Source organism: bacterium, from assembly GCA_018830565.1.
Taxonomy (GTDB): Bacteria; UBA9089; JAHJRX01; order JAHJRX01; family JAHJRX01; genus JAHJRX01.
In genome coordinates, this window is the sequence record JAHJRX010000020.1 from 1 (window position 1) to 57,102 (window position 57,102).

The following is a 57,102-nucleotide window of genomic DNA, read 5'->3' on the forward strand; positions in this document are numbered from 1 at the left end:
CACTCTTTTTTGCTCATTTCGAAAATGTCCTTTTCTTCCATTTCTCCCTCCTTTTTTGAGGGATATTTTACATCCTTAAACAGGACATTTTCATTTTGCCAGATTAGGACATTTTCATTTTGGTATTACAGATATTTTTCAGCAATTCTCATTATAAGATTTTACAAATTTGATTAACCTAATAACATAAACATAAGGCTAGATGAGGTCTTAGTTTTACAAAGTTGGGGAATTCGTAACAAAAGTAAATATATATTGACAAAAAATGCTTGTGTGTGGTAGCTTTACTCAAGTTAGCTATTCATAGACATCACCTGATTTTCTTGGTTTTAACTTCCTGCTTAACCTTTGGGCTGAACGTTTACCTTTAAGGGATATAAGCAATGATAAATTTAGGACTCTTAAAAGGAATAGTCTTTTTAATCATTTCTTTATTGAATTTTGGTCTGGCTATATTTATCTTAGCTAAAAATCCCAAGCATAAGATTAATATTTCTCTCTCTTTAGCTGCTTTATTTTCAGGAATTCATCCTCTGAGCTACTCACTGATATATCTTTTGTTTCCAAAATATAGCTTTTTTTTTCATAAAATGGCCTGGCTGGGCATCTTTATTGTCCCTTCTTTCTTAACCTTTGTTTTATTTTTTAGCCAGATAAATCCCAAGAAGACAATTCTTATTACTACTATTACTTATTCCATAGGCCTTATTCTTTTTATTCTTTCGCTTATTACTTCTTTACTGGTCAAAGAAGTACTTATCTTACCTTCTCAAATAGTAGCTAAGACAGGACCTTTAGATATAGTAATGAGAAGCTATATCCTTATCTTAATAGGCCTGACTTTTTACTATCTCTTCAAAGATTATCAAAAAAGTAACTTTAAAAGAAGAGAGTGCATTAAGTATCTCTTTACCGGTATCTTCATTTACGGCTTAGGAGGTTTAATTTTTAGTGTTTTCTTACCTTTAATCTTAAAACATACGGCCTTTTCATATCTAACTTTCTTTTTTTCATTAATCTGGCTTTCTCTAACTACCTATTCCATCTTGTATTATCACCTTTTAGATATTAAAGTAGCTTTTAAAAAGATCACCTTAATTACTTTAACGGGTATCGTTAGTTTAATCCTCATCTACTCTATCACCATTTTTACTAAAGAGACCTTTAGCGAAATATTAGGTTCGATGTGGTTCTTATTCCCTATCTTAATCTCTTTAATCATCGGATTCTTATTTAACCATCTTACTTCATTAATTATTAACTTAAAAGAAGAAGAATTTTCAAGAGAAAAGTATAGATATCGAGCTTATCTCTGGCAAGAAATAGAAAAGATAAGCCAAGCTAAGAACATGGGTGAACTTTTCTCAAGAATTACCCATAGTCTTAAGTATGCCCTTAACCCCTCTTTTATTAAGATCTTCTTAAACCATGAAGAATTAAACAAGTATTTACTCCAATATGGAGATTTTAATAATTTAAGAGAAAACCCAAACTTTCATCATTCTAAGATAGAATTTTCCCATAACCACTGCTTAATCCTTTACTTAAAAGAACAAAAAGAATTGATCGATCTAAATAAGATAAACTTTTTACTTAATCTTGGAAAAGAGTCTTTAGATCAAAGAAACTCTTTTCTTTCGATAAAAGATGAATTAACAAGAATAAAAGCCGAGCTCTGTTTACCTATCTTTAAAGAAGATAACCTTCTTGGTCTTATCTTGATGGGTAATAGACTTACCTTACCTTATCTTTACTCTTCTGAGGATCTACGTTTAATCTCCTTGATGACTAATTATCTAGGAGAAACACTCCACAAACTTACATTAGAAGATAAAAATCTACGGCTGATCTTAAGCTCTATCCAAACCATCGTTAACTCTGTAGAAGCAAAAGATTCGTACACCGGGGGCCACAGCCTTCGTGTCTTTAATATTTCACTTTCCTTAGGAAAAAGGCTATTAAGACACCTGCCCAGCACTTCAGATAATTTAATCGGCCTTAAGAGAGCCGCTATTTTACATGATGTAGGTAAACTCAGTATTCCAGAAGCCATCTTAACTAAGTATGAAAAGTTATCAAAAGAAGAATTTGAAGTCTTAGCTAAACATCCTGAAAAAGGTATCGAGCTTATTAAACCTTTAGAAGACTGGCTGAGTGAAGATACGAGGTTAGGCATCTTGCAACATCACGAAAATTTTGATGGGTCGGGTTATCCTAAAAGAATAAAGGAAAAAGATATCCATATTTATGCCCGCATCATCAGAGTAGCTGATGCTTTTGATGCTTTAACTACCGATCGGCCTTATTCTAAAGCCATGGAAAAGAAGGTAGCCATTGAAGAGTTAAAAAAATTAGCTCATCTTCACTTTGACTCTGAAGTGATTGATAAGTTAGTAGAGCTAAACGAAGAAGGGTTGATTTAAAAAGCTATGTTTTCTAAATTATATTCCTCTAAATTATATTCCAAGATTATCACTGCTTTAAAAAATGTAGGACTAAAGAAAAAGAAAGCTAATCTTAAGCTCAAAGAGATGCTAAAGATTGCTCATTCTCTAACAACCGTCGTCGAAACAAGGGATCCCTCTACCTTTGAACATGGAAAAAGGGTGCAAGAGTATTCTCTCTTAATTGCCCAAAAGTTAAATGTTCCTCAAGAAATGATCAAGGTAGCTTCAGTTCTTCACGATATAGGCAAGATAGGTATCCCAGAAAGTATTCTCTTGAAAAAAGATAGACTTACCCATGAAGAATGGGAGATCATCAAACAACATCCTGAGATTGGCCAAGAGTTGTTAAAAAAACAACTCCTTGATTTTCCAGAAGAAGTATTTGATGCCATAAAACATCATCATGAAACTTTAGATGGAGAAGGATATCCAGATTCTTTGGAGGCAGAAAAGTTACCCTTAGCTATTCGTATCCTTTCCGTAGCCGATGCTTTTGAAGCCATGACTTCAGAGCGAATATATAGGAAAATAATATCCCAAGAAGAAGCCTTAGCGGAATTAGAGAGATGCAAAGGAAAAAAATACGATCCTCTGGTGGTAGAAGCCTTAATCTCCATAATTAAAGAAAAAAATATCAATCCATGAAGAAGATAGAATTAGTCTCTCCTGCTTCTAATTGGCCTATGCTTATGGCTAGCGTAGAAAATGGGGCAGATGCTGTTTACCTTGGTTTAAAAGAGTTTAATCTTAGAATCTCAGCCGAAAATTTTCATTTAAGAGAATTAAGAAAGGTCGTTGACTACTGCCATAAAAACAACGTTAAGGTTTATCTGGCTTTAAATACCCTTATCTATGACCAAGAAGAAAAAAAGATTAAGAAGATCCTCTTCAAAGCTAAAGAATATCAAGTTGAGGCTATTATTTGTTGGGACTATTTAGTTATCTCTGAAGCTTTAGCTTTAAATTTAAATGTCCACCTTAGCACTCAAGCCAGTGTCTCTAACTCATCTACCGTTAATTTTTATCAAAATTTGGGCGTGAAGAGAATTGTCTTAGCCAGAGAATTAAGCCTTAAACAAATATCGGCCATCAAGAAGAAAAATAGTATTGAGCTTGAATGCTTTGTTCATGGGGCAATGTGTTTAGCTCTTTCCGGGAGGTGTCTTTTAAGCCAATATTTCTTTCAAAAGAGCGCTAATCGAGGAAACTGTTTACAACCTTGCAGAAGAAAGTATCAAAGTTTAGATGATCAATTAGAAATAGAAATAGGCCCTAATTACATTTTAAGTGCTAAGGATTTATGCACCATTGAGATAATTGATAAATTAATTAAGGCCGGGATAGATGTTTTTAAGATTGAAGGTCGGTCTAAATCGCCCGAATACGTCAAGGTAGTTACCCAGTGTTATCGAGAAGCTTTAGATGCTTATTACCAAAAAGCTTATCACCAGGAATTAACTGATAAATTACTAAAAAAACTACAAACTGTATATAATCGAGGCTTTTCTAAAGGCTTTTACTTGGGGTTGCCCAATGATCAAGACTTAACTAAGAGCGAAGGAAACATCGCTTCTAAGAAAAAAAAATATGTAGGAAGAGTCTTAAATTATTATAAAAAAGTTGGCGTGGCTGAAATCGTCATTGAAGATCATCCTCTCTCTAAAGGAAATGAAATCTTATTTGTGGGTTATAAAACTGGTCTTAAAAATATGACTATTAATTCCTTAGAGATAGACCACCAAGAAGTAGATAAAGCTAAAAAAGGTGAAAAAGTAGGCATATTTTCAACGGAAAGAGTAAGGAGTAATGATCAAGTATATCTCTTAAGTTAAGGCTCTTCTCTTGCTTCTAGTTTGAATACTTCATATTTTATAGCACTTATTAATGAAAATTTGACATAGTGCATTTTTAATCTTTAAATGATATTTTAATCTTTAAATAATTATAAAATTTTACTTGACAAATTTTTGATTATTCGTATAATTTCTCTCTAATGCTAAATTATTTTAGTAATGCTATTAATGCTAAATTATTTTAGTAGGATATTTTAATAAGAAAGGAGTAAGATATATGAAGAATTTATTAGTTTTGCTGGTAGCAGTCTGCTTTGCTTTTACTTTAGCTATGGGTATTAATTGTTGTGCTCCAAAAGCTACTGAAGATAAAGCTCCAGTTGCAGAAGATGAAGCTCCAGCTCCAGAAGCTCCAGCTCCAGAAGTTCCAGCTCCAGAAGTTCCAGCTCCAGCTCCAGCACATTAATATTTAGTTCTATAAAAATAGTTCTATAAAAAATAAAAAAGGGAAGAGGTAAAACTCTTCCCTTTTTTATTCTACTAAAAAGAGGACTTGGTTGGTAGCTACCGTTTGTCCATCTTTAAATAATATTTTTACAATCTTACCTTCAAATTCTGATTTTATTTCATTAAATAACTTCATCGCTTCTACCAAGGCAACGGTTTGTTCTTTTATAATAAAGTTTTCTTCTTCCACGAAAGGAAGAACTCCAGAAAAAGGAGCTCGGTATATAGTTCCAGCTAAAGGAGATCTTATCTCTTTATACTCCTTCTTTTTTTCATTCTTAGCTGCATCTTCAAAAGAAGTAGGATCTTTCTTCTCAGAAGAGATGCTCTTTATATTTTTTTTAGCTCTTATTCTTATCTTCTCTTCTTTGATATCTATTTCTTCTAAATGGTATTTACCTAAAAACTTGATTACTTCTTCTACTTTTTGAACATCAATATCTTTCTTCTTCATTTTAAATTACTCCAAATTTGTTAAATATCTTTAATCATCTTTTGGACATATTTAGCAATAGATAAGGAAGCAGTAAGACCAGGCGAATCAATGCCAATAAGATTAATAAATCCTGGATAACCTTTATCTTCTTCATGTCTTATCACAAAATCCCTAAAATCCTCATCTTGTCCTTGAAGTTTTGGTCTAATTCCTGCTAGATCAGGGCTTAAGTCATCCTCATTTATAAAAGGTAAAAATTGTTTTACAGAACGATAAAATAAAGTTCCTTTAGAAGGATCAACCTGATAATTTATTTCTTTATTAATATATTCAGCGTCAGGACCTAAACGTAGGCGACCTGTCTTGTCTAAAACCACATGAATACCTAAACTAACCTCAGTAGGGACAGGATAAATTAAATGTTTTATAGAATGTAATTTGTGCGCTTGAAAATAACTTCCTTTGCAATATTTTAGTAAATAGTCACAATTTAGGATATCTATGCCTGCCATTTGAGCTATGATATCACTATTAAGGCCGGCACAGTTAACTACCATTCTTGAGGTAAAAGTATATTCTTTTTTAGATTCTAAGATTACTACCTCATATCCCGAGGATATTTTTCTAATATTTATTACCGGGGTTTGATATAAAATTTCTACCTTTCTTGACATGGCTTTTTGTAAAAGATATTGCATTAATTGGTGAGTATCTACGATACCGGTAGAAGGAGAATATAAAGCAGTTTTAGCTTTAAGATCTGGCTCTAATTCTTTTACTTCTTTTTCAGATAGGATCCTTAAATCATCTACTCCATTTTCTCTTCCATTCTTTAGTAATTTTTCTAACTTTTCTTCCTCAGCTTGGCTTTGAGCGATAATTAATTTACCTATCTTCTTGAAAAAGATATTATTTTTTTCGCAGGTTTCATAAAGAAGATTTTTTCCTTCTACACAAGTCATAGCTTTTAAAGTATCTTTAGGATAATAAAGACCAGCATGGATAACTTCACTATTACGACTACTAGTTTCTTCTCCAAAACTTGAGTTTTTTTCTAAGATAAAGATATCTTGTCCCTGACTTTCAATTTCAGAAGCAATGGCTAATCCTACAACCCCTGCTCCAATGATGATTAGATCAACCTTTTCAGCCATAATTTTCTACCATATTTCTACCATAATTAAGAAACTAAAAGATACTTTGCAAAATCTCTAACTCTTTCTTCATCTTTGTCTCTTTTTCTCTTTCCACTAATAAGTCATTTCGATGAAAACGTTCTAAAGTGAAAGGAACTACTTTATTCTTTAGCCGAGGCACCCTTTCTTCTTCTTTTAGTAAAAACTTAAACTTTATTCCCCCTCCTCTTAAAAAAAGGTAAAGGGGAAGCAAAAAACTTGGTAAGGTAATTAATTTTTTTACCTTTACCTTTTCTAATAATGGTTCCCATTTAGTCAGCTTAAAATATTGGCTAAAATATCTTTGATAGTTAAAAAAACTATATCCATGGTGAGAAAGCCCACTCTTACGTATCTCTTCATCTTCTTTTTTCTCAAGTATACCTTTTACCGGTTCCCAAACAACACACTTTCCTTTTGGTTTTAAAATACGAGCTATTTCACTTACCACATTGGAGAGTGAAGGCAAATGGTGAAGTATTTCTTTGCAAAAGACCAGATCAAAAGAATGATCAGCAAAAGGGAGTATCTCTATATCTCCAACGAGACGTTCAAAGTAATGATCTTGGTCGATAAATGCTTGGCCACAACGGATAAATTCTGGCATCATATCCATCGCGATTACCCAAGCTCCATAATGAGTAAATAAGTAGCTTGTTTCGCAACACCCGGCACCTAAATCTAAGATTACTTTTTCTTTCTCAACAATATCTTTTATTCCTTTATTGATCAGAGGAAGATAATTCTTTAAGTAGGTTAAATGTTCTTCTTGGTCATGCATTTCATAAACCCATTGATACTCTCCCTCCATCTCTGATAATTTTTCCTTAAGGCTAAGATTGTCTTTTATTCCTAAGATAACTATGCCTTCTTTAATAAAAAAGGTATAGTTACAACTCGGACACTTTAAGGTACCTTCTACAATCTCTTCACCTTTAACGAGACTACTTTCTAATTGGAATCTAGAAAGACAGCCTGGACAGCAAAGAATATTTAAAAAAGAATGTTTTATAATAATCCCCCTTCTGAAAAGATTATAGCATTTGTTATAGTTATTTTCAAATAATTAAATGTTAAAAAGGCTGGGCTAGAATCAAATTAAGTTTCTTTTTAATTCAAGCTTTGGGAAAATTTATTAATGTTTCTATGAAAATCGTAGAAATTAGGTTAATCTGTCTTGTAAGTTTTCATAATTAGAATTGCTGGAAGAATTGCTGGAATATCTTGACAAAAAATAAAATAATAAAGTATAATACTTAATGTTCTAAGTTTGATTAATATGCTGGCGTAGCTCAATGGTAGAGCAGCGGTTTTGTAAACCGCAGGTTGCGGGTTCAATTCCCATCGCCAGCTCCAATATAAAAGGGGAGATACCCTAGTGGCCAAAGGGATCAGACTGTAAATCTGACGGTGTATACCTTCGGAGGTTCAAATCCTCCTCTCCCCACCATAATTTTACACAACGGAGGTCAATAATGACAGAAAACAAAAAAACAAAGGTCTTAGTAGTGGATGATGAAATTGATATCCTACGTATTTTGAAAAAGGTCTTAGAGTTAAAAAATTATGAAGTCATTACTGCTTCTACAGGAAAAGAAGCTTTAGAAAGGATTAATGAAACAATAGATATCGTCTTATTAGATATAATGCTCCCTGATCTCATGGGATATGACGTATGTGAAATAATAAAAGAAAATCCTGCCTTAAAAAAAATTCCGGTGATTATGCTCTCGGCTAAAACTCAAATGAGCGATATTAGAAAAGGTTTAGACATAGGGGTAGAAATGTATATTACTAAACCATTTGATCCTTTTAATATTCCAGAGCAATTAGAAGATATCTTACAAAGAAAAGGAGAAAAAAGATGAGTGTTGTCTACACTAAAAAAGGCAAGTGTAAGAAATGTTATAGTTGCATTCGAGGTTGTGTCGTTAAAGCTATTAAAGTCACGGAAGATCGGGCCTCTATTATAGCTAAACGTTGTATTTCTTGTGGAATTTGTTTTAATATGTGTAGTCAAGGGGTAATTCATTATAGAAATGACCATGAAAAAGTAAAAAGGATCTTAAACAGGTTAGGTAAAAAGATAGCCATTATTGACCCTACTTTTCCAGGAGCTTTTAATGAGGCAAATGGTCGTAAAATCATCACCGCGATCAAAGAATTAGGTTTTGATGAAGTCTGGGAAGCAGCTGCGGGAGGAGAGATTGTTAATGAAAAATATCAAGAAATTCTAAAAAATAGTCAAGCTGGAGATGCTTATATTACCACTCATTGCGCAGCCATTGTTAATCTTATAGAGATCCACTACCCCATATTATTACCTCAGTTAATTCCTGTTGTTTCTTCTATGTTTGCTACCGCTAAGATTATAAAAAAAGAAGATCCTTCGGCTATGATTGTTTATATTGGTCCTTGCTTGGCTAAAAAAGTAGAAGTAAAAGATAAAGACATCCGAAATGGCATAGAAGAAGTGATTACCTACCAAGAGTTAAAGGAACTACTGGAAGAAAAAAATATTAATTATCAAGAATTACCTCCTTCAGAAACAGATGGCTATAATGCTTCTTTTTCAAGACTTTATTTAGCTTGCGGAGGAATGGTTGCTGGCGCTTATAGCCACCCGAGTTCTTTAATCTCAAAGAATGATGTCCTTACTTTAGATGGCCCTAGAGGAATAGAAACTTTACAAGCTATGGCTGCTGGAAAAAAGGTTAAAGCTAAGATGATCGATATTTATTTTTGTCGAGGTTGCATTGATGGCCCGGCTATGGATATAGAGAAGAGTTATTTTGAAAAGAGAGAAGACGTGATGAATTACGTCCTCTCAAAAAGCCATCTTCCTGTTCCTGATTACCAGAAACTCTCAGCGGAGATTGAAATCAAAAGAAATTTCTCGAATTGGCAAACTCCTACTAAGGAAATACTTAAAAAAGAAATGGATGAAATTCTAAGGCAGATAGGAAGATACAAAAAAGAAGATGTCCTAAACTGTGGTGCTTGTGGTTACTCCACTTGTGAAGAAAAGGCTAAATTTGTGGTCTTAGGAATTGCTTCGCCAGAATTATGCCTTCCTGCCTTAATCCATAAAATTACCAGTGAAAAAAATAAGACCATCGAGGTTGTTATTAACAGTATGAGCGATGGGGTTCTTACCATAGACAAGAATTTAAAGATAGGTGTGTTTAATGATGCCCTAGAAAAACTCTTTGGATATACCCAAGAAGAAGCATTAGGCAAGACCTGTAAGGATATGCTTTGTCAAGATCTCGGGGATAAAGAATGTAGTTTTTATAAAGTCTTAGCTACTGGAAAACCAGTAGTTGATCATGAAAGAGAAATCACAACTAAAGATGGTAGAAAAATTAAAATTAGCGCCAGCTTATCTCCTTTGCAGGATCTAAATGGAGATATTATAGGAGGGGTAGAGGTATTACGAGATATTACTCTTTTAAAAGAAATAGATAAGATGAAGTCTGGTTTTGTTTCTAACGTTTCTCATGAACTAAGAACTCCTTTAACTTCAATTAAAGGCTCGGTAGAACTTTTGCTGGGTGAAGCCGAAGGACCTGTCGGGGAAGGCCAACGGATGTTTTTAAACATCATCAAGAAGAATACGGAACGGCTGATTCGATTAATTACTGACCTTTTAGACTTAGCTAAAATTGAATCAGGCAAGATCAAGATGCACAAAAGATTGACTGATATTAAAAATTTAACAGAAGAGGTAATTGTTTCTTTAAATCCATTATTAAAAGAAAAGAGTATCAACTTAGAAAATATAACCGAAGAAAACCTTCCGGCGGTCATGGTCGATGAAGATAGAATCAAACAAGTCTTAGTAAATTTAATCTCTAATTCCATTAAGTTTACTTCACCCCAAGGAGTTATTAAGATAAACTCTACTCAAAACTCTCAAGAGGTAGTCATTGGGGTACAAGATAATGGAATTGGGATTGATTCTTCTAATTTCAAAAAAATATTTACTAAATTTGAAACTATAGATGTACCTGCTTCCGTACGAAGTCAAATCAAAGGAACTAACTTAGGTTTATCCATCTGTAAAAATATTATCGAAGCTCATGAAGGTAAAATTTGGGTAGAAAGCCAACTTGGACAAGGAAGCACTTTTTACTTTACCTTACCTAAATTAAAGGAAGAAGAGATAGAAATAACCAAAAAAGTTAGATTTGGAGAAAGAATAACCAAGAAAGTTTTAGTAGTCGATGATGACCACGACGTGGTGAAAGTAGTAAAATCTTATCTAATGCGGGAAGGAATGGAAGTTATCACCGCCTATGATGGAAATGAAGCCGTGAGAAAAGCCAGAGAAGAGACTCCAGACATCATTACTTTAGATATTCTCATGCCTGGAAAAAATGGCTTTGAGATTATTGAAGAACTACGTCTCTATGAAGAAACTAAATTTATTCCAGTGATTATTATCTCTATAGTTCAGATTGATGATCAAGAAAAAATCTTTAGATTAGGGGTGGCGGACTATTTAAATAAGCCAATCGAACCGGCTAAATTAATTTCTTGCCTTAAAGATATTGAAAGATGGATCCAGTCACCGAGAAAGAAGAAGAAAATATTGCTGGTTGATGACGAAAAAGATGTCCTGACGGTAATAAGAGCACTTTTGCAAGACCACAACTATCTAACCATGGAAGCTTATAATGGTCAAGAAGCAGTGGAAATAACAGAAAAACGTAAACCTGATTTAATTATTATGGATTTGATGATGCCAGTGATGGATGGCTTTGAAGCCATTAAAAGAATTAAATCAAATAAGAAGACGGCTCATATTCCTATTGTTGTCCTTACCGTCCGTAACTTAGAAGAAGACAGAATACAGGCTTTAATGTTAGGGGCCTCGGAATATTTAACTAAGCCATTTACCAAGGAGACTTTAATAAGTAAGATCAGTGATATGCTAAACGAGGAAAAACCTGTTTTTTAAGCATAAGATTTAAGCGGAAGTAGCTCAGTTGGTAGAGCGACAGCCTTCCAAGCTGTAGGTCGCGGGTTCGAGACCCGTCTTCCGCTCCAAAGAATATCAGATTATTGATACCCAAAAGATTGACTTCAAAAAGATTGACTTTAAGATAAATTAATTTAAAATGAATGGATAGAAAAGATGAAAATAAACAGTTAATTTCTTCTAATAAAAAAGCTCTATTTGACTATCACCTTTTAGAAAAATACGAAACTGGAATAGTCCTTAAAGGGACGGAAGTAAAATCATTAAGAGTAAATGGGGCTAGTCTTCACGAGAGTTATGCTGATCTTAAAAACAATGAAGTCTACTTAATTAACTGCCATATTAGCCCTTATCAATATGGAAATAGAGTTAATCATGACCCTTTAAGAAATAAGAAGTTATTACTCCACAAGGATGAAATAAATAAGATTTCCAGAAAAATAAAAGAAAAAAATTTAACTTTAATTCCTTTAAAAATATATCTAAAAAATGGTCTAATTAAAGTAGAAATAGCTTTAGCCAAAGGAAAGAAATTATACGATAAAAGGGAAAGATTAAAGGAAAAGATCATAGAAAGAGAAGTAGAAAGAGAAACAAGATTTAAGATTAAATTAAGGGGGCGATAGGCTTCGACGGAGATTGACAAATTAAGAGTGGCATACCGAGGAATACTGCTGGCCTCGTAAAAAAGCAGTAAACAAACAAACGCTAAACAAGAATTAGCACTAGCTGCTTAGATAGCAGCACATTTTGGTAAGTCTTGCTTACGGACTTATTAAAATGTCGGTTTGTAAGCTAGCTCCTTATTATTTGGCTTAAGTAGTAAGGAGTGAAATAAGTTAAGCCAAGTCTTTAAACTTTGCTTATGGAAGTTCAAAGGAATTTATAAACATAAGCTATGTATGTAGAAGCTCTTCAATTTGAATTTTCGGACGTGGGTTCGACTCCCACCGCCTCCACCAAAAATAGAAAGGTTTATTTAAGCGTATCAGCTTGAAAGATACGCTTTTTTTTAGTGATGATGAGCTTATCCCATATTTTTACTTCCCAAAAGAATAAAATGATATTTAATTTAAAAAGAAGAGCTTTTTTATTGATAGTCTTTCTCTTTTTAGCCTCCTCGGTAGTTCCTTGGTCTCTTGGTGCTTTTACGATTAAAGATATCCTAGTTATGGATAATATAGAAAACCTGAGACATTCTGTGGTTCTTATTAATAAAAATGAAATAGAATATATCTCTATCACAGATTTTGCTTACATATTTGATGGTTATTTAGAAAAAGAAGACTTATTTACTAAAGTCATATTTAAAGAAAGAGGTAAAGAAGTTATCTTTAACCATGGAAGCAAAGAAGTGTTTATTGATAATGAAAAGATTTTTTTAGATACGCCTTGTCAGATAATAAAAAGAAAATCATATATTCCTTTTAGTTTTATCAGAGAAAGATGGGGAGAAATTATAAATATAAGTATTATCTGGAAGAAAGAACAAGATACCTTAATCTTAGAAAAAAAGAAAGAAGAGAAAGACAAAAAAGTTAAAGAACAATCATTAAAAGTATTTCCACCCCCTTACCCCCGCCAGCGGGGGATAGAGAAAGATAAAGAGGTTAAAGAGCAATCTTTGGCGAAAGAAGAGAGAAAGAAGGAAGAGAAAGATAAAGAGGTTAGAGAGCAACTATTGGTGAAAGAAGAGAGAAAGAAGGCAGAGAAAGATAAAGAGGTTAAAGAGCAACTTTTGGTGAAAGAAGAAAAAAAGAAGGCAAGGAAAGAAGAGAGTTTAATTAAAGAAAAAGATAGCCAAGAAAAAACGGTCTCTTTCTTAAAAAAAGAAGAGGTTGTTTTTGATAAAAGATCTCATAAAAGATCAAACCAGGGGGTAGTTGATCTCATCACTATTGACCCAGGACATGGAGGTAAAGACCCAGGAGCTGTAGGCTCAACTGGTTTAAAAGAAAAAGATGTAAATTTAGAAGTAGCTAAACGAGTCAAAGAATTAATTGAAACAAAATCAAATATTAAGGTCATGATGACTCGCCAGCTTGATGAATTTATCCCCCTAAGAAGAAGAAGTGAGATGGCCAATGCTATTAAATCAAAATTATTTATCAGTATCCATGCTAATGCCTCTTTTTCAGAAGGCGCTGATGGATTTGAAACTTATTATCTCTCAGCAGTAGCTTCTGATAATACAGCTCGAGCCGTCTCATTGTTAGAAAACGGGGTTATTGAAATTGAAAATGGGGCTGCTTCTAAAGATTATGGTTATTTAGAATTTATCTTAGCCGATATGGCTCAAAATCAATTTATTGAAGAAAGTATAGAATTAGCAGGAATTTTACAAGAAATAGCCAAAAAGAAACTAAATATTAAATCTCGGGGTATCAAGAGTGCTCTCTTTTATGTTTTAAAAGATACAACTATGCCAGCCATCTTGGTTGAAGTAGGTTTTGTCTCTAACCCCACAGAAGAACAAAGACTTAAAGATAGCTGTTTTAAAGAAAAGATTGCTGAATGTATTAGTGAAGCTATTTTAGCTTACAAAGATAAATATAAGGAAAGTTTAGGATTTACTAAGTAAAGTGGCTCATAAAAAACATAAAACTATCTTAATAATCATAACCATGGTTATCGTATCGGTGTCGATAGGTTTTACTTACTTATATCTTCGCCATAAAGAAATGCCTTTTCTAGATAAAATGGCTATTTCTTCTTTTTTTGAAGAAGAGGAGGTCAAGGTAAGATTATATTTTTCTTCCTTTGATGCTTCTTGTTTGGCTTTAGAAGAAAGAAAGATTAAAAAATGTGAAGATAAGATCGAACAAGCTAAACTAATGATCAAAGAGTTAATCAAGGGTCCTTTGGCTAATAATCTAAAACCTACCCTACCTCTAAATTGTCAAATAAAAGAAGTCTTTAGTCATAAAGAGACTATCTTTGTAGACTTTGATCAAAATTTCGTAGAAGAACATTGTAAAGGGAGTTGTGGGGAAATTTTAACTATTTATTCGATAGTCAATACCTTGTTAGATAATTTAAATAGCTACAAAAAAGTTCAATTTTTAGTAGAAGGAAAAGAAATAGAGACTTTAGCAGGACATATCTTTCTCCAACAACCATTATTTAAGGAGAAGAGGTTAATTAAAGTTGAAACCAAAAGAGGTAAGTAAAAATAAATAATCTATCAATAAAGAGAAAGATTTTATGAAAGGATGTTTCTTATGAGCTTCATTAATACTTGGAAAAAATTTCGTCAAAGTAAGATCTATGAATACTTAGAAGTAATTGTGATTGCTTTAAGCTTAGCCTTAGTTATCAGAACTTTTGTCATTCAAGCTTATAAAATTCCTTCTGGGTCAATGATTCCTACTCTTCAAGTAGGTGATCACTTATTTGTCTCTAAGTTTGCTTATGGAATAAAGATACCTTTTACTGAGAAAAAGATATTAAAATTTAAAAGTCCCCAAAGGAAAGATATTATTGTCTTTAAATGTCCGGTTGATCCAAGCAAGGACTTCATTAAAAGAATGATCGGTCTTTCAAAAGAAGAAATAATGATTAAAGAGAAAAAAGTTTATATCAACCAGAAGTCAATAGAAGAACCGTATGTAATAAAATCTATCTCTTCTTTTAAAAATATTTACTCCATCAGAGATAATTGGGAAGAACCTTTAATCGTACCAAAAAACAAATATTTTGTCATGGGTGATAACCGTGATTCAAGTTATGATAGTAGATTTTGGGGATTTTTATCCGAAGAGATGATTAAAGGCAAAGCCTTGTTTATCTATTGGCCTCCTAATAGAATTAGCTTAATCCGATAATTTTTTTGAATCCTTTTGCTAATTTAAGCGTCAATTAAGGAAGAAGATAAAATTTTTAAGAGGAGGTATTAAATAGAAAATATGCCAGAAAAAGAAGAAGAGAAAAAAGAGCCATTAGAAGAGGTATCAGAAGAAGAAGTATTAGAAAAAGAACCATTAGAAGAGGTATTAGAAAAAGATATCTTGATTGATCAAGAGAGATTGAAGAAATTAGAGGAGGGATGCAAATTAGCTGATGAATACTTAGATCACTTAAAAAGATTAAAAGCCGAGTTTGAAAACTATAAAAAAAGAACATTAAAAGAAAGAGAAGAATTAATAAAATATGCTAATGAAGATTTAATAAGTCAACTTTTGCCTATTATTGACAATTTTGAAAGAGCTCTTCTCAGTGAATATGAAAAACATAATCTTAGTTTTTTTAAAGAAGGAATTTTATTAATTAAAAAACAATTTTCTGACCTTCTTTCTGAAAGAGGATTAAAAGAGATGGACCCCTTAGGAAAGGCATTGGACTCTAACTTACATCATGCCTTAATGCAAAAAAGCAGTGAAGAATATGAGGAAAATATAATTATTGAAGAATTACAAAAAGGATACCTGCTATATGATAAAGTAATCAGGCCTTCTCAAGTCGTGGTATCCAGTGGAAGAAATTCAGGAGAAGGAAAAAAAAAGGAGGAAGAATAAATTATGAGTAAAGTGATCGGTATTGATTTAGGAACTACCAATTCGGTAGTAGCAGTAATGGAAGGGGGAGAGCCTATCGTTATTGCCAATAAAGAAGGATTTCGGACTACACCTTCAGTAACAGCCTTTACTAAATCTGGTGAACGTTTAGTAGGTCAACCAGCTAAAAGACAAGCGATAACTAATGCTGAAAATACTATCTATTCTATTAAGAGATTTATGGGCAGAAAACTAAATGAGGTATCTCAAGAAGATCAAGAAGTTTCTTATCAATTAAAGGCTGCTTCTAATGAAGACGTGAGAGTAATCACCAGAGAAAAAGAATATTCTCCGCCAGAACTATCAGCGTTGATCCTTAGAAAATTAAAGGAAGATGCTGAAAGTTATTTAGGAGAAGAGGTAACTCAAGCTGTCATTACGGTCCCTGCTTATTTTAACGACAGTCAAAGGCAAGCCACCAAAGACGCCGGTAAGATAGCAGGATTAGAAGTATTAAGAATTATTAACGAACCTACCGCTGCTTCCTTAGCTTATGGATTAGATAAGAAAAAAGAAGAGAAGATTGCCGTTTATGATTTAGGTGGAGGAACTTTTGATATTTCTATCTTAGAAATAGGAGATGGAGTCTTTGAAGTAAAAGCTACTAATGGAGATACTCATTTAGGAGGAGATGATTTTGATCAGAGAATAATAGATTGGTTGGCTGATGAATTTACCAAAGAACAAGGAATAGATTTAAGAAAAGATGTTATGGCTTTACAACGTTTAAAAGAAGCAGCAGAAAAAGCTAAATGCGAGCTTTCTACTACGGTAACTACAGAGATAAATCTACCTTTTATTACGGCTGATGCTAATGGTCCAAAGCATTTAAATGTAACTTTGACCAGAGCTAAATTAGAACAATTAGTAGATGATTTAGTTAAAAGAACTATTGGTCCTTGCGAACGGGCTTTAGCTGATAGTGGGTTTGCTACTAAAGATATTGATGAGGTAATACTAGTGGGCGGACAAACGAGAATGCCTAAAGTAGTAGAGATAGTAAAAAATTTGTTTGACAAAGAACCTCATAAAGGAGTAAATCCAGATGAGGTGGTAGCGATAGGAGCAGCTATTCAAGCTGGCGTTTTAAAAGGCGAAGTTAAGGATGTTTTACTTTTAGATGTTACTCCTTTATCTTTAGGAATCGAGACTTTAGGACAAGTTTTTACTAAGCTGATTGAACGAAATGTTACCATTCCTACCAGAAAGAGCCAAGTTTTTTCTACGGCGGCGGATAACCAAACAGCAGTAAGTATCCATGTTCTTCAAGGTGAAAGAGCTTTGACAACTGATGAAGGAATGAAGACTTTAGGAAGATTTGACTTAGTGGGTATTCCTCCTGCCCCACGAGGCATTCCTCAGATTGAGGTAACTTTTGATATTGATGCTAATGGGATTGTTCATGTTTCGGCTAAGGATTTAGGAACAGGTAAGAAGCAAAAGATTAAGATTGAATCTTCTAGTGGGCTTCCTAAGGAAGAAATAGAGAAGATGGTAAAAGAAGGGGAATTACACGCTCAAGAAGATGAAAAAAAGAGAAATTTAGCTGAAGCTAAAAATAAAGCCGATAGTTTAGCTTATTCCGCCGAAAAGAGCTTAAAAGAGTACGGAGATAAGATTTCTCAAGAAGACCGCCAAAAAATAGAAGAGGCTCTTAGCAGCTTAAAAAAGGCAACTGAAGGAAAAAGTATCGATGAAATTAATAAAGCTATTGATGAATTAAGCAAAGCTTCTCATAAGTTAGCTGAAGAAATGTACAAAAAGGCAGCCGAGCAACAAGCGAAAGAACAAACGAAAGACGGGAAAGAAACAGAAACAGCCAAGGACCAAAAGAAAGACCAAGAAGAAGTAGTTGATGCTGAATATAAAGTAGAAGATGAAGATAAATAATAAGCAGTAAGCAGTCAGGTGTCCGCTTTTAGTTATTAGGCTGACTTCTGACTGCTACTAATAAATAATAAAAAGTATATAATAAGAAGTATATAATAAGAAGTAAATAATAAAAAGTGAATAATAAGAAGTGAATAATAAGAAGTAAATAATAAGAAGAGGAAATAATAAAGGTGACTAAAAGAGATTACTATGAAATATTAAGTGTCAATAAAGATGCTGCTGCCGATGAGATTAAAAAAGCTTACCGAGTTTTAGCTAAAAAACACCATCCCGATAATAATCCCGGAAATAAAACAGCCGAGGAAAAGTTTAAAGAAGCTGCCGAAGCTTATGAAATATTAAGTGACCCTGAAAAAAGAGCTCGTTATGATCAATTTGGCCATGAAGGAGTATCTTCTGCCTTTGGCAAGGAAGGATTTACCTGGTCTAATTTTACCCACTTTGGAGATGTTGAAGACATTCTGGGAGAATTTTTTGATAGTAGTATTTTGGGTAATATTTTTGGTTTTGGCAGTAATAGAAAAAGAACTCAACGAGGAGCTGATTTAAGATATGATCTAACTTTAAGTTTAAAAGAAGCAGCTTTTGGTTGCGAAAAGAAGATTAAGATAAATCGGAAAGAAATATGCACTACCTGTAATGGCACAGGAGCCAAGCCAGGAAGTAGCAGCACTACTTGTTCTACTTGCCAGGGAAAAGGCCAAGTAAGACAAGTGCAAGGATTTTTTAGTATCAACGCTACTTGTCCTCGTTGCCAAGGAAGGGGTGAAGTCATTAAAAACCCTTGTCTATCTTGTGGAGGAAGTAGGCAGGTTAAAAATACTCGTCAGATAGTAGTTAAGATTCCCGCAGGAGTAAATAATGGCAATAGTATTAAGATACCCAAGGAAGGAGAAATAAGTTCAAGTGGAGGAGCTCAAGGTAATTTATATGTAGTCATTAACGTGGAAGAAGATGAGCTCTTTATTCGAGAAGATAGTGATATCTTATGCGAAGTAGCTATTAGCTTTACCCAAGCAGCTTTAGGGTGTGAAATATCTATTCCTACCTTGGAAAAAGAAAATATTAAGATGAAGATTCCATCTGGTACTCAATCCCATAAAGTATTTAGATTAAAGGGAAAAGGCATTCCATCTCTTCACGGAGGAGAAAGAGGAGACCAACATGTAAGGGTTATCGTTAAAACTCCCACTGATTTAACAGAAGAGGAAAAAAATACCTTACGAGAATTTGCTCAAAAAAGAGGCGAGGAAGTAGCTTATATTGAAGCCAAAGAGAGCATCTTTAAAAAATTTAATCTAAAATTTAAATAAGCCTAACATGGTCTTGATCAAAATAATCATTCACTATGAATCATAAAAGGTTGTTTATCTCAGAAATAAAGGATCATAACTTTGAGATTACCTCTCCAGAACAAGTTCATTATTTAAAAAATGTCTTACGTCTTAAAAAGAAAGAAGAAATAATAATATTAGATGGAAAGGGATGGGAATACAAGACCGAAGTTGAAAGGATAAATACTAACAAGATCAAGGTGGTCTCAAAAGAAGAAATTTTTCATCCTTTGGAAAATTATAGTCTTATCTTATATCAAAGTCTTTTAAAAAGTCCTAAAATGGATTTTTTAGTTCAAAAGACAAGCGAATTAAATGTAAGTAAATTTGTCCCTATTGTAACCACCAGATCCTTAAGATACTTATCAAAAGAAGTAGTCAAGAATAAAGTAGCTCATTGGCAAAAGATAGCTATGTCTTCTGCTTCTCAATCTAAAAGAGTTAGATTGATGGAGATAGCAGAACCCATCTGGCTAAAAAAAGATTTTTTAAAAAAAGAAACTTTTGGTAAGGCAGTTGTCTTCTGGGAAGAAGAGCAAAAAAACTTAAGAGAAGAACTACTTTTCTTAAAAGATCCAAAAAGCATATCTTTATTTGTAGGACCAGAAGGGGGTCTCACTAAAGAAGAGATAGATCTTTTAAGATCTCAAGGAGTAGTTTCTGTTTCTTTAGGAAACCAAATATTGCGAAGCGAAACAGCAGCCGTGGTAGTAGTAGCTATCATCTTGTATCAATGGGGAATAATATAAAAGACTAACTATAGTAGTTACTAACGAAAACTAGACATAGGAAATAATACCGAGTAATAAAAGATAAACTTGTTTGCCCTCAATTAATTTGCTCTATGTCAAATTTTCATTATAATTTTCATTAATAAGTGCTAATTAATAAGTGCTATAAGAGGTGATCATGGTAGACATTTCTGAGGATCAATCTAAAAAGAAGAAATACCGCTTAGGTGAAATGTTAGTAAGCGCTGGAATAATTACTCACGAGCAATTAGAAGTAGCCTTAAAAGAACAAAATAAGACCAGGGATCAGTTAGGAAGGTTACTGGTAAAGTTAAACTTTGCAACAGAAGAAGTAATTGCTTCTTTTATAGCTTCTCAGCTCGGAATCTCCTTTGTAAGTTTAGCTGAAATTGGTTTTTCTGAAATTGATCCTAAGGTAGCTAAGTCTATTCCTGACAATATTATCCAGAGACAAAAATTAATTCCTATTGCTCGAGAAGGAAATATTTTAACAGTAGCTATGGCTAATCCTTTAAATATTATCGCCATAGATGACATTGGTATAATTACCGGTTATGAAGTAAAACCAGTTATTGCTACGGAAAGTGAAATTAATGCGGCTATAGAAAAGTATTACGGCACAGATTTAATGAGGAATGTAGTCAAGGATACTGAAGCCCGAAAAGTAGAGATAGTAGAAGTAGAAGATATAGGTAAAGCTATAATGGAGGGAGGCGGAGCTCCGGTAGTAACCTTAGTTAATCATATCTTAATAGAAGCTATAAAAAATAATGCCAGTGATATTCATATAGAACCTTTTGAAAAAACATTAAGGGTTCGTTATCGGATTGATGGTTTATTACATGAAGCTATTACCCCTCCTAAGCAATTACAAAATGCTCTTATTTCCCGAATAAAAATTATGTCTCATTTAGATATTGCTGAGCGGCGATTGCCTCAGGATGGACGAACAAAAGTAAGACTACACGACCGGGACATAGATTTAAGAATTTCTATTTTACCTACTACCTTTGGAGAAAAAGCAGTCATGAGAATTTTAGACTCTTCAGCTTTAGCGATGGATATTACTAGTTTAGGATTAGAGCCAGATGCTTTTCCTGTTTATAGAAAGAATGTGCAAGTTCCTTATGGATTTATTTTAGTCACTGGCCCTACTGGTAGTGGAAAAACAACTACTCTTTATTCAACTTTAAAACTAATAAACACTATTGGTAAAAATGTGATAACGATTGAGGACCCGGTTGAGTATGTCTTGCCTGGAATTAACCAAGTTCAAGTGCGACCAGATATTGGTTTAAATTTTGCTAATGGATTAAGATCTTTCTTAAGACAAGATCCAGATATTATCATGGTAGGAGAAATAAGGGATAAAGAGACAGCCGAAGTAGCTATTAATGCTGCCTTAACTGGACACTTAGTCTTTAGCACCCTCCATACTAATGATGCCTCAGGAGCTGTTACTAGATTATTAAATATGGGGGTAGAACCATTTTTAATCTCTTCTACTGTGGTGATGTGTGTAGCTCAAAGACTTATTAGAGTAATCTGTCCAAATTGTAAAGAACCTTATCCTCCCGATGAAGGAACACTCGCGGAATTAGGAAAAAAATGGAAGGATCTAGAAACTTTATATCGAGGAAAAGGATGTAAAAACTGTGCTAAGATAGGATACAAAGGGAGAGTAGCTATTTTTGAGGTCTTAGAAATAGATGAAGCAATTAAGGAAATGATTGCTCGTCGAGCTACTGCTTCAGAGGTAAAAAATTGTGCTCGCCAAAAAGGAATGATCACTTTACGAGAAGCAGCGATTAGGAAAGTAGCCACTGGTCTCACTACTATAGAAGAGCTTAGAAGAATTACGGCTGAAGAAGCTATTTTATAAAATTTTGGATTATTTTTGTCTAAAAACTTATCTTACCAAGAGAGAGTGAAAGAAAAAGTGTATAAGTTAAACGAGTTAGTCTATCTGATGTCTGAAAAAAATGCTTCTGACCTCCACTTAATAGTAGGAACTTCTCCTCAATTTCGAATCGATGGTGTTTTAACTTCTTTAAGTTATGAAGAAAAATTACTACCTGATACTTGTAAGGATTTAGTTTATAGCGTCTTAACAGAAGATCAAAAGCAAATTTTTGAAAAAAATGGAGAGTTAGATCTTTCTTTTGGGGTAAAAGGTGTGGGTAGAATAAGAATGAATGTCTTTAGACAAAGAGGTTCTGTGGGAGCGGCTTTAAGAAATATTCCCAGTCAAACTAAAACCTTTGAGGAGTTAAGTTTACCTGAAGTAGTAAATAAGATTGTCCAGTATCCCAGTGGTTTAGTCTTAGTCACCGGTTCTACCGGTAGTGGGAAATCTACTACCTTAGCTTCCATGATAGATTATATTAATGAAAGAAAACAATGTAATATTATCACCATAGAAGATCCTATTGAATTTCTTCATCGTCATAAGTCTTCCATTGTCTCTCAAAGAGAAGTCCGATTTGATACTAAATCTTATGCGACTGCCTTAAAATACATTCTTCGTCAAGATCCAGATGTAATCTTAATTGGAGAAATGAGAGACTTAGAGACTATCTCGGCTGCTTTAATTGTAGCTGAAACTGGTCATTTGGTCTTTGCTACCTTACATACTTCTGATGCTATTCAATCAATAAATCGGATTATTGATGTCTTTCCTTCTCATCAACAACAACAAATAAGGACCCAACTCTCCTTTGTCTTAAAAGCTGTAATTTGTCAACAACTATTATTGGGAGCTAATGGAAGAGGAAGAATATTAGCTTGTGAAGTTCTAATTGCCACTCCGGCGATAAGAAATATTATTCGAGATAATAAGATTCAACAAGCTTACACTACTATGCAAGGGGGAAGATCTTTAGGTATGCAAACTATGAATATGTCTTTATATGAGTTAGCGATTAGTCGAAAAATCACTGAAGAAGAAGCTTTAAACCACACTACCGAACCTGGTGACTTAAGAAAGATGCTTAAATTAGATTAAAAGTTAACAGTTTACCGGGGTCAGGGGTCAGCTCTTAGGATTTAAGGTTAAATCTCAATCTCTAAATTTGAAACACAATTATAAGGATAAAAATGGTTTCTTTTGAATATAAAGTAAGAACCGTAGATAAAAATATAATCGTAGGAACGATAGAAGCATCAAACCAAAAAGCAGCAATAACTGATTTACACCAAAAAAAATATATGATCCTTTCCATTAAAGAAAAAGGATCTACTTTACCTTTTAAATTAACTGGATTCTCTATCAAACCAGGAGCTAAAATCAACCAAAAAACTTTGGTTATTTTTAGTAGGCAATTAGCTACCTTGATAAATGCCGGCATTCCTATTATCCAAAGCTTAAATATCTTGATTGAAGAAGAAAGAAATAAAAGATTTAAACCAACCATTATTGAAATTTGTTCTGATATTGAAAAAGGATCAACTATTTCAGAGGCTTTAGGTAAGCATCCTAAAGTATTTTCTCAGTTATATGTAAGTATGGTTAGATCTGGGGAATTAGGGGGAATTTTAGATGTTCTCTTATTAAGGTTAGCTACTTATTTAGAATTTTTAGACGATTTAAGAAAAAAAGTTCGAAGTGCGATGGTTTATCCTTCGACTGTCTTTGCTATTGCTGCCATTATCATAAGTTTTTTATTAGCGGTAGTGGTGCCTAAATTTAAAGAAACTTTTTCTAGTTTTGGGGCTTCCTTGCCTATGCCCACCCAAATAGTAATAGCAGCAGGAGATTTTGTTGGGAATTATATTATCTATATGATAATATGCTTAATAGCCTTTATTTATGGAATTATTTTCGTAAGAAAGACAACCAAAGGAGGATTTTTTTTAGATAAACTACTCTTGAAGATCCCTGTCCTGGGAGAAGTAATTCGTAAGGTGGCTATCACTAAATTTTCTCGCACTTTAGGTAGTTTAATTAAAGGCGGGGTTTCCATCTTGGAATCTTTAGAAGTAGTAGCTTTAACTGCTAATAATAGAGTAATTGAAAAAGCTATTATGGATTCTCGAGTTTCAATCAGAGAAGGTGAACGGATTGCTGATCCTTTAAGGCAAAGTGGAGTATTTCCTCCTATGGTAGTTCAGATGATCGCTATTGGAGAAGAGACTGGCTCTTTAGATGAAATGCTATCTAAAATAAGTGAGTTTTATGACCGAGAAGTTAGTACGGCTATATCTACGATGACTTCTCTGATTGAACCTATTTTAATCTTATTTTTAGGTGTAGTGGTAGGGGGAATTCTCATCTCTATGTTTTTACCTATCTTTTCCTTAAGCGGAGTTATAAAATATTAAGACCCTGATGTTTGCCGTCTTCTTTAAAAGTAGAGTTATAAAATACTAAGAAAGTAATGTTTGCCGTCTTCTTTAAAAGTAGAGTTATAAAATACTAAGAAAGTAATGTTTGCCGTCTTCTTTAAAAGTAGAGTTATAAAATACTAAGAAAGTAATGTTTGCCGTCTTCTTTAAAAGTAGAGTTATAAAGTATTAAGACCCTGATGTTTGCCGTCTTCTTTAAAAGTAGAGTTATAAAGAATACTAAAGAAGTAAAGATAACCATGCCAGAAAAATTACTTTTTACTATTAGCGAAGTATCTCGTTTAGTTAAAATAAAGCCTCATGTTTTAAGATACTGGGAAAGTGAATTTAGTAATCTAAGACCAGAAAAGAGTGAATCTGGCCAAAGGAAGTATCGACAAAAAGACTTAGATTTAATCCTAAAGATTAAAGAATTATTATATAATAAAAAATACACCATTTTAGGAGCCAAAGAAGTCTTAAAAAAAGAACCAATAGAGTTAGAAGTAAAAAGTAGTTATCTTGATCTAAGTTGGATCAGAAAAGAACTAAATGACCTCCTTCAGATATTAGAACAGTAGTTTCACCTTTTTTGTTCCTCTCTTTGGAAAAGAGGGGTTAGGGGAGATTTTATAGTCCGGAATACTCCTTTAAAATTTTATCATATTGAAGTATGTCTTTTTAAAATCCCCCTTACCCTCTTTAGAAAAAGGGGGATGGAAAAAATTTGAAAGGGAGGTATCCACACAATTCTCGGAAGAACCTTAATAATTAACCATTCGGGGCGTAGCGCAGCTTGGTTAGCGCACCAGCATGGGGGGCTGGGGGTCGGCCGTTCAAATCGGCTCGCCCCGACCAAAGATAAAAGACAGAGCACAGATAACAAATTTATCCTTTGTCTTCTCTGTTCTGATTTATGCGCCCGTAGCTCAGTAGGATAGAGCAGCGGTTTCCTAAACCGTTGGCCGGAGGTTCGAATCCTCTCGGGCGCACCAGTATCAAACTTTCAGAAATTTTGCCGATTGATTCAGCCGCGTGAAGAGCGTCAGTTTCGCTCAAAAAAGGTTCGGATTTCGTCAAACAATCGCACCAAAATAATATCAACTAAAACCATCATGAAAGCATATGCTCCAGCCAAAGTAAACTTATATTTAAGAGTATTAGCCAAGCGAAAAGATGGTTACCATAATATTGAAACAATAATGCAGACTATATCTCTGTACGACACTCTTATTTTTTCAAAAAGAGACGATGCTAAGATTATTCTTTCTGGTGATAATTCTTTAATTCCCAACAATAGTGATAATTTAGTTTTTAAAGCTGCTAAAATTTTAAAGAAGTATACTAATTATAAAAAGGGAGTAAATATCTTTCTCAAGAAAAGAATCCCCATAGCCGCAGGATTAGGAGGAGGAAGTAGTGATGCGGCTTCAACTTTAATGGCTTTAAATAAATTTTGGGAAATAAATTTAAGTCAAGATAAGCTGATAGCTTTAAGCCAAAAATTAGGAGCGGATGTGCCATTTTTTTTAGTCAGAGGAACTGTCCTGGCTACCGGAACTGGAACTACCCTTACTCCCCTGAAACCAATTCCTAAAACTTGGTTAGTCCTTATTTATCCTAAGATTAAAATTTCGACTAAGTGGGTCTATAATAAAGTAAAAATTAAGTTGACAAAAAATAATCTAGACATTAGAATAAGGCAATTAAATTATGAGTATAAATTTATCCCATTATTGTTTAATTCTTTAGAAGAGGTAGTGCTAAAATATTATCCTTTGGTAGGAGAAATAAAAAAGGAACTTAAAGAAAAAGGATCTTTGGGAGTTTTGATGTCTGGAAGCGGCTCTAGCGTTTTTGGAATTACTGCTACCAAGGAAGAAGCTAAATTAATTTATAGATACTTTAAATCTATTAATTACCCAGTCTGGATAGCTTATTTTATTTAAGCTAAATTAATGCTTGGGGTGTCGCCAAGCGGTAAGGCACGGGACTTTGGATCCTGTATTCGGGGGTTCAAATCCTCCCACCCCAGCCATAAATTATAGGTAACTGTTCAGGTATCAGCTTTCAGCTATCAGTTTTATTAAGAATAAGTCCATATTAAGGCAAGAGAGAGAAGGATTTCGTCAAACACGCTCCTCTCTGATTTTGTTAGCTTTAACTGACGCTGATTGCTGATGACTGAATGGTTATAATTATAGTTAGCCAGAGGAGCTAATTAATCTTAATAAAGTAAGAAATAATCGGTAAAGAAAGGAGGTAAGTTATGACTTATATGATCACTGATGAATGCGTAGCCTGTGGCGTTTGTCAATCTGAATGCCCTTCTGAAGCTATTATAGAAGGTGAAGATAAATACTCCATAGATATTGATAAGTGTACAGAGTGTGGTTCTTGCGCAGAAGTTTGCCCTTCCGAAGCTTGTGTTATAGCAAAGGATTAATCATAAATAATGTAGGAGAAAGTCGTTCCACCATAAGTTTCACCAGCTTCCGAAGATTGTGTTATAGTAAGGGATTAATCATAGAGCAATTATAAAGGAGAATGTTAAGATCTTCTTAACAATTCTTAATAAAAAGAGATTATTTGAATTTGCCAAGTAATCTCTTTTTTGCTTTAATTTATAGTCTATGAATTTAAAAATGAAATGAAGGCACTTATCAATGAGGGTAGAGAGATTACAAAAAGTCCTTTCTAAAGCCGGTATTACCTCTAGAAGAAAAGCAGAAAAGTTAATTTTAGAAGGAAAAATTAAGGTAAACCATCAAGTAGTTAGTAAGTTAGGGATCAAAGTCGATCCTGAAAAAGATGAAATCTTAGTTGACCATAAAAAATTAAGTCTCGAAAAGAAGGTTTACTTGTTACTTTATAAGCCAAAAAACTATATAACCACCTTATCTGATAATTTCAAAAGACCGACGGTAATGGACTTAATAAAAGATATTAAAGAACGGGTATATCCAATAGGAAGATTAGATTATGATACGGCAGGAATCTTATTATTAACCAATAATGGAGATTTTTCTTACCAACTTACTCATCCTAAATTTAAAGTTGAAAAAACTTACTTAGTGAAATTTAAGAATTTTGTTTTAGATGAAAAGATAAAAAGCTTAAGAAGGGGGGTTAACTTAAGCGATGGTCTTACTTTGCCAACTAAAGTAAAAGTTTTACAGAAAAAAGAAACTCATACTTGGATCTCTATAACTTTAACTGAAGGAAGAAATAGACAAATTAAGCGAATGGGAGAGGCTATTGGCCACAAGGTAACCTCTTTAAAAAGAATAGCTTATGGATGCCTAAGATTAGGTAATTTAAAAGAAGGCCAATATAGAGAACTTACCTCAACTGAAATAAGTAAACTATTAAAAGAGACAAAATGATTAATTTACATACGCATTCATTATTTAGTGATGGAATCTTACTTCCTTCTGAATTAGTTAGTCAAGCTAAGGAAAAAGGTTATCAGATCATAGCTATCACTGACCATGCTGATTCTTCTAATTTAGATTTTATTATCCCCAGAATAGCAAAAGTAAGTCAAGAATTAAGCTTATATTTTGAGGTTGAGGTAATACCAGGAATTGAAATTACCCATGCTCCTCCTTTGCTTATTCCTAATTTAGTTAAAGAAAGTAGAAATTTAGGAGCTAAGATTGTTCTTGTTCATGGAGAGACTATTTGTGAACCAGTAACCAAAGGAACTAATTGGGCAGCTTTAAATTGTGATATTGACATCTTAGCTCATCCTGGCTTAATTACTGAAGAAGAAGTTAAATTAGCCCGAAAAAACAAGATTGCTTTAGAAATAACCACTCGATTAAATCACGCCACCTGTAATGGTTATTTAGCTAATTTGGCTAGAAAAATAGGGGCTCGTTTAGTCATAAACTCTGATGCCCATACAGATCAAGACATGTTAGGCTATACGAGAACATGTCAGATAGCTAAAGGAGCAGGTTTAAGCGAAGAAGAGATAAAAGAAGCTTTCAATAATGGCCAAGAAATAGCTAAAAAGATTAGAGAGAAAGAGAGAAGGTAAATGACCAAGAAGATTAATAAGAAGACTCTAAAGAGAGATAAATTCTTAAATTTTATGATCACTAAGTTAGACTCTTTTAAAAAAGATAAAGCTTCAATTAAGAAAAAACTATACCTCGCAGGCATCATTTGTTTAATCATTTTTGTGGGATTTTCTTATCTAAAAGGACAAAAAAGAGAAGCTGAAACATTATATGCCGAAGCTTTGAGAATTTACCATGAAAGCAATAACGAAGAAGGATATAAAAAAGCTAAGGAAATCTTTAAAAAGGCAGTGAAATTTAAGCAGACCAAAGCTGGAAAATTGTCTCTCCTTTATGCAGGAAACTGTTGTTCTAAACTTAAAGAATATCAAGAAGCTTTAAATTATTATAAAATTTTCACCAGTAGTTTTAAGGAATATCCATTAACTGCTCTTGGTCTCATCTCCTTAGCTAATACTGCCGAAGAACTAAATAACTTTAAGGAAGCCATTAATAGCTATAAAAAACTTATTAATCTTTATTCCCAAAGTAATTTTATTCCTTATGCTATGATCAGATTAGCTAAATGTTACCAAGAGATAAAAAATACCAGCCAAGCAGAAAAGACCTTAAAGGAAGTTATAAAAAAATATCCCAAGACTAATTGGGAATTCGATGCTTCTTTTGCCTTAAATACCTTAAAATAAGATAATCTTTAAAGATGCTTAATGAACAAACTATCGCCTTTATTCTTTAATCGAGATACTCTGGTTGTAGCTCAAGATTTATTAGGAAAGTATTTAGTTCGAATTTGCCATCAGACTAAATTAATAGGGAAGATTGTAGAGACAGAAGCATATATAGGCAATAAAGATCCAGCTTGCCACGCTTATAAAAGCAAGACTCTTCGGAATGAAGTAATGTATAGAGAAGCAGGATGTTTCTATGTTTACTTTATTTATGGAATGTATTATTGTTTAAATATCGTGACTGAAGAAGAAGGGAATCCTTGTGCGGTCTTAATTAGGGCTTTAGAGCCGGTGAGCGGCCTCCAACAGATGATGGAGCATAGAAGAGTAAAAAAGATCGAAGAACTTACCAATGGGCCAAGTAAACTTTGTCAAACTTTAAATATTAATAAAGAACACAATGGCTTAAAGGTAAGTAGCCAAGAAATATACTTAGTTGATGGAAAAGAAGAAAAAATTGAGATAGTGAAAACTTCTCGCATTGGAATAAGAGTAGGTACTGAAAACTTATGGCGTTTTTATATCAAGAATAGTCCTTTTGTCTCTAAAAAGTAGTTAATTACTTGCTGCCTCCTTTTTCTCCTTAAGATCTATCTTTTGTTTGGCTCTTTTTAAGGACTCTTTCTTCTGCTTTCTGATTTTATTAATTCTTTGACTTATCTTACTCTCTTTTCCTAAGACCTTCTCTTCGATCTTATCGACTATCAGCCTTAAGGCTAAGAACCGATTTAAAGACTGGGATCTTTCTCTTTGACATTTTACCTCCAGCCCACTGGGAAGATGTTTTAGATAAACACAGCTCGAAGTCTTATCTTTCTTTTGTCCTCCTTTTTTACTGGATCGAATAAAATGTTCTTCTATCTCTTTATCGGCTATCCCTAATCTCTCCATTTTATCAAGAAGAGCTTTTTCTTTCTCTGGAGTAACGCCAAATTTACCCAATTCTTTATGATGCCTTAACCTAGAGCTTACTCTTTTCTTTTATCTCATATAAATTACCAGAAAAATCTCTGATAAAGAGAAGCTCTTTCTCTCCCTTTTTAATTATCTTTGGCTTTAAGCCATGCTTCTTGCTCCTATCGATAAAACTTTCTTTATTTTCTACTTCCAGACAAAGATGAAGATATCCTTTGTCTAATCTTCTATCAGTAATAAAGACTTCAAGCTCTATTCCTTCTCCGGTAAAGACTTCTACTTCTACCTCTTCTTCTAGATTAAAAATATCTTTAGTTAAACTTAGATTTAATAAAAAACTTTTGGTCTTTTTAAGTCCTAATACTTCCAAAAAGAAAGTCATTGCTTTCTCTTTATCTATTACTTCTAATCCCACATGTCTTAACATAAAACCCTTCTTCCTAATTACTCGGTGATTACTTGATGTAAAACCTGGCTTAGTTCTTCAATCTTATATGGTTTGGTAATAAAGTTTTTGAAACCATAATTCTTATGATCATACAAGACTGAGTTTTCAGCATAACCACTGAGGACAATAGCCTTAACTGCAGGATCAATCTTCATCAGTTCCTTGATGGTTTCTTTTCCTCCCATTCCATCAACTATAGTTAAATCTAACAATACTACCTTAAAGGGCTTTTTAGATTCTTTAGCTTTTTTATATGCCTCAATGGCTTCTTGGCCATTTCTGGCTAACTTTACTTGATAGCCAAGATACTTAAGGAGCTCACCCGTAGTCTCCAAGACCTCTTTCTCGTCATCCATCAATAACACCCTTCCTTTTCCCTTAATGATCTTATTTTCTTTCTTTTTAGGAATCTTTTCTTTTTCTTGACTAGCAGGTAAATAAAGATAAAAAACCGTTCCTTTATTCACCTCAGAAGTCGCCTCGATATATCCTCCATGCCTTTTAATAATAAGATAAACAATGGAAAGTCCTAAGCCTCTTCCTTTGTCTTTAGTCGTAAAATAAGGATCAAATATCTTTTGAAGATGCTCAACAGGTATACCGCAGCCTTGATCTTTAATAGAAACTTTTATGTAATCTCCCCTGGATAAGGGAATAGGCTTTTCTTCTTTTTCTATGGTTATATTTTTTGCTTTAATCTCTATTTCTCCGCCATTAGGCATGGCTTCTTTAACATTAAGGATTAAGTTATTAAAAACTTGCATTATTTGTCCAGAATCGCCAATGATAGAGTGAAGATCATCCACTATAGAGATCTTGGCCTGGATCGTAGAATCACTTAAATTAAACTTAACTACTTCTTTTACTAATTCGGAAATAGAAACAAGGCTTTTAACCAGCCCACTATCTTTTGAGAGAGTAAAAAGCTGTGAAGTTAATTCCTTGGCTTTCAAAGATATATCTTCTATCTCAGAGAGCTTTTTAAAGATTCTATCCTCTGGCGCTAAATTTATTTTAGCTAAAGTAACATTACTTAGGATAGCCATTAAAATATTATTAAAATCATGGGCAATGCTTTCTGCAAAAAGGTAAAAGGTTTCAAGTCTTTGAGTCCTTTTTAGTTCTTCCTCTCTTTGCTGTTTTTCAGTAATATCACGAAAGACCAGGACTACGCCTACTACTTCACCTCTCTTATTGTGAATAACTATCCCACTATCATCAAGAAGTCGATGTTTTCCATCTCGACTAATAAGCATAGTATTATTTCCTAATCTAACAATTTCACCAGTCTGAAGTATTTTTTTTACCGGATCGGGATAACTTTCTTGAGTGTAAGCATCAACAATATTAAAAACCTGACATAGGTGTTGACCTAAAGCTTCTTTTTGAGTCACTCCACATAGCTTTAAAGCCATTCCATTGATTAAAACTATTTTGCCTTTGATATCAGTAACAATAACGCCATCGTCAATTGAACCTAAGGTAATAGCTAAGAGTTCTTTTTCAGAAGTTAAAGCTTCTTCTATTTGCTTATGTTTAGTCATATCAGTAAGAACACAAGCAAAACCTCCTATATGGCCTAACTTATCTTTTAAGATAGAAGTAGCAAAAACTACCGGAATATTTTTATTAAGCTTTGATTTAAGGGTTACTTCATAATTCTCAAGGATTCCTCCACTATTGAGCTTATTTAACTTATTTAATAAGATATCTTTTAAATTTTCTGGAAAAATTACCTCTATCTTTTTTCCTTCTAATTCATCTTTATTATATTCTAATAAATTCAAAGCAGCCTGGTTTATAGTAACTATATTTCTCTTTTGATCTAATAAGATTAAGCCGTCACTCATCGTTGAAATAATATTATCTGCTGCCATTGCCGGAGTAATAACTAAAATTTTATACTTAACGATAACATAAGTTATTCCTAAAACCCAGATAAGGGCAAAAATATTCTCTATCTCAGGAACCCCAAGATTTAGCCTTGGTAAAATAAGATTAGTTAAAGAACCAATAAAGAGAGAGATAATGATTACGGTAACCATAACCAAGGCTTGTTTTTTTTCAATTATATTTGTTGTTCTTCTCTCAAAAATAAGAAGCAAGTAAAGACCTAGACCCATTAATAAAAAATGGTATCCATAAAAAAGATAAGGCCAGATGGAGGTTGACCACATTAATCTATATCCATAAGGTCCTTGGCTATAATCAACGATCATAAAATTAGTAAGTTGTTTATAGATAAAGAATAAAGGCAGGGTAAAGATAATAAAGTAAAATATCTTGGTCTTTAATACCCGCTCATTTTTAGTAAAAATCAAAACAAACCATAAAAAGAAGCTACCATAACTAATTGCTCCTAAAAAAATTATTTGACCAAATAATTTAGCCATTCCCTTTGAGGTATGAGGATGAGAAAGAAAAATTTGACCAAGACTCCATAGCGCCAAGCAGATAGTTAAGCTTAAAAATACTCTCTTAAGGGAAGATTTTGGACTTTTTACTAAAATAAAAGCAGCTAAATATAAATAAATTAAAAAAGCAAAAAAATGTAGATATGATAAAAAAAACTTCATAAATTACCTTCCCGTCTAATAAAAAAGCACATTTAGGCTCATTTACATGCAATCCATTAATTAAGTTGACATACCTCGTAGGGAAAATCCACCCCCTAACCCCCGCCAGCGGGGGACAGCCTCGTGGATGTCCCCCGCTGGCGGGGGTTAGGGGGTGGAAATACAACTATTATGTCAAGTTATTTATCAGATTGCATTTATATATAAAGACTATAATAATTGGTAACTCTTCTTAAGATGTTGATAAGCTAAAGGGGTAGCCACCCTACCTCTATTGGTGCGATCGATAAATCCAATCTTAATTAAGTAAGGCTCATAGATATCTTCTATGGTTTCTGCTTCTTCATATAAAGAGGTAGTTAAAGTATTAATCCCTACTGGTCCTCCTTTAAATTTTTCAATAATCACCTCTAAGATCTTTCTATCCATATTATTTAAGCCCATTTCATCTATCTCTAAACTACTTAAGCTATTAAAGGATACTTCTCCATTAATTACCCCATCTCCTTTTACTTGAGCAAAATCTCTAATTCTTTTTAAAAGCCTATTGGCCACTCGAGGTGTTCCTCGAGAACATTTAGCAATGTTGGCTATGCCTTCTTGAGTTATTTCAATATTTAAGATCCGAGAAGACCTCTTGATAATCTCAGCTATCTCTTCTTGATGGTAAAAATCTAAACGATCAACAATGCCAAATCGATCCCTTAAAGGAGAGCTTAGCATACCCGGTCTGGTAGTAGCTCCAATTAAGGTAAATTTAGGAAGATCAAGTTTTATGGTTCGCGCTGAAGGCCCTTTGCCAATCATAATATCAATCTTAAAATCTTCCATCGCTTGATAAAGAACTTCTTCTATATTTCGATTAAGTCGGTGAATTTCATCAATAAATAAGACATCATCGGGATTTAAATTAGTTAATAAAGCAGCTAAATCACCCGACTTTTCTATGACTGGAGCAGAAACACTCTTTATGCCTACCCCTAACTCAGAAGCAATAATACAAGCTAATGTTGTCTTTCCTAAGCCTGGAGGGCCATAAAACAAGGCATGATCTAAAGGTTCCTGTCGTTTTTTAGTAGCTTGAAGGTAAATTAAGAGATTTTCCTTAATCTTTTCTTGACCAATAAACTCCTTAAGCTGAAGAGGTCGTAGTCCTTTTTCAAACTCTTTATCTTTGCCTAATAAGAATGAACTTAAACCTTCTTCTTTTATCGCGTGATTAAGCATAAAAGACTCGATCTTTTCCATTTTTTTTAGCTTTATACATCGCTTTATCTGCTAAGCCAATCAGATCCTTTATATTTTCAGCATCATCAGGATAATTTGATACTCCTAAACTTATGGTCACCTTTAGCTGTATTTGATGATAATCAAATTTAAAATTTCTAATTAAAGAACAAATCCTCTCGGCGACTAATATTCCCTGGTCTTTGGGTGTTTCTGGTAAAACAATTACTATCTCTTCTCCACCATAACGAGCTACCACATCAGCTCCGGAGTGAACATTGCTCCTGATTAAATTAGAGAGAATCTTTAAAACATAATCTCCGGTCAAGTGCCCGTGTTGATCATTAATTCTCTTGAAATTATCAATATCGATCATAATTAAAGAAAAAGTCTCTCCATGTTCATAAGAACGAGCAGTCTCTTTTTCTAAATAACTCTTAAGATATTTATGGGTAAATAAATTAGTCAGTCCATCAATAATAGAGTCTTCTTCTGCAAAAACAGTCCGTTTATCCATTTCTCTAAGTCTACTTCCCAAAGTCTTTATTACCGTAAAAGCAATAGAGTCATCTAATTTGATTAAAGCTTGAAATTCATTCCTCCTAATCATAATTAACTGACAATCTTCCACAGCTTCTACCGTAGCGTTCCTATTATCTCCTTCTATTAAAGCCATCTCTCCAAAAAAATCTCCTCTTTCTAAGGTAGCTATTATAGAATCTATCCCCTCTTTAACTTGCTTCAAGACACAAACCTTACCTTCCTTAATCACATAAAAAGCATCCCCGGGGTCATTTTCTTTAAAGATAATACTTCCTTTAGGATAAAGCTTTTCTTGGGCGATCTTAGTAATTTTTCTTAGCTTATCCTCACTTAAATTAGTAAAAAAAGGAACTTGTTTTAAATACTCCATCTTAAATACTCCATCTTAAAATCTTCATATTAAAATCTTATCAATAAACCATTAGCTATCAGCTATCAGCTATCAGCATTCAGCTATCAGCCTAATAATTGATAGCTGAATGTTTATAAATAACTTAGGGACTTTCTAATTATTTCTTCAACATTCTTAATTTGAGGTAAATTTTCTTTAACTTTCGAAAGAGCTATTAAGGCTTGATTCTTTTTAAATCCTAAAGAAACTAAAGCCATAAGTGCTTCTTCAAAAAAAATCTGGTCTTTCTCTTGAAAAAAAACTTGATCTTCTTCTAAAACTTTATATCTTTCTTTTAACTCTAGAATTATCCTCTCGGCAGTCTTTTTGCCAATACCACTAAATTTAGTTAAAAAATTAACTTCTCCTCTCCCGATAGCCAGCTTAAAATCTCTTAAAGAAGTTATTTGGGATAAGATGGAAAGAGCACCCTTAGGTCCTATTCCAGCAATAGATGTCAACGACCAAAAGATCTCCCTCTCTTCAAGAGTAAAAAATCCATATAAAGCTACAGACTCTTCTTTAACTACTAAATGAGTAAATAAAGTAACTTCTTTGGGTTTTTCAGGAAGCTTATGGTAAGTAGATAAGGGTACATGTGCCTTATACCCAATACCGCTATTGTCTATAACCACAGAGGTTGGTAATTTTTCTACTAATCTGCCGGTAATTGACTCAATCAAGCATTTGCCTCTTTTAAGATTTCCATCTTAAAACAATGAGCATGGCAAATAGCCACCGCTAAAGCATCAGCCGCATCGTCAGAATAAGGTTTGTCTTTTAAATGGAGTAATAATTTGACCATTTCTTGAACTTGATCCTTCTTGGCATGTCCAAAACCTACGATGGCTTGTTTTATTTGCAAAGGCGTATATTCTTTAATCTTAATATTTCCTTGGCTTCCTGCTAAAATGATTACTCCTCTGGCTTGACCTACATTCAAAGCGGTTTTTATGTTCTTACAAAAAAATAATTCTTCTATCGCCATTACGGCAGGCTGATAATCTTTGATTAATCTATAAACTTCATCGTAAATCTTTTCCAATCTCTTCATATATTCCTGATTACTTTTAGTGATAATGCAGCCATAATCTACCACCTTTAAACTATCCCCATCTTTATCTATGACTCCATACCCAATGTTAGCTAAGCCAGGATCTATGCCTAAAATTATCAAAAGCTAAATTTCCTCAATCTCTCTTAAAATTTCATCAGGAATGTTAAAGTTAGAAAATACTTGTTGCACATCATCATCTTCGTCTAAGCTTTCAATTAACTTTAAAAGTTGCAAAGCAGTGCTTTTATCCACCTCGAGATAATTTCGAGGAATCATCGATAAAGTAGTCAACTCAATCTTAATCTTATTTTCTTCTAAAATCTTTCTCATTATTTCTAATCTTGAAGGATCGGTATAGACTTCATAAGCATCTTTCTCTACCTTGTAGTCCTCTGCTCCTGCTTCAGTAATAATATCAAGCAACTTTTCTTCGGAAACTTCATCCTTGTTAACGGCTAAGTATCCTTTTTTATTAAACATCCAAGAAACACATCCAGATTCACCTAAACTACCACCTCTTTTAGAAAAAATATTTCTTATATTTGAAGTAGTTCTATTTTTATTATCAGTCATCGCTTCAACTAAAATCGCCACTCCTCCTGCGCCATAACCTTCATATATTACCTCTTCGGGCATGGTCTCTCCTGAAGACTCCCCTGTTGCTTTTTGAATAGCTCGTTTAATATTATCTATAGGCATATTATAATCCTTAGCTTTTAAAATAGCTAAACGTAACCTAGAATTTCCTTCTAAATCAGAACCCCCCAATTTCACCGCTACCACAATCTCTTTAATTAACTTAGAAAATAATTTACCTCTTTTAGCATCTACCACTGCCTTCTTTCGCTTAATACCAGCCCACTTAGAGTGCCCTGACAACTTAATTTACCTCCTTTATTCTTCCTCTTTTTCTTTTTTAGATTCACTAATAATTTGTTCGGTAAGATGAGGCGGCACTACTTCATATTGGGCAAACTTCATGGTATGCCTTCCTCTTCCTTGGGTAACCGAACGTAAAGTAGTGGAATATTTATACATCTCGGCTTCTGAAACTAAAGCAGTGACTACTTGAAGCCTATCTTCTGAACTCATTCCTAATATTTTTCCTCTTTTGCTGTTTAGATCGCTGATAATATCACCCATGTATTCTTCAGGAACATAAACTTTTACTTCCATAATAGGTTCTAACAAGACTGGATTGGCTTGTTCAAAAGCTTTCTTAAAAGCAAAGGAAGCAGCAATTTGAAAAGCAATATCAGAAGAATCCACGCTATGATAAGAGCCATCATATAAAGTAACCTTAACATTGATAATAGGATAGTTGGCTAATATTCCTTTAGATAAAGTATCTTTAACTCCTTTCTCGATAGCTGGAATATATTTAGACGGAATAGCTCCCCCAAAAATCTTATCAACAAATTCATAAGTTTGTTCTCCATATAAGGGTTCTAATTCTAAAAAAGCATGTCCATATTGGCCTTTTCCTCCAGATTGCTTCTTATACTTGCCTTCTCCTTTAGCGGTAATTTGAATAGTTTCTCGATAAGCGATTCTTGGTTTACTTAATTTTACTTCTACTCCAAACTTTTCTTTTAACTTGTGGATCATTACTTCTAAATGGACTTCTCCCATCCCATAAATTAAGGTCTGTTTTAGCTCGTGATCATGCTTTATTACAAAAGTAGGATCTTCTTCTGTGAGCCTACTTAGCCCTAAGCTCATTTTCTCCTGATCAGCTTTGGTCTTGGGTTCAAGAGCCATAGAGATTACCGGTTCTGGAAAATTAATTTTATCAAAAACTATAGGTTTACTATGATCACACAAGACATCAAAGATAGAAGCATTCTTTAGTTTAACAAAGGCAGCAATATCGCCGGCTTCTACTTTTGGGGTATCTTCCCGCTTTTTACCATTAACCCAACAAATTTTTCCTACTCTCTCTTTTATTCTTTTAGTGGCATTATAAACTTCGCTATTGGCATTTAAAACCCCAGAAAGTACTTTAAAATAAGTAAGTTCTCCGATATGAGGATCGGTTTCTACCTTAAAGATAAGAGCTGAAAAAGAATCATCAGGAGTCGCTTTTCTTTCTTCCTCTTGATTGGTAAGGGGGTTAATCCCTTTGCTATTCTTTCTCTCGATAGCCAAAGGCATAAAATCTGAAATAAGATCAAGTAATTTATTTATGGCTATATTATTAAGAGCACTTCCACATAATAAGGGAGTAATGCTTCCTTGTTTGATGCCTAATTTTAACCCTTTAAAAATTTCTTCCTTGGTCAGTCCTTCTCCTTCTAAGTATTTTTCTGTTAATTCATCATTGCTTTCGGCAATCTTTTCTATTAATTTATCCCGGTAGGCTAAGGCTTTGCCTTTTAATTCGTCTTTTATTTCCTCTTCTGTTACTTTACCATTTTGATAGATCAGGGCTTTTAAGTCTATTAAATCTATAATTCCTTTAAAATCACTGCCTTCGCCAATAGGTAGTTGCAACAAGACTACTTGGGGTCCAAAAGAATCTTGGATATTTTTTATTTTTTCATAAAAGTTAATATTCTCTTTGTTTAATTTATTTATAAATATAACTTTGGGAATTCCTTCTTCATCGGCATACTTCCAAACTAATTCTGTACCAACTGTTACTCCTGAAGTAACATCAATCACGATAATAACTGATTCTACTACGTTAAATGGTCTTCTAATTTCCCCAATAAAGTCTGTATATCCTGGAGTGTCGATAATATTTATCTTGCTATTATTCCAGTTCATCATAGCCAAAGTTGACTTTATGCTGATCTTTCTCTTGATCTCTTCAGGATCAAAATCAGTAAAACTACTACCATGATCAACTCTTCCCAATCGATCTATAACTTTACCATTATAAAGCATGGCCTCTACTAAAGATGTCTTTCCTGTCCCTCCATGGCCACCAATCATTATATTCTTTACTAAATTAGCCATATCTCTCCTCCCCATCTAAAATAGTAAGTGTTTAGTAAGTGTTTATAGTAGTTATTAACGAAAACCGGACATAGGAAATAATACCGAGCAATAAAAGATAAACTTGTTTGCCCTCAAATTAATTTGCTCTATGTCAAATTTTCATTAATAAGTGTTATATATGCAATCTGATAAATAACTTGACATAATAGTTGTATTTCCACCCCCTAACCCCCGCCAGCGGGGGACAGCCTCGTGGATGTCCGTTGTTTCGTTGCCTTTTTCGGACAGGGACAAGCTTATCCCCCGCTGGCGGGGGTTAGGGGGTGGATTTTCCCTACGAGGTATGTCAACTTAATTAATGGATTGCATATAATATAAATAGTATCTAAACACTTACTAAAATATAATAACCTTATCTCTTTGTCAAGGTAGAATTCAGCAATTTGATAAGGCCTTGATTATAAAATTTCCCCTTAGCTAAAGTTACTGATTATTAATACATAGAAGAGATTTTAAATTTAACTATCTTACTTTCTCCATATGACTTACCTACTGTAACTTTTAAGACGGCCACATGAGAACCTACTCCAATGGCACCAACACTAAGATTACCGGTGATACCAGTAAGTAAATTCTTTCCATCTATCTCCCACTTATAAGCATTCCATTCGGTAACATCTCTTCCATCTTTATATTGTGCTCTTCCTGAAAAAGGAATTTGGAAAACAAATTCTATGATAAAATTTTGTTCTTGATTAGGATCTGGTTTATCAATATAAACATTAAGATCTTGTTCTTGGGTCGTTTTATAACTTGGATCATAAGGATTAGAACGTTTTAAGTTACCACAGTTATTTAATAAAATAACAAAAGCTACTAAAAAAGTTAGTAAAATTAGATAATATCTTTTAAGTTTAATAATTTTTAATGGTAACATTGATAGAATTTCTTCCCACATTCCCGTCATCATCAGAAACTTCTAAAGTTATAACATGCTTTCCGTAACTCTTAAGAAGAATTCCCCGTAATTGAATATTGTTACCCTTGCAACTTCCAGCGTCTATATTTGATTTCCAAGTATATCTACTACTATCTGTTATTATTCCTTCTTGTGGATCTTTGGCCGTACCACTATAAAAACCATCAGTATATAGTATTTGATTATCCTTAGGATTAGTAATAGTTACCCTTGGTCCTTCAAAGTTATTGGTGCTTGGGTCATGAGGATTTTCTCTTTTTATATCTCCACAAGAATAAAGAAAAAAAGTTAGTAAGCAGACTAAAAAAACTTTTCTAGACCTAATCCACCCAAATAACAATCTTAATCTGGTCATAATTTATCCAACCTTAACTATCGGTTACAGAAGGTAATTTGCCTTCTTTAAGGTATCACTTTGAAAATACACTTTTTGTCTAAACACCATAGATAAAAACCATCAAAAACTAATCCACTTCCCAAGGAGGTAGGAGCAGGATAAGACTCTAAAATACTTCCATCTTCAGGATTAATTTTATAAAGAAAATCATTCTTATACTCTAAACACCACAAGCACTCACCATCCCAAGCAATACTATAAGTTTCGCTCTCTGGAGCACGAATTTGATGTAAAATAACTCCATCTTTAGTATCTATACGATAAATGATACCAACTACCTCATCGCAACACCATAATGCTTCTCCATCATGAGCTAAGCCACTAATCCAACGATTAGGAGCAGGAATTTCAGATACGACCATTCCTGTTCTTGGATTAATTTTATAAATTTTACCTTCTTTTTTATCGGAATTCCAAAGATAACCTTCTCCAAAGGAAAGTCCGGCAGAATCCTCTCCTGGGGCAGGAAAAGAATATCTTTGATCCCCAGTTAAAGGGTCTATCTGGTAAATTTTCTTTTCAATAAAATCACTATACCATAAACTATTTCCATCAAAAGCTAATCCCGAAGGAAAGGAAGTAAGAATTTTAAGACTAGAAATAACGGTACCACTTGCGTATTCAAAATGTTCTTTTTGAAAATAAGAAGGATAGCCTTCTTCCTCTGTTGTCTTTTCTTTAGCCGGTATAGGCGGGGCTTCTTTAGCCAACTGATCTAAATCTTTATACGACTGTCTTTTTTCTAAGATAGAATAAATAGACCAAATCTGATGATAAGGATCGGGATAAGGGGAAGGCAAGATATCTTTAGATGGTATTCCTATCTCTTCTTTGGGTTGTTCTTGGTAGTTAGAGACAACCTTTTTTTCCGGCATCATTCTTTCCTTATCTAAGCTCTTTTTTTCCTGATCTTCGTCTTTTCCTAAAGATAACTTACTAATATTTTGAGCATCCAAGAAAGCATCTAAGATGCTCATTCCCATAATACCAAGAGCTACCCAAAAAAGAGAATTCCTAGTCTTATAATTATCGTTAGCTTGATTGAACCATTTATCAAAAGTTTCTGGATCTGTCCCTGGCGGTAAACCTTGATATGTTTTATAAGAATCATCATACTTCAGATGAAAGATAAGGGCCGTCGTTAAAGAAAGAACATAGAGACTTGCCATGACTAATCCTTTGGCTCTTTTTTTATTATAAAACTGTCCCATACCGGGAATTAAAGACATTAATCCTACTTTAAAAGGACTTACTTGTTGGTGGATAACCAGCTCTTTTTTTTCTTTAGAGCTTACTTCTTGGGAAATAAGGCTATTCTTTTTCTTGTTATAATACTTAGCCAGAGACTCCCCCGGAAAAGAAATAAACAATAAAAAGACTAAACAGAGAGAAATTATCTTCTTCATTTATAAACTCTCTTCCACCACCCTTAAATGACTACCGAAATGGTCTCTTTTTAGTAAAAGTTCTTGTTCCAGCTCTTTTTGCTTTTTAACTACTTCTTCCTTAGCCTTACTTAAAAAGTCTTTATTACTTAATTTATCCTTAATCTTAGATAATTCTTTTTCTATGTTTTGGATTTCCTTTTTAAGCCTTTCTTTCTCTTTCTTAAAATCTACAATTCCTTCTAAGGGTAAATATATTTCTAATTCTCCTAAAGCCGTAGAAACTGAAGATTTAGGTTTTTTGATATCTTCTCTTATTTCTAATCTTGAAATAGCAATCAAAGTTTTAAGATAATGGCTATAGTTCTGGAGTAAACTTAATTTTTTTAAATCTTTGGTTTTTAGCACTAGATCGACTGATCTTTTGGGAGATATGCCAACTTCCCAAAGAAGATTCCTAATTAAAGATATGACTTCTTTTAAATAATCCATATCTTGAATTGATTCTTTATCTATTAACCACGAACAAGACTTTGGCCATTGGCTGATCATAATGCTTTTTTCTTCTTTTCTCACGGGAAGACTCTGCCAGATCTCTTCGGTCAGAAAAGGCATAAAAGGATGAAGAAGCTTTAAAGTATCTTCAAAAACCTTTAATAAGACTAACTGGGTTTCTAACTGATGCTCACTCTTTAAATTTATCTTAGCAATTTCTATGTACCAATCACAAAATTCGTGCCATAGAAAATCATAAATAGCTTGAGAAGCTTCATTAAATTGATAGTCATCTAAACTCACCGTTACTTTCTCAATAAGCTGATTAACCTTACTTATTATCCATCTATCGGCTAAAGTTAAATTTGAAGGAAGGTCAAGTTTGATTTCTTTAAAAGAGTTTGTATTAATAAGAATAAATCGAGCCGTATTCCAAACCTTATTACAAAAATGTCGATACCCTTTAATTCTCTCTTCGGAAAGGAGAATATCTCTACCTTGGGCAGTCATAATTGCTAAAGTAAAACGTAAGGCATCAGTCCCAAATTTATCTATTACCTCGATAGGATCAATCACATTACCTGAAGATTTACTCATCTTCTGTCCGTGGGCATCTCTAATTAAAGCATGGAGATATACTTTCTTAAAAGGAACTTTTTTCTGAAATTTCAAGCCCAGCATAATCATCCTGGCTACCCAGAAAAAAATGATATCAAAACCTGTTGACAAGACCGAAGTAGGATAAAAAACCTCTAAATCTTTGGTCTTTTCAGGAAAGCCTAAAGTTGAAAATGGCCAAAGAGCAGAAGAAAACCAGGTATCTAAGACATCTTCTTCTTGTCTTAAGTTTTTACTTTGACAATAAGGACATTCTTTAAGATCAACTCGGGAAGCAATAGTTTCTTGGCAGTTGTTACAATACCAAACAGGAAGACGATGTCCCCACCAAATTTGCCTTGAAATACACCAATCTTTAATATTATCCAGCCATTCAAAATAAGTCTTTTCCCATGACTTAGGAATAAATTCTACCTTATTTTCTTTTACCGCGGTAATAGCTGAAAGAGCTAACTCTTTCATTCTTACAAACCATTGCTTAGAAAGGTATGGCTCTACAATAGTCTGGCAACGATAACAATGTCCGACCGCATGCCGATAGTCCTCTATCTTTTCAATTAAGTTTATCTCCTTTAAATCTTCTATTAATTTAGCTCGAGCTTTAAAACAATCTAAGCCTTGATAAGAACCAGCTTGGTGGTTTAAAGTAGCATCTTTATTTAAGATATTAATTACTTCTAAACGATGCCTCTTTCCTATCGCAAAATCATTAAGATCGTGAGCTGGAGTTACTTTCACCATGCCCGTTCCAAAAGAAGGATCAACAGAGCTATCAGCGATAATAGGAATTTCTCGTTTTAAGATAGGAAGTAAGACATACTGACCTAATAAGCTTGAATATCTTTGATCATTAGGGCTTACGGCTACCGCGGTATCTCCTAACATTGTCTCTGGACGAGTAGTGGCTACGACTATATATTTTTGCCTATCATAGACCAAAGGGTACTTAAGATAATAAAGTTTCCCTGAAGTCTCTTGATGTTCTACTTCGATATCAGATAAAGCGGTATGACAACGAGAACACCAATTAACAATATAGTCACCTTGATAAATAAGACCCTCTTCATACAAAGAAACAAACACTTCCCGAACCGCCATGGAAAGACCTTCATCCATAGTAAATCTAAGGCGGGACCAGTCACAAGAACATCCTAATTTTTTTAATTGGAAGATGATCTGATCTCCATACTTTTCTCGCCATTGCCAAACCTTTTCTATAAATCTTTCCCTGCCTAATTCTTCTCTCTTTATCCGATCTTGCTTTTCTAATTCTTTTTCCACTCTATTTTGAGTAGCAATGCCAGCATGATCTGTTCCAGGAATCCATAAAGCATTATATCCTTGCATCCGTTTAGTTCGGATAATAATATCTTGTAAAGTGTTATTTAAAGCATGACCCATATGAAGAGAACCAGTAATATTTGGTGGAGGAATGACCATCGAAAAAGGAAGTTTTAAAGAAAGATGGTCAGCTTTAAAGAAATCCCCTTCTTCCCAATATTTATACCATTTCTCTTCTACCTCTTTAGGTTCATAAGTCTTAGAAATTTCCATAATCATCCCTGCTCTTTCTTGGAAAGGACATACTCAAGACTATCAGCTAAAGCTTTATAACTAGCTTCGATAATATTCTCAGACACTCCTACTGTTTCCCAGGTATCTTGTAAATTACTAGATTCTATCAAGACTCGAACTTTAGCGGCTGTTCCTTCTTTAGTATCTAAAACCCTTACTTTATAATCAGTTAAGTGAATTCCCTTGACGATAGGATAAAATTCTTCTAAAGCCTTTCTTAAAGCATTATCCAAGGCATTTACTGGCCCATCTCCTTCAGCAACCGTATATTCTTCTTCTCCTTCTACCTCTAATTTTACGGTAGCTTCAGAGACAAGTTTCCCATCCCTTTTTTCAATTATTACTCTAAAGCCTTTTAATTCAAAGAAGTTGCCACAAAGTCCTACTTTCTTTCTCATTAACAACTCAAAAGAAGCATCGGCCCCTTCAAACTGATAACCTTCATCTTCCATCTTTTTTAAAACCTTTAGAATATTAGCTACTTCTGGACCATCTTTATCTAATTTAATATTTAGTTCCAAAGCTTTCTTCAAGACGGTAGATTTTCCAGCTAATTCTGAGATTAATAAACGTCGATGATTTCCTACCACTTCTGGATTAATGTGTTCATAGGTTTCCGTACACTTATTAATCGCATCTACATGGACACCACCTTTATGAGCAAAAGCGCTAATCCCTACATAAGGTTGATGAATAAAAGGGGAAACATTGGCTACTTCAGTCACAAATCTTGACAGCTCAGTTAATTTTTGTAACTGGTCGTCATTGATCCAATCAATTCCTAATTTTAATTTCAAATTAGGAATTACCGAGCACAAATTAGCATTTCCACATCTTTCACCATAACCATTAATCGTTCCTTGAACTTGAATACACCCAGATCTTACGGCTGAAATAGTATTAGCTACCGCCATTTCGCTATCATTATGGCTATGAATCCCTAAAGGCATACTTAATTTACTCCTTACTACTTTAACTATCTCTTCTAATTCAAAGGGCATCGTGCCGCCATTAGTATCACAAAGAACTAAAGTTATACATCCGGCTTCTTTGGCTACTTTTAAAGTTTCCAAAGCATAGTCAGCCTTAGATTTAAAAGCATCAAAAAAATGTTCGGCATCGTAAATAACCTTTCTCTTTTTTGAAACCAAGTAAGAAATAGAATCTCTTATTAATCTTAAATTTTCTTCTAAAGTAATCCTTAAAGTTTTAACTACATGGAAGTCCCAACTCTTTCCAAAGATAGTAAGATACTCACATTCTGTATCAATCAAAGCTTTAACATTAAGATCTTCGTCTACTTTACTCTTAGCGTGTCTGGTGCTTCCAAAAGCTACAAGGTGAGCCTGTTTAAGTCTTAATTTTTTTACTTCCTGGAATAACTTGATATCTTTAGGATTTGAGCCAGGCCAACCAGCTTCAATAAAATTTATGCCAAATTCATCTAACTTCTTAATAATCTTTAACTTGTCTTCCAGAGAGAAAGAGATTCCTTCTGACTGAGCTCCATCTCGAAGAGTAGTATCGTATAATTCTATCTTCATCTTTACATTCCTCATACCAAATTATAATTTAAAAATGGTTCATTCCAGATTATGATGTAGGCAAGTAATCTCTTGAAAGGGTTGCCTCGAAAAGGGTATGATAACTCTCTAAATCTCCATTAAGAAAGGAGGGCGATCCAGATAGAGGCAACAGATAAATTATATTACAAAGCTTTTAAGATTTCAAGGATTTTATGTAAAGAGTATAGAGATAGAAAGGGATAAGGATATAGAGAAAGTTATCTAAAAATTATCTATGAAAAGGGTTAAAAACAAGGATAGGTATAGCTCGAGTAACAATGAGGTCTTAAGTAAGCCTACAGTCTTCTTTAACTACTTTTTTGCAAAAAAATAATTATAAAACTTTTTACTTGCATAATATCTTAAATCTTGCATAATAACTTAATTACTTGCATAATATTTTAAATTTTACTTGCATAATATCTTAAATTATGATAATTACCTTAAAATAAGAAGGGGGAGTTTTGCCTAATCCTTACGAATCTTATCGTCAAACAAGAATTTCCACAGCTAGTCAAGGGCAATTAATCTTAATGCTTTATGACGGAGCCGTTAAATTTTTAAACTTAGCCAATGAAGCTATCCCAAAAAAAGAGTTTATGACGGCTAATACTAATATCATAAAGAGTCAAAATATCATTACTGAGCTTATGGTTTCCTTAAATATGGAAGTAGGAGAGATTGCCAAAAATCTTTATAGTTTATATGATTATATGAATCGTAGATTAATCCAAGCTAATATAAAAAAAGACCCTAAGATAATAAATGAAGTAAAAGGCATGCTCTTGGAACTTCGAGAAGTATGGGATCAAGCTATCAAGAAAACTGGTGGTAAATATTAATTGTTTGGGTCATGTATTTAAGTTATGCTCGGTGATCAAAGTAATTCTGCTTTATATAAATCTCTCTCTTTTGTCATTCAAGAAGAAATAAACAAGTTAAAACAGGTTTTTGAGATAACTTTAAAAATTGAAAAATCACTTCAAGAAAATGAACCTAACTCCTTAGAAGATTTAGTTTATAAAAGGGGAGAATATATCCAATTTTATCTCCAACTAACTAATCAAGAATTAGCTTTAAAAAAACAAAATCAGGAGGTTGAATTAGAAGATTCGAATATTTCTTATTTAAACCAATTAAAAGAAGATTATCTTAGGCAAATTAAAGAAACAGAATTAAAAGCAGAAGTTTTGTTAAAACAACTAATGAAAGAAACTAAAAAAAACTTGACTAATATTTATAAATATAGAGAATTAAGAAAGACATATGTTAAAGAGAGCGGAAAATTTTTTAACGAAGCTTTCTTTATAGATAAGAAAAAGTAAGGGGTGGAGCCATGAATATTGATAAAAGTACTCTCAAAATTAAACAAGAAGATAAGAATGTTACTTCTGAAAAGACTGTAGCTTCAAAACCAAGCTTTAAATTTAAGGAAAAAGTTATCGAAGAAACAGATCTAAAGAAAAGGTCTAACAAAGATAAAATTTTAGATATTGCTGAAGAAAATTTACTAGCTTCTCAATCAAAATTGGCTGATACTGAAAAGGCTAAAGAATTATTAGAAAGTATTCAAGGGCAAATATCAGAAAAATCTAATCTAGTTTTTAATATTCATAGTAACATAAGAGAAAGCGATCTCTCCGATATTCTTAGTAGTTAGCTTAATTTTTTATTTAACTGCCGAGATAGCTCAGTCGGTAGAGCGCAGGACTGAAAATCCTGGCGTCCCCAGTTCGATTCTGGGTCTCGGCACCATTTTTGCATATAAAGGTGGAAGGTGATACAAAAAGGTAGCTTTTACCTTAAATAAACACTTTTCCACCTTTTTTATTTTTGCCGGTGTAGCTCAGGGGAAGAGCAACTGATTCGTAATCAGTAGGGCGGAGGTTCGATTCCTCTCACCGGCTTAATTTAAAAGTAAAAGTAAGAAGGCGGAAAGTATTAGGAAAGAGGAAGAAATATCTTTTCATTTCTTAACTTCTTACTTCTTGCTTATCAACTAAATTAGAGAAATTTTAAGCTTTAAATAAGCAACTAAGATGAAAAATCAAAAAATCCGTATCTTGATCTTTTTTGTCATTATCTTCTCTCTCTTTGGTGGGATAATTTTTAGATTAGGCTATCTTCAACTTTTACAAAATAAAAAGATGGCTAAGTTAGCCATATCTAACTACTTAAAAAAAGAATCAATTGATTTAGAAAGAGGAATTATTTACGATCGCAATATGAAAGAATTAGTGGTAAGCATTGAAACTGACTCTTTATATGCGCATCCCCAAAAAGTTATCCTTAAGGACCAAGTAGCTGCCCTCCTTTCTCCTTTATTAGAAATGCCTAAAGAAGAAATATTAGAAAAGCTTTATAAAGATAGTCCTTTTGTCTGGTTAAAAAGAAAGCTAAATAAAGATATTCCTAAAAAAATAGAACAATTAAATTTAAATGGCTTGGGCTTTATTAAAGAATATAAAAGATTTTATCCTAAACAAGAATTAGCTAGTCAGTTAATTGGTTTTGTAGGTTTAGATAATCAAGGATTGGAAGGGATTGAGCTTTACTTCGATCAACAATTAAGGGAGACAGGAAAAAAGGTTGAAATTACTAAAGATGCTCTCGGTAGAGCAATTTCTCTCAAGAAAGGCCTACCTCAAGTTTTTAGTGGGTTTAATATGGTGTTAACCATTGAGGAAGTTTTTCAAAATATCTGCGAAGAAGAATTAAAGGAGGTTTGTAAAAACTCTCAAGCTATTAGCGGAACTATCATTATTATGGATCCTAAAAATGGAGAAATCTTATCCTTAGCTAACTATCCTTCCTTTAATCCTAATTATGCTGCCAACTCTTCCTCTTGTTTATGGAGAAATCGAGCTATTACCGATACCTTTGAACCTGGTTCTACTTTTAAAATATTTACGGCAGCCACTGTCTTAATAAATAGAGTGGTTACAAGCCACGACTTCTTTGAATGCCAAGGAAATACAGAAATTGCTGGACGTAAAATTCGTTGCCATGAATCTCATGGAAGATTAACATTTGAAGAAGTAATTGCTAATTCCTGTAATGTAGGAATTATAAAAAGTGCAATGAGGCTTAATAAATACGACTTCTATCATTGTTTAAAAAAATTTGGATTTAACAATTATACTGGTATTAATTTACCTGGCGAAAGAAAAGGAATACTTTTACCTCCTCGAAGGTGGAGTAAACTTACTTTAGCTAACTTTGCCATTGGTCAAGGGATAACCACTACGGCTATTCAATTAACTGCTGCTGTTTGTAGCGTAGCTAATGGAGGCTTTTTAATGAAACCTCTAATTGTAAAAAAGATAATAAATTCAAGAAATGAAATTATCAAAGAATACCAACCTACTTGCATTAGAAGAACTATTCCTCCTAATGTAGTTAAATATCTTACTTCTATCTTACAAAAAGCAGTTTCCGAGGGCACCGGTAAAAAAGCTAAGGTTATGGATTATCCTATCGCTGGAAAGACAGGAACTGCTCAAAAAGTAGATCCAGTTACAGGAACATATACTAGAAATAAGTTTTTGGCTTCTTTTATTGGATATCTTCCGGCAGATAATCCAAGATTACTAATTTCCATCTTTATAAACGAGCCCAAGGGGCTTTATTATGGAGGAGAAGTAGCAGCTCCTGTCTTTAGAAAAATAGTAGAAAAGATTTTAGCTTATAAAAAACCATACTTTCTCGACAAAGATCCAAGCTATGAGTACGTCAGGGCAACCAAAGACAATCTGTCTTCTTTAAGAGAAAAAGATAACCTTCCTTTAATTAATGATTCCTTAAACGAATATATTATGCCAGATGTTCACGGAAAAAGTATGAGAATGGCATGGAAGATCTTATCTTCTTATCAAGTCAAGCTTAAATTTTACGGCCGCGGAGTAGTAGAAAGTTCTATACCTAATTCTGGAGAAAAACTTGTTCCTGGTCAAGAGATAAAGATTTGGTGCTCTCCAAAGATTTAAAATTTTAACTTAAAAAGAGAAATAAGAGGTTAATGAAGAGAATTAAACTTGAGCTTAAGATTAAGACTTATTTTATTACAGGACTATTATCACTATTTGTTTACTTATTATAATTTGAATTATAAGCATTTTCTTGAAGATATTAAATAGTTACTATCTAACAATTTCCTATGTCTAATTTTCGTTAATAACTACTATTTGAGATTTTAAAAAACACTTATATGTACTATGAAAAAAATATAACTTTATTAAGACAACTTTATCCTTATCTTTATGAAAAATTAAAAGAATTTTCTACCCAAGATCTCATTATCTACAACTCCCGGATACAAGCTCCTACTTTAAGCATCAAAAGACAAGGTAGAGAAATATTTCTTCATAGTCAATACAATCCCCAAAAAGAAGCTCAAAGGCAAGTAAGTGCTCACTCTTTATCTCTTGGAGATAAAGTAGTTCTCTTTGGTGGTGGCTTAGGATATTTCATTCCAGAAATCTTAGCTAAGATTACCTCCGCTGGAACTTTGCTGGTTATTGAGCCAAATCTTTCAGTATTTAAAGTAGCTTTGGAATTAGTTGACTTTTGGTCTTATCTCTCTAACCCTCAACTGGTATTTTCGGTCAGCGATAACTTAAAAGAGATCACAAAAGATCTCCATAATTTTCTTAAAAAGACTCCTCCTGATAAGATTAAGATTGTTATCCATCAACCTACCTTAGAAAGTCTTCCTTCCTCTCTCTCTGGTCTTGAAGAATTTTTAAGAAATATTATCTTGTCACGTAAATCTTCTCAAGTCTTTACCCCTCTTTTAAAGAAGAATCTCTACCTGAATACTAAGTATATTATTGAAAGCCCTGGAGTAGCGGAGTTATTCTCTAAATGCAGCCATCTGCCTATCTTCGTAATTTCTGCTGGCCCTTCTTTAGATCAAGAGACCTGTCTCTTGTCAAGGATTCAAAGTCAAGTAATTATTATCTCCGTCGGCACAGCCTTAAGACCCTTATTAAATAACGAGATTGTTCCTGATTTTGTAGTCATTACTGATGCCCAAGAAGCTGTTTTGGAGCAATTTAAAAACCATCTTCACCAAGAGATACCTTTAATTTTCATTCCCACCGCTTATCATGGAGTAATTAAAGAGTATCAGGGTAAAAAAATTGTGGCTTTAATAAAAGATGAATTTTCTTTAGAGGATTTAAAAGATTTATGCCAATTAAAAGGTGAAATTGAAACAGGAGGTTCTGTAGCTACAGCTAGCTTAGATCTAGCTATTCGGATGGAAGGAAATCCTATTGTTTTAGTAGGTCAGGATCTTTCTTTTCCTTCTTGTAAGCCTTATGCTCAAAATACTTATCACTTTGACCAGAGCTTAAATAGCCTTAATAAATTTACTACCTTAGAGATGATTTATCGGGAAAATGCCAAGAGAGGAGATCTTCTTGAAATTCCTAATATCCACGAGGAAATAACTATTACTCATCGTAATCTTTTAATTTACTTAAGATGGATTGAAAGTAGAATAAGAAGGGAAAAAGATAAAATATTTATTAATACCTCAACTGAAGGAGCTAAGATTAAAGGCTCTATCAGTTTAAGTTTAAGAGAGGTTTACGAACGTTACTGCTTGAAAAAGATCGACAAGGATATAACTTTACCTAAACCAATTATTCCTGAAAGCCAATATCAAAGATGGAAGATGGCGCTGGAAAGCTTAGGAGGAGAAAGACTATGAACTATTATCTTCAAAATATTAATCTCCTAAAAAATAAAGATCCAGAATTAGCAACCAGACTTGAAGACCTTTCTTTTAGCAAGGGCAAAATTTTTATTTCAGAAGATCTTTCGATGAAGGATGAGGATTGCGATGTCTTGGTAATCTTTGGTTTTGGCAATGGCAGCCAGGTTAAAGAAGCCATTAAGCATGCTTCCAAAAAGATTTTAGTCTTAGTCATTGATCATGATATTGCAAATTTTAAAAACATTCTTACTCTCTACGACTTGAAGGATATCTTCAACCACGAAAGAGTGAGCTTAGCTATTGGTGAAGAGCCGTTAAAAGCTACTCGAATACGGATGGAAAATTATTTTCAGGTAATAACGATCAAGGATATTATCGTGATTGACCTTTATAAAAACCAAGTAAATCCAGCTTACTATCAAGAAATTATAAAACACTTAAATGAATCTATAAACGCTTCTCTCCAAAATATTGCCACGATGTCTGAGTTTGCCTCTCTTTGGGAAAAGAATATCTTAGCCAACATTAGTTATTTAGTCTTAAATCCAGGTCTTAACTTATTAAAAGATAGCTTTAAAGACTTTCCAGCCATTATTGTTTCAGCTGGTCCTTCTTTAGATAAAAATGTAGGTCTTTTATCCGAAGCTAAGAATAAATCCTTGATTATCTGTGTTGATACTGCCTTAAAGACACTCCTTGCCCATAACATCAAACCTGAGATCGTTGTTTCTATTGATCCTAAAGAAGAAAACTTTAAACACTATCAAGGCTCAGGGATAGAAGGAATTACCTTAATTACTGAACCAGTAGTGTCATCCCAGATATTTTCTTTATTTAAAGAAAACCTGATCTTTATCACCAGTTATGGTCATCCTTTAATGATGTGGATAGAAGATATTATTGGCTCAAAAGGCACTTTTCCAGTAGGAGGGTCGGTAGCGACTACAGCTTTTAGCATAGCCAGAGAATTAGGGAATAACCCCATTATCTTTATCGGGCAAGATCTTTCTTATAGCAAGGACAGAGTTTATTCTAAAAACACTTTCTATATGGATAACTGGATAAATTCTATGGACAAGTTTTTGACCTTAGAAACGATAACGAGAAACTATCTTCAAGAATATAATCTTATTTATGTAAAAGGTAATTACGAAGAAAAGGTTTTAACTAATAGTCAAATGGCCTCGTGGGCTAAGTGGTTTAGCCATCAATTTAAAAACACCAAGTCTTTGTGTATTAATGCTACCGAAGGTGGAGCTAAGATAGAAAACTGCGTTACTATGTCTTTAAAAGAAGCTATAAATAATTACTGTCAGCAGATCCAAGATCCTAAAAATATTCTCCAAGATCTTCATCGAAGGTACAAGACTCCAGATATTGATAACCTTATCAAGAAGATAAAAAAGGTTTCCGATGATTATTTATTAGCCGAATATTATGCTCAACAAGCCATAGAAACAACTAAGCGCTTAGAAAAGACTTCTCAAAATCTCCTTTCTCAAAAAGACAATTTTTCTCAAAGAGAACTAAATTTATTGCAACACATCAATATGCTCTATGGAGAATTAAAAGTGATGGAGAATGTGCTGATGATTTCACGTTGGCATCTTGACCCTTTATTAATTAAGTTAAATTCTATCAGAGATAGTTCTTTAGGCGGACAAATAGAGATATATAATTTATTCTTTCAAAAGATCTTAAGTATTAGTCAAAATATAAACAGTCAATTTTTAAAAGCTACGGAAATACTCCAAAATATAGTAGTTATTAATGAAAATTTGACATAGAGCAAATTAATTTGAGGGCAAACAAGTTTATCTTTTATTGCTCGGTATTATTTCCTATGTCTAGTTTTCGTTAATAACTACTATAAAAAGTAACTTAATTATTAAGGGATTACATGGACTATTATCATGATAATTGCTTACTTTTAGCTAAAAAAGAACCTTTGCTGGTAGAAAAATTAAAAGATGTACCGGTGGAAGACTCTTGCCAAGAAATTAAAGGGATCGTCTCTTTTGGATCAAAAGAGATTAAGGAGGCTGACTTATTGGTAATATTAGGCTGGGGAATGGGTCTTTGTTTGGAAAGCATTCTAAAGTTATGTTCTCCTAAGACATTTATCTTAGTGATTGAAGAAAGCCTTAGTCGTTTTAAGGATGTTCTTTCTAAAAGAGATCTCTCGGTTATCATAGAATGCGAAAGAATAAGTATCTCGGTAAATGAAAGCCCATTTATAGCAACTTTACTTCGATTAGAAAGATATTTTTCTGTCCTTACCTTCAAAGAAATGTATGTTATCGAGCACCTTCCTTCTATAAAAGAAAATCCTAAGTATTATCAAGAAGTAGAAGCTAAATTAAAAGAAGCCCTATATATGGCCACCGTTAATGTAGGTACTTTTTTACGTTATGGTGCTATCTGGAAAAACCATATCTTAACTAATTTTCCTCTTATCTTAAAACATCCTGGAGTAAATTGCCTAAACCATAAATTTAAAGAATTACCTGTTATTATTGTTGGCGCTGGCCCTTCCTTAGATAGAAATATTACTACTCTTAAAGAAGTTAAAGATACAGCTCTTATTATTTCTACTGATACAGCTTTAACGACCATGCTTAAAAATAAGGTCCTACCACATCTTGTTATGACTGTAGATGGTACTATCAAGAATTTTACTAAATGCTACCAAAACCTTGATATTCCAAAAAACATCTTTCTAATCTCAGATTTAATGGCTTATCCTGAAACATTTTCTAAGTTCTCTTCTGAAAAGATATTTATCTTAAACGATGGCCATCCTTTACTCCAATGGTTGGGAAGATTTGCAGGTTTTGATAGCTATATTCCCCGAGGAGGAAATGTATCTACGGCTGCCTTTAATTTAGCTTTAAGATTAGGCAGTAAGACTATTATCCTCATTGGTCAAGATCTCTCTTTCCCGGGAGGAAAATTTTATAGCCAAGGAATTGTAAAAAAGACAAGCAGGTATTTAAAAAATAACTTAGACTCTTCTCAGTTAATGGAAATTCAAGATATATTTGGCCATAAGTTGACTACTTCCAGGACACTCTATGGTTTTATTAAGTGGTTTGAAAATCGGATTGATCACCTTGATATTGACGGCATAAACGCCACTGAAGGTGGAGCTAATATCCAAGGATTTAAAAATCTTTCTTTAAAAGAAGCTATCAAAGATTACTGTCTAAAACCTTTTCCTATTTACGAAACCCTTCAAAGTCTATCATCTAACTTTCAAAAACCAGTAATTTCTCCTCTTTTAGAGAAAATTAATCAACTTTCAGAAGAATACCAAATGGTAAATATTTTATGCGACCAAGCTTTAAATATCATCAAAAGATTTCTTTTTGATTCATTGAATAGTTCTTACTTTAATAATCTTCTCTGGCGCTTAAATGACCTTAAAAAAGAGATTGTTAGTCTTGAAAATTTTATATTTTGTGAAAGATTTCAGATGGAACCTTTAATTCACCAATTAAGTAATCAAGAAGAAGATATTCCTTTTTTAGAAAAAGTAAAAACCATCAAGACTATCTTTTTTAGGCTTCAATATATAAGTAAACATACTCTTTTCTTGCTTGAAGATTTAAAAATGGCATTTCAAGGGACTATCTAAGATGAATGAATTGAAAAAGCGATGTCAAAAAATAAAGCTTTTAGCGATGGATGTAGATGGGGTAATGACTGATGGAAGGATGGTCTTAGATAGCCAAGGCAATGATCTCAAGATCTTTAATGTTAAAGATGGAGTAGGTATTGAATTATTACATCAGAGCAGCATAAAGACTGCTATTATCACTAGAGAAATCAGTAAAATTGTCACTAACAGGGCCCTTAAATTAAAGATTGTTGATGTTTATCAAGGAATGCATGAAAAAGTAGCTGCTTTTAAAGATCTATCTAATAAATATCAAATTCCTTATCAAGAGATAGCTTATATTGGCGATGATCTTCCTGATATTCCTGTTCTTAATTTAGCAGGACTTAGCATTTGTCCAGAGGATGCTATTTTAGAAGTAAGAAAAAATTGTTATTATATCACCAAAAAAAGTGGAGGACAAGGAGTAATTAGAGAAGTTGCAGATTTGATCTTAAAAGCTCAAGGGAAATTTAATTCTACTATTAAAGACTATTTGAGATTATAATAACACAACGTTCAGCTATCAGCTAAAGGGGTTGACCGTACAAGATAGGAGGTGTGAAATCATTAGAATTGCTGCGTCAAGCCAAAACTTGATGCCAGGGGTATTCTTTTAAAATTAATGATTCCTTATCTTATATTAATACATAAATTATGAGAAGGTTTTTTAAAATGGTTGAAATATTAAAAAGAAGTTATCCAAAGAGAAACTTGTTTATTCCAGAAGTCTTATCTGCGACTAATGCCAGACAGATATTCTTCTTATCGAATTAAGGAGGTTATTTTTATGAGACAGTATAAAATTATTATAGAGAAACATTCTGATGGATATGTGGCTTATCCATTAGGATTTAAAGGTGTTGTTGTTGGCGAGGGAGATACCTACGAAGAAACTCTTTCTGATGTAAAATCTGCAATCAGTTTCCATATCGACACCTTCGGGGAAGATGTTTTTGATGTCGAACCACCAATACTCGAAGCATTCGTTGCTGAGGCAAGAGTATAAGACTTATGATGAAATTTCCTATTGATGCACCAAAACGAAGAGTAATAAAAACTTTTGAATTATTAGGTTTTCAGTTGGTTCGAGAAAAGGAACATATTTCTATGGAACGAGAAAATTCTGATGGAACTAAAACTCCTTTAACCATGCCAAATCATTTAAAAATAAAAGCTTTTACATTAAGAACAATTTGTACTCAAGCAGGAATTCCAAGGGATGAATTTCTTAATGCTTATGAAAGAACTTAATACCAGTAGGTGGTCAAGTAATTGTTTCCCTTACTGATTATCGATTACCAAAGTTTTACTTTAGATGATAAAAGTGTTATCAGGCATCTGGATTACCAATAAAGCGGGTATGGATTTTTAGTCAATTTTGGCTAATTCCTCTAAAATATAAAATGAGAAATCATTATCAAGCCAAAACTTTATTGACAAAAAGATTAAAATTAATTACTATCAATAAAATAATAATTAATCTTAGGATAAGGGTGCTTACCAGCTAAACTAATTAAGAAAAGCACTTTTTTTAGATGTCAATGAAATTTATTTAATTCAAGATAAGATAAGAAATGTATCTTATCTTTAACTGCGATGGGTTATTTAGCTTTTTTTTAGATGTCAATGAAATTTATTTAATTCAAGATAAG

Annotated in this window: 51 protein-coding genes, 8 tRNA genes, 1 other RNA gene and 1 pseudogene; 43 read left to right on the forward strand and 18 right to left on the reverse strand. The window is 33.3% G+C overall.

All coding sequences use genetic code 11. From position 1 onward, the window contains the following. The first annotated feature begins 383 nt into the window (after positions 1 to 383). The 4 genes from KJ849_01390 to KJ849_01405 all read left to right on the forward strand — a co-directional run bounded on the left by KJ849_01390 (position 384) and on the right by KJ849_01405 (position 4,706). Positions 384 to 2,423, forward strand: coding sequence for an HD domain-containing protein (locus KJ849_01390; GenBank protein MBU2599228.1), 2,040 nt, complete (start codon positions 384 to 386; stop codon positions 2,421 to 2,423). A 6-nt stretch (positions 2,424 to 2,429) separates the two neighbouring features. Beyond that, the gene (locus KJ849_01395) at positions 2,430 to 3,092 is read left to right on the forward strand and encodes an HD domain-containing protein (protein MBU2599229.1); all 663 of its coding nucleotides are present in this window, start codon (positions 2,430 to 2,432) and stop codon (positions 3,090 to 3,092) included. Continuing rightward, positions 3,089 to 4,279, forward strand: a complete 1,191-nt coding sequence (locus KJ849_01400) for a U32 family peptidase (protein MBU2599230.1) — start codon at positions 3,089 to 3,091, stop codon at positions 4,277 to 4,279. The genes KJ849_01395 and KJ849_01400 overlap by 4 nt, the downstream gene beginning before the upstream one ends. A 238-nt stretch (positions 4,280 to 4,517) precedes the next feature. Further along, entirely contained in the window at positions 4,518 to 4,706 is a 189-nt protein-coding gene (locus KJ849_01405; GenBank protein ID MBU2599231.1) for a hypothetical protein, read from the forward strand. Between the two features lie 66 nt (positions 4,707 to 4,772). Here KJ849_01405 and KJ849_01410 read toward each other — a convergent pair whose 3' ends face one another. The 4 genes and pseudogenes from KJ849_01410 to KJ849_01425 form a co-directional block, all read right to left on the reverse strand. Further along, complete coding sequence (locus tag KJ849_01410) at positions 4,773 to 5,201, reverse strand: hypothetical protein (GenBank protein ID MBU2599232.1); 429 nt, start codon at positions 5,199 to 5,201, stop codon at positions 4,773 to 4,775. Between the two features lie 20 nt (positions 5,202 to 5,221). Then, complete coding sequence (locus tag KJ849_01415; protein MBU2599233.1) at positions 5,222 to 6,337, reverse strand: NAD(P)/FAD-dependent oxidoreductase; 1,116 nt, start codon at positions 6,335 to 6,337, stop codon at positions 5,222 to 5,224. 34 nt (positions 6,338 to 6,371) lie between these two features. Further along, positions 6,372 to 7,169, reverse strand: coding sequence for a class I SAM-dependent methyltransferase (locus KJ849_01420; protein ID MBU2599234.1), 798 nt, complete (start codon positions 7,167 to 7,169; stop codon positions 6,372 to 6,374). Between the two features lie 54 nt (positions 7,170 to 7,223). Continuing rightward, positions 7,224 to 7,376: pseudogene (locus KJ849_01425) on the reverse strand (Trm112 family protein). A 263-nt stretch (positions 7,377 to 7,639) separates the two neighbouring features. Here KJ849_01425 and KJ849_01430 point away from each other — a divergent pair. The 27 genes from KJ849_01430 to KJ849_01560 all read left to right on the forward strand — a co-directional run bounded on the left by KJ849_01430 (position 7,640) and on the right by KJ849_01560 (position 29,508). Further along, a tRNA-Thr gene (locus tag KJ849_01430) sits at positions 7,640 to 7,714 on the forward strand. A gap of 8 nt (positions 7,715 to 7,722) precedes the next feature. Further along, positions 7,723 to 7,808 (forward strand) — tRNA-Tyr (locus KJ849_01435). Between the two features lie 25 nt (positions 7,809 to 7,833). Next, positions 7,834 to 8,226: a response regulator gene (locus KJ849_01440; GenBank protein MBU2599235.1), complete on the forward strand. Its 393-nt coding sequence runs from the start codon at positions 7,834 to 7,836 to the stop codon at positions 8,224 to 8,226. Continuing rightward, positions 8,223 to 11,321: a response regulator gene (locus tag KJ849_01445; GenBank protein MBU2599236.1), complete on the forward strand. Its 3,099-nt coding sequence runs from the start codon at positions 8,223 to 8,225 to the stop codon at positions 11,319 to 11,321. Before KJ849_01440 ends, KJ849_01445 begins: the two co-directional genes overlap by 4 nt. Positions 11,322 to 11,334: 13 nt before the next feature. After that, positions 11,335 to 11,410 (forward strand) — tRNA-Gly (locus KJ849_01450). A 75-nt stretch (positions 11,411 to 11,485) separates the two neighbouring features. Continuing rightward, positions 11,486 to 11,968: an SsrA-binding protein SmpB gene (smpB, locus tag KJ849_01455; protein ID MBU2599237.1), complete on the forward strand. Its 483-nt coding sequence runs from the start codon at positions 11,486 to 11,488 to the stop codon at positions 11,966 to 11,968. After that, positions 11,958 to 12,304: a transfer-messenger RNA gene (gene ssrA, locus KJ849_01460) on the forward strand. Before smpB ends, ssrA begins: the two co-directional genes overlap by 11 nt. A 98-nt stretch (positions 12,305 to 12,402) precedes the next feature. After that, on the forward strand, positions 12,403 to 13,923 hold the full coding sequence (locus KJ849_01465) for an N-acetylmuramoyl-L-alanine amidase (protein ID MBU2599238.1): 1,521 nt from the start codon (positions 12,403 to 12,405) through the stop codon (positions 13,921 to 13,923). Position 13,924: 1 nt separating this feature from the next. Continuing rightward, entirely contained in the window at positions 13,925 to 14,512 is a 588-nt protein-coding gene (locus KJ849_01470) for a GerMN domain-containing protein (GenBank protein ID MBU2599239.1), read from the forward strand. Positions 14,513 to 14,563: 51 nt separating this feature from the next. After that, positions 14,564 to 15,166, forward strand: coding sequence for a signal peptidase I (gene lepB, locus KJ849_01475; GenBank protein ID MBU2599240.1), 603 nt, complete (start codon positions 14,564 to 14,566; stop codon positions 15,164 to 15,166). An 81-nt stretch (positions 15,167 to 15,247) separates the two neighbouring features. Then, positions 15,248 to 15,856 (forward strand): nucleotide exchange factor GrpE, encoded by a 609-nt coding sequence (gene grpE / locus KJ849_01480; protein MBU2599241.1) that lies wholly within the window; start codon positions 15,248 to 15,250, stop codon positions 15,854 to 15,856. Positions 15,857 to 15,859: 3 nt separating this feature from the next. Further along, positions 15,860 to 17,785, forward strand: a complete 1,926-nt coding sequence (gene dnaK, locus KJ849_01485; protein MBU2599242.1) for a molecular chaperone DnaK — start codon at positions 15,860 to 15,862, stop codon at positions 17,783 to 17,785. A 167-nt stretch (positions 17,786 to 17,952) separates the two neighbouring features. Beyond that, a complete protein-coding gene (gene dnaJ, locus KJ849_01490) occupies positions 17,953 to 19,101 on the forward strand; it encodes a molecular chaperone DnaJ (GenBank protein ID MBU2599243.1) in 1,149 nt (382 codons plus the stop codon). A 35-nt stretch (positions 19,102 to 19,136) separates the two neighbouring features. Continuing rightward, a complete protein-coding gene (locus tag KJ849_01495) occupies positions 19,137 to 19,871 on the forward strand; it encodes a 16S rRNA (uracil(1498)-N(3))-methyltransferase (GenBank protein ID MBU2599244.1) in 735 nt (244 codons plus the stop codon). 160 nt (positions 19,872 to 20,031) lie between these two features. Continuing rightward, entirely contained in the window at positions 20,032 to 21,756 is a 1,725-nt protein-coding gene (gene pilB, locus KJ849_01500) for a type IV-A pilus assembly ATPase PilB (GenBank protein MBU2599245.1), read from the forward strand. Positions 21,757 to 21,813: 57 nt separating this feature from the next. Continuing rightward, a complete protein-coding gene (locus KJ849_01505) occupies positions 21,814 to 22,878 on the forward strand; it encodes a type IV pilus twitching motility protein PilT (protein MBU2599246.1) in 1,065 nt (354 codons plus the stop codon). A gap of 92 nt (positions 22,879 to 22,970) precedes the next feature. Continuing rightward, complete coding sequence (locus tag KJ849_01510; GenBank protein ID MBU2599247.1) at positions 22,971 to 24,194, forward strand: type II secretion system F family protein; 1,224 nt, start codon at positions 22,971 to 22,973, stop codon at positions 24,192 to 24,194. A 263-nt stretch (positions 24,195 to 24,457) separates the two neighbouring features. Continuing rightward, positions 24,458 to 24,778, forward strand: a complete 321-nt coding sequence (locus KJ849_01515; GenBank protein MBU2599248.1) for a MerR family transcriptional regulator — start codon at positions 24,458 to 24,460, stop codon at positions 24,776 to 24,778. Between the two features lie 199 nt (positions 24,779 to 24,977). Continuing rightward, a tRNA-Pro gene (locus KJ849_01520) sits at positions 24,978 to 25,055 on the forward strand. Positions 25,056 to 25,115: 60 nt separating this feature from the next. Then, positions 25,116 to 25,192, forward strand: a tRNA-Arg gene (locus tag KJ849_01525). Between the two features lie 120 nt (positions 25,193 to 25,312). Then, positions 25,313 to 26,146, forward strand: coding sequence for a 4-(cytidine 5'-diphospho)-2-C-methyl-D-erythritol kinase (locus KJ849_01530; protein MBU2599249.1), 834 nt, complete (start codon positions 25,313 to 25,315; stop codon positions 26,144 to 26,146). Between the two features lie 14 nt (positions 26,147 to 26,160). Continuing rightward, a tRNA-Gln gene (locus tag KJ849_01535) sits at positions 26,161 to 26,235 on the forward strand. 231 nt (positions 26,236 to 26,466) lie between these two features. After that, entirely contained in the window at positions 26,467 to 26,643 is a 177-nt protein-coding gene (locus tag KJ849_01540) for a 4Fe-4S binding protein (GenBank protein ID MBU2599250.1), read from the forward strand. 220 nt (positions 26,644 to 26,863) lie between these two features. Continuing rightward, positions 26,864 to 27,583 (forward strand): rRNA pseudouridine synthase, encoded by a 720-nt coding sequence (locus KJ849_01545; protein ID MBU2599251.1) that lies wholly within the window; start codon positions 26,864 to 26,866, stop codon positions 27,581 to 27,583. Beyond that, on the forward strand, positions 27,580 to 28,242 hold the full coding sequence (locus tag KJ849_01550; GenBank protein MBU2599252.1) for a histidinol phosphate phosphatase domain-containing protein: 663 nt from the start codon (positions 27,580 to 27,582) through the stop codon (positions 28,240 to 28,242). Before KJ849_01545 ends, KJ849_01550 begins: the two co-directional genes overlap by 4 nt. Beyond that, positions 28,243 to 28,911, forward strand: a complete 669-nt coding sequence (locus tag KJ849_01555) for a tetratricopeptide repeat protein (GenBank protein ID MBU2599253.1) — start codon at positions 28,243 to 28,245, stop codon at positions 28,909 to 28,911. A 21-nt stretch (positions 28,912 to 28,932) separates the two neighbouring features. After that, positions 28,933 to 29,508, forward strand: a complete 576-nt coding sequence (locus KJ849_01560; GenBank protein MBU2599254.1) for a DNA-3-methyladenine glycosylase — start codon at positions 28,933 to 28,935, stop codon at positions 29,506 to 29,508. On the opposite strand, the gene KJ849_01565 is transcribed toward KJ849_01560, so the two are convergent. From KJ849_01565 to cimA, 14 genes are all read right to left on the reverse strand, one after another. Then, the gene (locus tag KJ849_01565) at positions 29,509 to 29,895 is read right to left on the reverse strand and encodes a peptide chain release factor-like protein (GenBank protein ID MBU2599255.1); all 387 of its coding nucleotides are present in this window, start codon (positions 29,893 to 29,895) and stop codon (positions 29,509 to 29,511) included. A 19-nt stretch (positions 29,896 to 29,914) separates the two neighbouring features. After that, positions 29,915 to 30,295: a VOC family protein gene (locus tag KJ849_01570; protein ID MBU2599256.1), complete on the reverse strand. Its 381-nt coding sequence runs from the start codon at positions 30,293 to 30,295 to the stop codon at positions 29,915 to 29,917. A gap of 17 nt (positions 30,296 to 30,312) precedes the next feature. Continuing rightward, on the reverse strand, positions 30,313 to 32,892 hold the full coding sequence (locus KJ849_01575) for a PAS domain S-box protein (GenBank protein MBU2599257.1): 2,580 nt from the start codon (positions 32,890 to 32,892) through the stop codon (positions 30,313 to 30,315). 210 nt (positions 32,893 to 33,102) lie between these two features. After that, entirely contained in the window at positions 33,103 to 34,119 is a 1,017-nt protein-coding gene (ruvB, locus tag KJ849_01580) for a Holliday junction branch migration DNA helicase RuvB (GenBank protein ID MBU2599258.1), read from the reverse strand. Further along, a complete protein-coding gene (locus KJ849_01585; protein ID MBU2599259.1) occupies positions 34,112 to 35,032 on the reverse strand; it encodes a GGDEF domain-containing protein in 921 nt (306 codons plus the stop codon). Before KJ849_01585 ends, ruvB begins: the two co-directional genes overlap by 8 nt. Positions 35,033 to 35,145: 113 nt before the next feature. Next, positions 35,146 to 35,736: a Holliday junction branch migration protein RuvA gene (gene ruvA, locus KJ849_01590; GenBank protein ID MBU2599260.1), complete on the reverse strand. Its 591-nt coding sequence runs from the start codon at positions 35,734 to 35,736 to the stop codon at positions 35,146 to 35,148. Further along, positions 35,733 to 36,230 (reverse strand): crossover junction endodeoxyribonuclease RuvC, encoded by a 498-nt coding sequence (gene ruvC, locus KJ849_01595; protein MBU2599261.1) that lies wholly within the window; start codon positions 36,228 to 36,230, stop codon positions 35,733 to 35,735. The genes ruvA and ruvC overlap by 4 nt, the downstream gene beginning before the upstream one ends. A gap of 3 nt (positions 36,231 to 36,233) precedes the next feature. Beyond that, positions 36,234 to 36,989, reverse strand: coding sequence for a YebC/PmpR family DNA-binding transcriptional regulator (locus KJ849_01600; protein MBU2599262.1), 756 nt, complete (start codon positions 36,987 to 36,989; stop codon positions 36,234 to 36,236). Positions 36,990 to 37,004: 15 nt separating this feature from the next. After that, positions 37,005 to 39,071 carry an elongation factor G gene (fusA, locus tag KJ849_01605; GenBank protein ID MBU2599263.1) on the reverse strand — a complete coding sequence of 689 codons (2,067 nt, stop codon included), beginning with the start codon at positions 39,069 to 39,071 and terminating at the stop codon, positions 37,005 to 37,007. A gap of 475 nt (positions 39,072 to 39,546) precedes the next feature. Next, positions 39,547 to 39,990 carry a hypothetical protein gene (locus KJ849_01610; GenBank protein ID MBU2599264.1) on the reverse strand — a complete coding sequence of 148 codons (444 nt, stop codon included), beginning with the start codon at positions 39,988 to 39,990 and terminating at the stop codon, positions 39,547 to 39,549. Continuing rightward, entirely contained in the window at positions 39,968 to 40,387 is a 420-nt protein-coding gene (locus KJ849_01615; protein ID MBU2599265.1) for a hypothetical protein, read from the reverse strand. The genes KJ849_01610 and KJ849_01615 overlap by 23 nt, the downstream gene beginning before the upstream one ends. A 47-nt stretch (positions 40,388 to 40,434) precedes the next feature. Then, entirely contained in the window at positions 40,435 to 41,835 is a 1,401-nt protein-coding gene (locus KJ849_01620) for a hypothetical protein (GenBank protein ID MBU2599266.1), read from the reverse strand. Beyond that, positions 41,836 to 44,487, reverse strand: a complete 2,652-nt coding sequence (locus KJ849_01625; GenBank protein MBU2599267.1) for a valine--tRNA ligase — start codon at positions 44,485 to 44,487, stop codon at positions 41,836 to 41,838. Next, positions 44,484 to 46,061 carry a citramalate synthase gene (cimA, locus tag KJ849_01630; GenBank protein ID MBU2599268.1) on the reverse strand — a complete coding sequence of 526 codons (1,578 nt, stop codon included), beginning with the start codon at positions 46,059 to 46,061 and terminating at the stop codon, positions 44,484 to 44,486. Before cimA ends, KJ849_01625 begins: the two co-directional genes overlap by 4 nt. A 470-nt stretch (positions 46,062 to 46,531) precedes the next feature. Here cimA and fliS point away from each other — a divergent pair, with 470 nt between their 5' ends. From fliS to KJ849_01690, 12 genes are all read left to right on the forward strand, one after another. Then, positions 46,532 to 46,909 (forward strand): flagellar export chaperone FliS, encoded by a 378-nt coding sequence (gene fliS / locus KJ849_01635; GenBank protein ID MBU2599269.1) that lies wholly within the window; start codon positions 46,532 to 46,534, stop codon positions 46,907 to 46,909. Between the two features lie 24 nt (positions 46,910 to 46,933). Then, complete coding sequence (locus tag KJ849_01640) at positions 46,934 to 47,392, forward strand: hypothetical protein (GenBank protein ID MBU2599270.1); 459 nt, start codon at positions 46,934 to 46,936, stop codon at positions 47,390 to 47,392. An 11-nt stretch (positions 47,393 to 47,403) separates the two neighbouring features. Further along, complete coding sequence (locus KJ849_01645) at positions 47,404 to 47,727, forward strand: hypothetical protein (GenBank protein ID MBU2599271.1); 324 nt, start codon at positions 47,404 to 47,406, stop codon at positions 47,725 to 47,727. Positions 47,728 to 47,746: 19 nt separating this feature from the next. Further along, a tRNA-Phe gene (locus KJ849_01650) sits at positions 47,747 to 47,822 on the forward strand. 80 nt (positions 47,823 to 47,902) lie between these two features. Next, positions 47,903 to 47,974, forward strand: a tRNA-Thr gene (locus KJ849_01655). Positions 47,975 to 48,106: 132 nt separating this feature from the next. After that, a complete protein-coding gene (locus tag KJ849_01660) occupies positions 48,107 to 50,053 on the forward strand; it encodes a PASTA domain-containing protein (protein MBU2599272.1) in 1,947 nt (648 codons plus the stop codon). Positions 50,054 to 50,274: 221 nt separating this feature from the next. Beyond that, positions 50,275 to 51,783, forward strand: a complete 1,509-nt coding sequence (locus KJ849_01665; GenBank protein MBU2599273.1) for a DUF115 domain-containing protein — start codon at positions 50,275 to 50,277, stop codon at positions 51,781 to 51,783. After that, positions 51,780 to 53,576: a DUF115 domain-containing protein gene (locus KJ849_01670; protein MBU2599274.1), complete on the forward strand. Its 1,797-nt coding sequence runs from the start codon at positions 51,780 to 51,782 to the stop codon at positions 53,574 to 53,576. The genes KJ849_01665 and KJ849_01670 overlap by 4 nt, the downstream gene beginning before the upstream one ends. A 113-nt stretch (positions 53,577 to 53,689) precedes the next feature. Beyond that, on the forward strand, positions 53,690 to 55,426 hold the full coding sequence (locus tag KJ849_01675) for a DUF115 domain-containing protein (protein MBU2599275.1): 1,737 nt from the start codon (positions 53,690 to 53,692) through the stop codon (positions 55,424 to 55,426). Between the two features lies 1 nt (position 55,427). After that, on the forward strand, positions 55,428 to 55,955 hold the full coding sequence (locus tag KJ849_01680; protein ID MBU2599276.1) for an HAD hydrolase family protein: 528 nt from the start codon (positions 55,428 to 55,430) through the stop codon (positions 55,953 to 55,955). Between the two features lie 282 nt (positions 55,956 to 56,237). Further along, positions 56,238 to 56,456, forward strand: coding sequence for a type II toxin-antitoxin system HicB family antitoxin (locus KJ849_01685; protein MBU2599277.1), 219 nt, complete (start codon positions 56,238 to 56,240; stop codon positions 56,454 to 56,456). Positions 56,457 to 56,461: 5 nt separating this feature from the next. Then, positions 56,462 to 56,701, forward strand: a complete 240-nt coding sequence (locus KJ849_01690) for a type II toxin-antitoxin system HicA family toxin (protein MBU2599278.1) — start codon at positions 56,462 to 56,464, stop codon at positions 56,699 to 56,701. The last annotated feature ends 401 nt before the right edge of the window (positions 56,702 to 57,102 follow it).

What these genes read in the sequence shown, in the direction of transcription:
- KJ849_01675 (MBU2599275.1), top strand. Translation starts at nt 53,690, where the DNA reads ATGGACTATTATCATGATAATTGCTTACTTTTAGCTAAAAAAGAACCT.
- KJ849_01395 (MBU2599229.1), top strand. Translation starts at nt 2,430, where the DNA reads ATGTTTTCTAAATTATATTCCTCTAAATTATATTCCAAGATTATCACT.
- KJ849_01575 (MBU2599257.1), bottom strand. Translation starts at nt 32,892, where the DNA reads ATGAAGTTTTTTTTATCATATCTACATTTTTTTGCTTTTTTAATTTAT.
- KJ849_01445 (MBU2599236.1), top strand. Translation starts at nt 8,223, where the DNA reads ATGAGTGTTGTCTACACTAAAAAAGGCAAGTGTAAGAAATGTTATAGT.
- KJ849_01555 (MBU2599253.1), top strand. Translation starts at nt 28,243, where the DNA reads ATGACCAAGAAGATTAATAAGAAGACTCTAAAGAGAGATAAATTCTTA.
- pilB (MBU2599245.1), top strand. Translation starts at nt 20,032, where the DNA reads ATGGTAGACATTTCTGAGGATCAATCTAAAAAGAAGAAATACCGCTTA.
- KJ849_01465 (MBU2599238.1), top strand. Translation starts at nt 12,403, where the DNA reads ATGATATTTAATTTAAAAAGAAGAGCTTTTTTATTGATAGTCTTTCTC.
- KJ849_01515 (MBU2599248.1), top strand. Translation starts at nt 24,458, where the DNA reads ATGCCAGAAAAATTACTTTTTACTATTAGCGAAGTATCTCGTTTAGTT.
- KJ849_01440 (MBU2599235.1), top strand. Translation starts at nt 7,834, where the DNA reads ATGACAGAAAACAAAAAAACAAAGGTCTTAGTAGTGGATGATGAAATT.
- KJ849_01615 (MBU2599265.1), bottom strand. Translation starts at nt 40,387, where the DNA reads ATGACCAGATTAAGATTGTTATTTGGGTGGATTAGGTCTAGAAAAGTT.
- KJ849_01415 (MBU2599233.1), bottom strand. Translation starts at nt 6,337, where the DNA reads ATGGCTGAAAAGGTTGATCTAATCATCATTGGAGCAGGGGTTGTAGGA.
- lepB (MBU2599240.1), top strand. Translation starts at nt 14,564, where the DNA reads ATGAGCTTCATTAATACTTGGAAAAAATTTCGTCAAAGTAAGATCTAT.
- ruvB (MBU2599258.1), bottom strand. Translation starts at nt 34,119, where the DNA reads ATGCTTAATCACGCGATAAAAGAAGAAGGTTTAAGTTCATTCTTATTA.
- KJ849_01410 (MBU2599232.1), bottom strand. Translation starts at nt 5,201, where the DNA reads ATGAAGAAGAAAGATATTGATGTTCAAAAAGTAGAAGAAGTAATCAAG.
- KJ849_01685 (MBU2599277.1), top strand. Translation starts at nt 56,238, where the DNA reads ATGAGACAGTATAAAATTATTATAGAGAAACATTCTGATGGATATGTG.
- KJ849_01530 (MBU2599249.1), top strand. Translation starts at nt 25,313, where the DNA reads ATGAAAGCATATGCTCCAGCCAAAGTAAACTTATATTTAAGAGTATTA.
- fusA (MBU2599263.1), bottom strand. Translation starts at nt 39,071, where the DNA reads ATGGCTAATTTAGTAAAGAATATAATGATTGGTGGCCATGGAGGGACA.
- KJ849_01625 (MBU2599267.1), bottom strand. Translation starts at nt 44,487, where the DNA reads ATGATTATGGAAATTTCTAAGACTTATGAACCTAAAGAGGTAGAAGAG.
- KJ849_01540 (MBU2599250.1), top strand. Translation starts at nt 26,467, where the DNA reads ATGACTTATATGATCACTGATGAATGCGTAGCCTGTGGCGTTTGTCAA.
- KJ849_01400 (MBU2599230.1), top strand. Translation starts at nt 3,089, where the DNA reads ATGAAGAAGATAGAATTAGTCTCTCCTGCTTCTAATTGGCCTATGCTT.
- KJ849_01390 (MBU2599228.1), top strand. Translation starts at nt 384, where the DNA reads ATGATAAATTTAGGACTCTTAAAAGGAATAGTCTTTTTAATCATTTCT.
- grpE (MBU2599241.1), top strand. Translation starts at nt 15,248, where the DNA reads ATGCCAGAAAAAGAAGAAGAGAAAAAAGAGCCATTAGAAGAGGTATCA.
- KJ849_01560 (MBU2599254.1), top strand. Translation starts at nt 28,933, where the DNA reads ATGAACAAACTATCGCCTTTATTCTTTAATCGAGATACTCTGGTTGTA.
- dnaK (MBU2599242.1), top strand. Translation starts at nt 15,860, where the DNA reads ATGAGTAAAGTGATCGGTATTGATTTAGGAACTACCAATTCGGTAGTA.
- KJ849_01665 (MBU2599273.1), top strand. Translation starts at nt 50,275, where the DNA reads ATGTACTATGAAAAAAATATAACTTTATTAAGACAACTTTATCCTTAT.
- KJ849_01420 (MBU2599234.1), bottom strand. Translation starts at nt 7,169, where the DNA reads ATGGAGGGAGAGTATCAATGGGTTTATGAAATGCATGACCAAGAAGAA.
- KJ849_01660 (MBU2599272.1), top strand. Translation starts at nt 48,107, where the DNA reads ATGAAAAATCAAAAAATCCGTATCTTGATCTTTTTTGTCATTATCTTC.
- KJ849_01585 (MBU2599259.1), bottom strand. Translation starts at nt 35,032, where the DNA reads ATGGAGTATTTAAAACAAGTTCCTTTTTTTACTAATTTAAGTGAGGAT.
- KJ849_01495 (MBU2599244.1), top strand. Translation starts at nt 19,137, where the DNA reads ATGAATCATAAAAGGTTGTTTATCTCAGAAATAAAGGATCATAACTTT.
- KJ849_01610 (MBU2599264.1), bottom strand. Translation starts at nt 39,990, where the DNA reads ATGTTACCATTAAAAATTATTAAACTTAAAAGATATTATCTAATTTTA.
- KJ849_01670 (MBU2599274.1), top strand. Translation starts at nt 51,780, where the DNA reads ATGAACTATTATCTTCAAAATATTAATCTCCTAAAAAATAAAGATCCA.
- KJ849_01620 (MBU2599266.1), bottom strand. Translation starts at nt 41,835, where the DNA reads ATGAAGAAGATAATTTCTCTCTGTTTAGTCTTTTTATTGTTTATTTCT.
- KJ849_01510 (MBU2599247.1), top strand. Translation starts at nt 22,971, where the DNA reads ATGGTTTCTTTTGAATATAAAGTAAGAACCGTAGATAAAAATATAATC.
- KJ849_01545 (MBU2599251.1), top strand. Translation starts at nt 26,864, where the DNA reads ATGAGGGTAGAGAGATTACAAAAAGTCCTTTCTAAAGCCGGTATTACC.
- KJ849_01680 (MBU2599276.1), top strand. Translation starts at nt 55,428, where the DNA reads ATGAATGAATTGAAAAAGCGATGTCAAAAAATAAAGCTTTTAGCGATG.
- KJ849_01690 (MBU2599278.1), top strand. Translation starts at nt 56,462, where the DNA reads ATGATGAAATTTCCTATTGATGCACCAAAACGAAGAGTAATAAAAACT.
- KJ849_01405 (MBU2599231.1), top strand. Translation starts at nt 4,518, where the DNA reads ATGAAGAATTTATTAGTTTTGCTGGTAGCAGTCTGCTTTGCTTTTACT.
- KJ849_01640 (MBU2599270.1), top strand. Translation starts at nt 46,934, where the DNA reads ATGCTCGGTGATCAAAGTAATTCTGCTTTATATAAATCTCTCTCTTTT.
- KJ849_01570 (MBU2599256.1), bottom strand. Translation starts at nt 30,295, where the DNA reads ATGTTAAGACATGTGGGATTAGAAGTAATAGATAAAGAGAAAGCAATG.
- KJ849_01550 (MBU2599252.1), top strand. Translation starts at nt 27,580, where the DNA reads ATGATTAATTTACATACGCATTCATTATTTAGTGATGGAATCTTACTT.
- cimA (MBU2599268.1), bottom strand. Translation starts at nt 46,061, where the DNA reads ATGAGGAATGTAAAGATGAAGATAGAATTATACGATACTACTCTTCGA.
- KJ849_01645 (MBU2599271.1), top strand. Translation starts at nt 47,404, where the DNA reads ATGAATATTGATAAAAGTACTCTCAAAATTAAACAAGAAGATAAGAAT.
- smpB (MBU2599237.1), top strand. Translation starts at nt 11,486, where the DNA reads ATGGATAGAAAAGATGAAAATAAACAGTTAATTTCTTCTAATAAAAAA.